The sequence below is a fragment of the uncultured Clostridium sp. genome (assembly GCF_900547735.1).
Classification (GTDB): Bacteria; Bacillota; Clostridia; order Lachnospirales; family Lachnospiraceae; genus Otoolea.
This window is the reverse complement of the sequence record NZ_URHZ01000034.1, coordinates 1-53430: the sequence shown is the minus strand read 5'-3', so window position 1 is coordinate 53430 and position 53430 is coordinate 1. Positions and strand designations below refer to the sequence as shown.

The window sequence follows — 53430 nt, the reverse complement described above, 5'->3', positions numbered from 1 at the left end:
TTCAGTCCCGGAGGTTTTAAAGGGTAGAGGGAAGAGTCTGTTACCCTGAACAGGTTGTATTCCGCGAGGTGTTTTGTGTGAGTGCAGCGTAGCGTAAGTCACAGAAAACCCGAGGGCTGCGGCGCGAAACGGTGTTTTTTACCGTTTCTGTGCATCGCGAAGCGTGTTGCTGGGCACGGAGTGAACAGTAACCAAAAAGTTTCCGGAGGGAACCTGGAGTCCATCGGCACTTACCGAGGTTTTTTACGAGGTTAGTACCGTTATGCACTTCAAAGAGCGCAAGCGTTTCCCGCAGGAACTTTTTTTGCCCGGATTCCCCACCCGCGACCATCTGAAATCCGGGACTGAAGACTCATAACCTACCTCTCACCATCCCGAACCCCGACCTGACGGCGGCGTTCTCATTTCTCAACTACCGCCCCCAGAATATTTGTTCGACACACCTTGCATTGCTCCCCTCCGTATGGTATGATATTGAGGATAGTAACTTCTATTAAAAGAGCATGAAACCGGAGTTAAATCAGCCGGGGATGTTGTGCCTTTTATGGTAATATTAGGCAGCCGCGAAGTTACAAACCGGCAGAGCAGAGTTATAAATACGCAGAATAAAGCGGCAAAGAACCGCAGGCGTACAGGAAAACAGCCGGACGGCTAATAAGGTTAAGAAGACAGAAACAGACAGCAATTAAGGAGAAAAACCGTGATTTCATATGTAAAGGGAGCTCTGGCGGACAAGTCGGGCGACAGGATTGTGGTAGAAGCGGGTCCGGTGGGGCTTGGAATCTACGTGCCGCTCTCCGTACTGGAGGTGCTTCCGCCTCTGGGTGAGGAAGTGAAGATATATACATACCTGCAGGTCAGGGAGGATGATTTGAGCCTATATGGGTTCCTGAACCGCCAGGATTTGGAGATGTTTAAACAGTTGATTGGTGTCAACGGGATCGGCCCCAAGGGGGCGCTTGGGCTCCTGTCGGCGCTCAGGCCGGATGATCTGCGGCTCGCGATTCTCACAGGGGATGCCAAGGCAATTTCCAAGGCTCCGGGAGTGGGGGCCAAGACGGCGCAGAGGATTATCCTGGATTTAAAGGACAAGGTCAGCGCGGAGGAGATGCTTGCCGGAATTGCCGGTATGGAAGAGGAAAGAACTGCCGTGCCTCTGACGAAGGAAGCGGGCAGGGAGGCAGTGGAAGCGCTGGTGGCTCTCGGATATTCGAATCTGGAGGCATCAAAGGCAGTGAAGAGTGTACAGATAACGGACGATATGGATGCGGAGGCAGTACTCAAGGCATCCCTCAAGTTTCTGGCATTTTTATAAGAGTGGGAGAGCGGGAAGTGCAATATGAGCAGGAGAATTATTACAACTGAGATTACGGAAGAGGACAAGCGCATAGAGAGCAGCCTGCGGCCCCAGTATTTGAGTGAATACATTGGCCAGGAAAAGATAAAATCCACACTGAAGGTTTTCATAGACGCAGCCAAGTCGAGGGGCGAGGCCCTCGATCACGTCCTGTTTTACGGACCTCCGGGTCTCGGCAAGACGACGCTCTGCGGAATTATCGCCAATGAGATGGGTGTGAAGATGAAGGTGACCTCCGGACCGGCGATTGAGAAGCCGGGTGAGATTGCGGCAATACTGAACGGCCTTCAGGAGGGCGATGTCCTCTTTGTTGATGAGATTCACCGTCTGAACCGGCAGGTGGAGGAAGTTCTCTATCCTGCAATGGAAGATTATGCGATCGATATTATGCTGGGTAAAGATTCAACCGCCCGCTCGATCCGTCTGGAACTTCCAAAGTTTACGCTGGTTGGGGCAACCACCCGGGCGGGACTTCTGACGGCTCCTCTCCGCGACAGGTTCGGCATTGTCCAGAAGATGGATTTTTACATGCCGGAGGAGTTAAAGACCATTATTCTCCGTTCCGCGAGAGTGATGAACGTGGAGATAGAGGAGCGGGGAGCATACGAGATTGCGAGACGCTCCCGTGGCACGCCAAGGCTTGCCAACCGTCTCCTTAAGCGGGTAAGGGATTTTGCCCAGGTAAAGTACGACGGAGTGATAACAAAGGAAGTTGCGGATTTTGCCCTGGATATCCTGGATGTGGATAAACTGGGCCTGGATAATAACGACCGGGCAATCCTGACGATTATGATTGAGAAATTTTCAGGAGGCCCTGTGGGACTGGATACGCTGGCGGCGGCTCTCGGAGAGGATTCCGGAACGCTTGAGGATGTCTACGAACCGTATCTTCTGATGAATGGATTTATTAACAGGACGCCGAGAGGCAGGGTAGCGACGGAAGCCGCTTATCATCACCTGGGACTGCAGCAACAGATAAATTAGAGCAACTGTTCGATGGATATTGAACGGTTCCAAATTACAAATGAAAGAGAAGATGGAAAAGATGGGTTCCAAGAATTATACAGACGTTTTAATTGCCGGAAAGATATATACACTGGGCGGTCTGGAGGAAGAGAGTTACCTTCAGCAGGTCGCCAGCTATTTAAATGACAAGATTGCCGGCCTGCAGAGGCAGGACGGTTTCAGAAAGCAGCCGGAAGACTATCAGAATGTGATGACATACTTAAATATTGCCGATGACTATTTCAAGGAGCGGGAGCACGCCGGACTTCTGGCCGCCCAGAAGGAAGAGCTTGAGAAGGAGACGTACCGCCTGAAACACGAGCTGGTCAGCACACAGATGAAGCTGGAGGCAATCAAGGTGGAACTTGAAAAATATAAAACGCTGGAAGCACTGGAGAGCGCCCGCGGCAGGGACGATAAGCAGGAGCAGGAGGCGGAGTAGCAAAGCCACGGAGCGGAGTGGCCGCGCACATTCACAGATAAAAGAGGGCTGATGGAAACGTAGAATCCTGAGAGGGCTTTGCGGTACATCAGCCTGTCGTTTTTTTAGAGAATGGAGTTTGCAATGATGAAGAAAAAAGTAGAGATTCTGGCTCCGGCCGGGTCATTTGAAAGTATGAAGGCGGCCGTGGCGGCCGGTGCGGATGCCGTCTATATCGGAGGCAGCCGTTTCGGCGCCAGGGCTTATGCCGATAATCCCGACGAAGACAGGATGCTGGAGGCAATCGACTATGTACATCTGCATGGCTGCCGGCTCTATATGACGGTAAATACGCTGGTAAAGGAGAAGGAGCTGGATGGTTTATACGAATATCTGGAACCTTACTACAGACAGGGACTGGATGCGGTGATTGTCCAGGATATGGGAGTTTTCTCCTATATCAGAGAGCATTTTCCGGATCTTCCGGTTCATGCCAGCACCCAGATGACAATTACCGGCCCGCTGGGAGCCGAATTGATGATGAAGCTGGGAGCCGACCGGATTGTTACGGCCAGGGAACTGTCCCTGCGGGAGATAAAGGAAATCTATGATAAAACGGGAGCCGAGATAGAGAGCTTTGTCCACGGAGCGCTGTGCTACTGTTATTCCGGGCAGTGTCTGTTCAGCAGCCTGATCGGCGGACGCAGCGGCAACCGGGGCAGATGCGCCCAGACCTGCCGCCTTCCGTTTGATGTGAAACAGGAAGGAAAGACGTTAAATAGTAAAGACGAGCGCTACGTACTGAGCCTGAAAGACCTCTGTACCCTGGACATTCTGCCGGATTTGATTGAGGCAGGCGTCTATTCAATGAAAATCGAAGGAAGAATGAAGAGCCCCCGCTATACGGCGGGCGTGGTAAGCATATATAGAAAATATGCGGATCTCTATCTGGAGAAGGGCAGGGAAGGCTACCGCGTTGACGCGGCGGACAGGAAGAAACTCCTGGATCTCTTTGACCGCGGAGGCCAGACCGAGGGATATTACAGGCAGCACAACGGCCGCGATATGGTCGTGATGAAGGAAAAACCGGCTTTCCGCGAGGAGAACAGGGAACTGTACCAGTATCTGGACCAGACCTATGTGGAGGCTGTCGTCAGGGAACCCGTCGGCGGAGCAGCCGTTGTCAGGGAGGGGGAACCGCTGTCCCTCACACTCACCTGCAACCGGAAGATGAGGGAGGCGCGGGAGAGCGAAAGCGTATCCGTTACCGTATCCGGCGGCGTGGTCGAACCGGCGAAGAACCAGCCGGCCACGGAGGAGAGAATCGCAAAGCAGATTGGAAAGACGGGAAATACGCCGTTTTATTTCAATGATTTGAAGGTTGAAACGGCAGGAAACCCCTTTGTGCCGATCCAGGAGCTGAACGAACTGAGAAGACAGGCTTTTACGGAACTGGAAGAAAAAATACTGGCTCCGTTCAGACGAGTTTCTGTCGGGAATGTTTCTGTCGGAAGTGTTTCCAGCGGGAGCGTTTCGGGCGGCAGAGTTTCCGTCGGGAGCGCGGCCTGTGAACGGCCGTCAAATGAGAACGGAACGGGCGGGGAGAATATGCCCTACCGTCTCACGGTATCCTTGGAGGAGCCGGAATCCTTTGAAACGGTCCTGCAGGAGAAGAGCGTAGACTGCATTTACCTGGACAGCGCGGGTTTTGACGCCGCGTCCTGGAAAAATATGGCCGGGCTCTGCCACCGGGCGGGAAAACGCTGCTATCTTACGCTCCCCCACATTTTCAGGGAGGAAGCTTTCCGCTTCTTTGAAGAAAACAGGGACAGCTTTAACGGGGCGGGTTTTGACGGCGTTGTCGTCAGGGCGTGGGAGGAAATCGGGCTCATCCGCGGATGGGCGGAAGAATTCCCGGCTCTGAAGGAGCTTACCATCCTCATGGACTACGGGATTTATACGATGAACAGGGAAGCCGAGAAGATGACGGCGCGGATGGCATCCGGATTCCGGTTCCATTTTACGCTTCCGGTGGAGCTTAACAGCAGGGAACTGGAGGAGAAAGGATGCCGCGGCGGAGAGCTGATTGTCTACGGGCGTCTTCCGATGATGGTAACGGCCCAATGTATGAAGAAGACGGTGGCAGCCTGTACGAAGAAGCCGGAGCTTCTGTCCCTGAAGGACAGAATGGGCAAGGATTTTCCGGTAAAAAACCACTGCCGTTTCTGCTATAATACAATTTATAATTCCAGCCCCCTGTCGCTTTTAAAGGACAGAAAGATCATAGACCGGCTGGGACCAGAGAGCCTGAGACTTAATTTCACCACCGAGAGCAGGGAAGAAATACGGACTGTGATCGGAGCATTTTCCGGCTGTTTCCTGGAAGGGAGAGAGACGGAGCTTCAGGGAGATTTTACGAGAGGCCATTTTAAACGAGGGATTGAATAGGTGAGAATGTGATTAATCTTGTTACAACATTATCAAAGTATCTGATGATACTGCTGATAGCAATTTACACATACTATAATTTCCGGTTTTTTGCGATGAAGGATGATTATTCCAGGAACAGGGTATGCAGGCTTCAGAATGTGGCTCTGTTTTTTATCCATACCCTGGCTTATGCGGTGATTTATCTGCGGACGGAGGATGAGAGGACGCTGATGTTTTTCGGCGCCCAGCTTTTATTTTTCCTGCTGTACCAGGTTTTTTACAGGATGTTTTACCATAACCTGTCCAGGCTGCTGCTCAATAATACGTGTATGCTCCTGTGCGTCAGCTTTATCATGCTGACCAGGATTTCCTTCGACAGGGCGGTCAGGCAGTTTGTCATCGTGGCCATAGCCGCTGTGATTACGATGATTATTCCTTTTATCATCGACAGGACGTGGCAGTTGTCGAAGATTCCGTGGGTATACGGAACCATTGGGCTGCTGCTTCTTCTGACGGTCTGCATCCTGGGAAGCACCAGCTATGGGGCGCAGCTCGCCATCAGTATCGGGGGCTTTTCTTTCCAGCCCTCGGAATTTGTCAAAATCAGTTTTGTTTTCTTTGTGGCAACGATGTTTTACCGTTCCACGGATTTCAGGACGATAGTCATCACGACGGCGGTGGCCGCGGCTCACGTCCTGGTCCTGGTGCTTTCAAAGGATTTGGGAAGCGCCCTCATCTTTTTTGTGACGTATCTTCTGATGCTTTTCATCGCCACGTCCAACTGGTTCTATCTGGGGGCCGGCGCGGGCTGCGGGGCGGTGGCGGCAATGGCGGCTTATAAGATGTTTTCCCATGTGCGCGTGCGTGTGGAGGCCTGGCAGAATCCCTGGAATGACATTGCGGGGAAGGGATATCAGGTCACCCAGGCGCTGTTTGCCATCGGCACGGGCGGCTGGTTTGGTATGGGACTCTATCAGGGAATGCCGAAGAAGATCCCGGTTGTGGAGAAGGACTTTATCTTTGCCGCCATATCGGAGGAGCTGGGCGGAATCTTTGCACTCTGTATTATCCTGATCTGCCTGGGCTGCTTTTTACAGTTTATGCTGATAGCCACGAAAATGCAGGCGGTTTTCTATAAGCTGATCGCATTTGGGCTGGGGACGGTCTATATTGTCCAGGTATTCCTGACCATCGGAGGCGTTATCAAGTTTATCCCGTCCACCGGTGTGACGCTGCCCTTTGTCAGCTACGGAGGAAGTTCTATCTTAAGTACGTTCATCCTGTTTGGCGTAATTCAGGGGCTTTTTATCCTGAAGAGAAATGAAGAAGAGGAGGAAGATTATGAAACTGAGTGATCAGAGCTCCAATGAAGAGAAGAAAACAGGGGAAAAAAGAACCGGCAAAGATAAAACGATAAGAGATAAAACGATAAAAAAGAAAAACGGTAAAGATAAATTATCTGCTCCGGGAAAGCGGGAGGGAGGGGCCGGAAAGCGGTTCCAGGTAAAGAAGACCTGCAAAGACCTGGGCTTTAAGAAATTCAGGAAGGATGCCGGGGAAGGCAGGGCCAGAGCGAATAAGAACATATTGAGGCTCACCTATGCTTTTTCCGCAGTATTTGTGCTGATGGCCGGATATCTTGGCTGGTTCATCCAGTTCAAGAGTGAAAATGTCATCGGCAGTTCCTACAATGCAAGGCTTGACCAGTTTGCCGACCGGATTATCAGAGGGAGCATCATGAGCAGCGATAAGACGGTGCTTGCCGAGACCAGGGTTTCCCAGGACGGGACGGAGAGCCGGTATTATCCCTTTGACTACCTGTTTGTACATTCGGTCGGCTATTCCGGGCTGAACGGAAAGACGGGAATCGAGTCGCTGGCCAATTTTTACCTGCTTTCGTCCCATGTCAACCTGCTTGAGAAGGTAATCAACGAGCTGCGCGGCGAAAAGAATCTGGGCGACAATGTGGTGACGACGCTGGATTTGAATCTGCAGAAGGTGGCATCGGATGCACTGGGCGGCAACCGGGGAGCGGTGATCGCCATGGAGCCGGATACAGGGAAGATTCTCTGCATGGTCTCCCAGCCGAATTTCAACGCCAACCTGGTGGATGAGAAGTGGCAGGAGCTGATTGCTCCCGACAATACCAAGGCCCAGCTCGTAAACCGCGCGACGCAGGGACTTTATCCTCCCGGTTCCACGTTTAAGATTGTGACGGCTCTCGAATATATCAGGGAAAATCCCTCCACCTGGCAGGACTTTTCATTTAACTGCAACGGTTCTTACCAGACAGGGGAATATACAATCAAGTGTTACCACAGCGAGGCCCATGGGCAGCAGAACCTGATACAGGCGTTTGCCAACTCCTGCAACGGGGCGTTCGCGGAGATAGGGCTTTTACTGAACCCGGATAGTTTTCATTCGCTGGCGGATCAGCTCCTGTTTAATTCCTCCCTGCCCTATGCCCTGCCTTATAACCAGAGTTCGTTTACGATGACGGGAGGGGCGGATGACTGGGAGAAGCTGCAGACATCCATCGGACAGGGAAAGACCCAGATCACGCCGTTACACAATCTGCTGATTGTCTCGGCCATTGCCAACGGCGGAACATTGATGAAGCCGTACCTGGTTGACCATGTGGAGAACGTCGGCGGCCAGACCGTGAAGAAGTTTCTGCCGTCGTCCTCCGGCAGCCCGCTGTCGGCAACGGATGCACAGATGATGGCGGAGCTGATGAAGAGCGTGGTGGATTTTGGGACGGGTTCCGCGCTCCGCGGAGCGTCCTATTCGGCGGCCGGAAAGACAGGCTCCGCCGAGTTTGAGACGGGAAAAGAGACGCATTCCTGGTTTGTGGGCTACGCCCCGGCCGATAATCCGAAGATCGCAATCAGCGTAATCGCGGAGGAGGCAGGCTCCGGCGGAAAAGTGGCGGGCCCGATTGCACGGGCCGTATTCGACGCCTATCTGGGAAAATAGCGGTACCGGGAAGCGATGACGGTACCGGAAAAAGAGGACGGACTGGAAAAAGAGGACGGACCGGAAAACGGTGATGAGACCGGAGAAGTGTCCTCATATAAAATGTACAGGATGGAGAAGTTATCATGGACTATGTAACATCACTGCTGTTCTTATGCCCGATTATGTTTCTGGCCAGCTTTGTGGATGCGATTTCGGGAGGGGGAGGACTTCTCTCGCTCCCGGCGTATCTCTTTACCGGGATGCCGGTACATAATGCGTATGCATGCAATAAGCTGTGCTGCAATATCAGCACGGCGATGTCGGCGGGAAGATACTTAAAAAATCACCTGATCGATGTAAAGGCGGCCTCTTTCGTGGGGGCGGTCACGTTTTGCTGTTCCGTCCTGGCTTCCAGGATTGTGCTCTGGATGCCGGAACGGCCGCTCAGCTTAATGCTTCTCGGTTCCCTGCCGTTTGTAGCGGTTCTAATCCTGGTCAATAAAAAGTATCCGGAGGAGGATCACTCGGACGAGGTGGCCGGGACAAAGAAGATTGTCTTCTGGGTATTTACGGGACTTGTGATGGGAGCCTACGACGGTATGCTGGGACCGGGCTCCGGGACGCTTGCCATTATTCTCTATACAAAACTTCTGCGCTATGATCTGACCAAGGCATCCGGCAATGCCAAGGTAGCCGTGTTCAGTTCCACGCTGGCGGGAACCCTGTCGTACCTGCTGGCGGGTAAGATACTCTGGAATTATGCGGTTCCGGTCGCCGTATGCGGCATCCTGGGCGGATATGTGGGCTCCGGGATGGCAATCCGCAAGGGAGCAAAATTCATCCGCCCGATGATGCTTGTCATCGCGGCAGTGCTGATTATTAAATTATTTATAGAAATGGTGTTTTAGGCTGGTACCGGAAAACAGATCACCGTTACGGTTTATTACACAGGCAGTGCCAGGTTAAAGACAGATGAACAGTAACGCATTTATAACACGAGGGAGGGGAATGATATGAAACTCTGCATTGACAGAACTCCATGCAAAGTCTTGTAACGGACGGGATTGCATGGAGGAATGAATAAGCATTGGTAATTCGTCCGCAGGACTTTGCACTTAAACCGAACATAACGGTTCAGCGCCGCTTGAACCGTTACATCTAAAAATATGAAACAGTTACGGTAAAAGGAGCAAAGTCATTATGAATCAGAATAATAGAAGTAACAGATACAGTGAGATAAAAGATGCGTTAAAGAGCCTGCGGGCTTTTCTGGCGCTCTGGAGCACACAGGCCTTTTCCACCCTGGGCAGCTCCATGACGAATTTTGCACTGATTATATGGTCTTATGAGCGGCAGGGCTCGGCGCTTACTACGGCGTTACTGGCAGTCTGCTCCTATGCACCCTATGTCATTTTAAGTATTTTTGCCGGGGTTCTCAGCGACAAATGGAACAAGAAGAGAACCATGCTCGTGTGTGACACCCTGGCGGCCGTTATGACCCTGATTGTATGGAATCTTTTAAGGACCGGCAATCTGGAAATATGGCATCTCTACATTATTAATGCGGTAAACGGTATGGCCAACTCCGTACAGCAGCCGGCTTCAGAGGTTGCGGTCAGTCTGCTGACGCCGAAGGAGCAGTACCAGCGTGTCGGAGGGCTGAGGGCATTCTCGAATTCACTGGTTACAATCCTGACTCCGGTGATTGCGACGGCGGTCCTGGCGTTTGCAGGAATGGATGCGGTGATCCTGTTTGATTTTATCAGTTTTTCCGTGGCCTTTATCACGCTGGCCTTTTTTATCAAAGTGCCGGAGACGTCCTGTAAACAGGGAGAAAAAGAGGAGAGCTTCCGGGAATCTGCGGGAGAAGGGCTTAAGTTCCTCCGGGAAAACAGGGGAATTCTCGGCCTGATCCTCTTTCTGGCAGCCATCAACCTGCTGGCCTCAATTTATGAGGCGGCCCTTCCGGCCATGCTGCTTTCACGGGCGGGCGGCGGAAAGACGGCCCTCGGCCTGGTCAATACCTTTACCGGGATTGCAAGCCTTACGGGAAGCATCCTTGCATCCTTACTTCCGGCGCCGAAGAACCGCGTCAGGATGATCTGCAATTCCCTTCTGTTTTCCATGTGCACGGAAAATTTCTTCCTGGCATTCGGAAGAACCGTGCCGGTATGGTGTTTCGGGGCGGTCCTCGGATGGCTGACGATCCCGTTTATGAACGCCAACATGGATGTGCTGTTTCGGACCAATATACCGGTTCAGATGCAGGGAAGAGTTTATTCGGTAAGGAATTCCCTGCAGTTTTTTACCATTCCGCTCGGGTATCTGCTGGGCGGCGTGCTGGTGGATAAGGTGTTTGAACCGTTTATGAGGATTCAGGAACCGGTCAGTCCGGCGGTCAGGATGTTCGGATCGGGAAAAGGGTCCGGCGCGGCAATGCTTTACTGCATCCTGGGCTTTGCCGGAGTTATAGTCTGTCTGTATTTCAGGAGGAACCGGGATATCAGGAATCTGGAATAAGAACCGGTATGTGAAATATAGAATTGCCTTCATTAAAAAATCGGTCCGGCGCTGTTCATTCAGCGCCGGACCGATTTTTGTCCCGTGTCTTACCGTTGTCAAAAATATTTCTTATTACCCCACAAATTACTTTTCTTCAGATCCAGATATTCGTTATATGCTTTCTCAAGTATCTGCTTTTCATTGGAAAACTTCAGCAGATGGTAGGCTTCATAGAATTTATAATATCCGGAGTCGATAAAATATTCCTCCCGCTGTGGTTTACTGTAATAGCTGTCAGCCATCATCAGATACCAGTGTACATCTTTCTCCACCATATCCTGGGGCGTGTTGAACGTGTACTGGCTCTTACCGATGTATTTAATGATGGAGGCCGTAACGCCTGTCTCCTCCTTTACCTCCCGGAGTGCCGTTTCCTTGTAATCTTCACCCGGTTCTACAGTTCCCTTTGGTAAAACCCAACCTTCATATTTGTTCTTGTAGTTTTTATATAAAACCAGAATTTTACCTCGAAAAATAACCACACCGCCGCAGCTCGTTGCCTCAATCATTGCAATTCCTCCTGGTGTGTCAGCTTATATTGCATCAAGTATACCGCTTTTTACGACAATATGCAAGACAGACTGTTAAGAAGTTATTGGGTATTCCGCGCTCAATAACCGGTTTGTTCCCATTCCCATTCCTCTGTATAAACAAATACTTATCAGAAGTTTGGACAAAATAAATATATTTTTAATCGAATCGTCATATATTGGTAAAGAAACTGAAACTTATTTTTTAAGGAGGATTATGATTAAGAAGATATTATGCATATTACCGGTAATTACACTTTTGTACATGGCGCCGGGAGCGCTGTTTGCAGCGGAAAGCGATACGGTGGGTCAGGAACAGGCGGCCGTTGTGACGGAAGCCTATGGGCCGGCGTCGGAGGCTCTTGCGGATGAAACGCAAACCGCAGCAAACGGGAATGCGTCCGCCGATGCCGCAGCGCAGACCGGGGCGGTGCAGGGAGAGCAGTCTGCAGCCCAGCCGGAACAAGAAACACAGACGGAAGGGACGGATGAGGCGCTGGCCCAGCCGGTTGCGTCCTACACGGAAGAAGACCTCTATGTGATGGCTCACGTGCTGGCGGGCGAATGCCAGAGCTGCCCGGATCAGGAGCAGTTATACGTCGGTTCCGTTGTTTTAAACAGAAGGAGCCATCCTTCGTTCCCAAACTCGGTTAAAGGAGTTGTCTTCCAGAAAGGCCAGTATTCCTGCACCAGGGACGGCAATTATTACAGAGAGCCGACCGACCGAAACTGGGCCAATGCAAAATCGCTTCTGGAGAACGGCAGCGTCCTTCCCGCCAATGTCATCTGGCAGTCCGGCGGAAGACAGGGAAAAGGCGTTTATGTGAAAACAAAGTGGCATTACTACTGCTATTAATTACCTGTTCTTTTTCGTGAAAATATGCTAATCTTAATAACAAGTCTATAATCAGTTTTAACAAAGGAGACAGAAGATATGAGTGAAACATTTGAGAAATTAAGTGGATACCTGGAAAAAGCCATGGCAATCCAGGCTTCTATGGTATTGTTTGAGTGGGATAATGAGACTCTGGCCCCGAAGGAAGCTGCGCCTTATACTTCGAGGGTGATAGGTTCCCTGTCGGAGCAGTATATGGAAATCATGACATCGGAGGATGTAAAGAAGCTGGTGGAAGCCTGCGGGAAAGAGGGCGGACTCACTGAGACGGAGGAAGCCATTGTCCGCGAGGCGGCGGAAGAGATCGAGAAACTGGAATGCATCCCTCCGCAGGAATACCGCGAGTTCGCGGAGCTGACCTCCAAAGCCACCAGAGTCTGGGCTGAGGCCAAAAAAGAGAAAAACTTCAAGAAATATGCCCCGATCCTGAAAGAAATCGTGGATTATCAGAAAAAATTTGCCTCCTACCGCGCCAAAGAGGGACAGAAGCTCTATGACGTGATGCTGGATTCCTTTGAAAAAGGTTTTGATATGGAAAACCTGGACCAGTTCTTCGACGAGCTGAAAAAGAACATTGTCCCGATGCTGCACGATGCCGCGGAGCGTTCCAAAAAAGTGGACGACAGTTTCCTGACGGCCGAATATCCCGTGCAGGCACAGGAGGAAGTGGCACATTTTCTGGCCGAATATGTGGGACTCGATTTTGACAGAGGCGTCCTGGCGGTCAGCGCCCATCCGTTTACGACAAACCTGCACAACCACGATGTGAGGATTACGACGCATTACGGCGATAAGATTGATTCCTCCATCTTTTCCGTCATCCATGAAACAGGCCATGCCCTCTACGAGCTCGGAATCCGGGACGATCTGACACAGACACTTGTGGGACAGGGAGCCTCAATGGGAATGCATGAGTGCCAGTCACGTTTCTTTGAAAATATCATCGGCAGGAACAAGGCATTCTGGGAGCCGATTTATGATACGGTGGCAGACATGTTCGGAGTTCCGTTAAAGAGCGTGAGCCTGGATGCCTTTATTAATGCAGTGAATAAGACAATCCCCGGCCTGATCAGAACCGAGGCGGATGAGCTTTCCTATGCCCTCCATGTCCTGGTGCGCTATGAGATTGAAAAGATGATCATCGAAGACAACGTGGAGATAGAGAAGCTGCCGGAAATATGGAACAAAAAATATGAGGAATACCTGGGAGTCCGCCCGGAAAACGACGCGGAGGGAATCCTTCAGGATATCCACTGGTCACAGGGCTCCTTCGGCTACTTCCCGTCCTATGCCCTGGGAAGCGCTTTCGGCGCACAGCTCTACCATACAATGAAGCAGGAGATGGACGTGGAGGAACTGCTCAGGGAGGGCAGGCTTGAGGAGATCAGGAAATACCTCAGGGACAGAATCCACCAGTACGGCAAACTGAAAAACAGCCGTCAGATCCTGAAGGATGTGACGGGCGAAGATTTCAGCCCGAAGTATTATATCGAATACCTGCGTGAGAAATACGGAGCAAAGTAGCATTGCAGAACACTGTATTACAAAAAAGCCCCTGAGGCCGTAAAGGTTCAGGGGCTTTTTTGGTGGGTAGCAATGAAAAGTTCACGAAGTGTTTATGCCCCTTCATCTCTCTCTCTGTTTTCGGCTGAAATTCATATGACGGTTAACCTCCGCACCCAGAAAAAGGATACAGATACAGAAGTAGAGCCACAGCATCAGAATCACAACGGCCGCAAGGCTGCCGTACATATAAGAGAATCTCTTAAAATGATTAAAATAGATGGAAAACCCATAGGAACATACAATCCATCCGACTGTCGAGAAGAGGGCGCCGGGAAGCTGGTGGCGGAGTGTCTGCCTCTCATAGGGAAGGAAGGTATAAAGCGCCATGAAGAAGACGATCAGGATAGCTAGTGCAATCAGGGCGCGCAGGCTGAGCAGGTAAGGCGCGATCCGGTTGAGGATCGGCAGGTAGCGCAGAAGCAGCTTCTGAAGCGAGGAACCGAAGACCATCAGCACAAGGGACATGATGCACACCAGGATAAAGACAACGGTGTACCCGGAGTTGATGAGGCGGCTGATTACGTAATTTCTGCGTTTGTTGCAGTCGATAATCCGGTTGAGTCCGCGCTCAATCCCCAGCATTCCGCGGGAGGCCGACCAGATCGTGGCGATGGTGGTCACCGACAGAATGGCGGCCGGAGCCGTCGTGTACAGATCGGTGACGATCGATTCCACCAGCGGATACACCTTGGCGGGAAACAGCCTGGATATCACCAGCAGCAGGTCACCCTGGGTTATCGTGGGGATCAACTGGATGGTCGTCAGCAGGATCATGATAAAGGGAAAGAAGGACAGAACAATAAAGAATGAGGCTTGGGCCGCATAGACCGTAATCTCATCCTTTACAAATTCATCGTAAATTTTCTTGCACTGTACGATAAAATAAATCATAGAGCGTCTCCAATCGGTTCAGATAAATATACTAATAATATTACCATGTAGGCGGAAAAATAGCAATTTAATTGAAAAATTAGGACAAATTCGGCAAGATGGTGTCATTGGTAATCAAATAGACAGTGTCTCGGACCGGAAGTAATCTAAAGATAATCCCTGCACGGGTCACTGAAACTTAAACCTAACGGTACCTGTAATAAAAGACTTGACAAAACCTAACGGTACCGTTATAATACAATCGAACGGTACCGTTAGAACAGGTGCCGTCAGAAACGGAGGTAATTACAATGGATGAAATAAAAACAGAACTTTTTGAAAAACTTTCCAAACTGCAATGGCTGATGCACCGGCTTCAGCTCAAAAAGAGTTCGGAAAACGGGCCGATGGCTGATAAGACGCGGGGACAGGGCCGGATCCTGGCTCTTCTCAAGCTGCAGGACGGCATTTCCACCAAAGATTTATCGTATCTGCTGGGAATCCGCGTTTCCTCGCTGAATGAGCTGCTGGCAAAGATGGAGAAGACGGGCTATATCACAAGGGAGCCGTCCGAGACCGACCGCCGTATCATGCTCGTGAAGCTGACCGAAAAGGGGAAAGAAGAGAATCAGCAGGAGTGGAATCCGGGAGATATCTTTTCCTGTCTCTCCGGGGAAGAACAGATTTCCTTCGGTAAAAATCTGGACCTTGTCATCGCCGCTGTCGAAGCCGAAGCCGGAGTGGAGGTTAGCGATGAGGAACGGAACTGGTGGTTGGGCGGCGGCCGCGAACGCATGGGAGACGAGCAGTTTGAACGGTTTGCCTCGATGCGGCGCCACGGTTTTGCCCCCAGGGAAGGATTCGATCCGCGCCGTGGTTTTGCCCCCGGGGAAGAAACCGATCCGCGCCGCCGTTTTGGCGGCCCGCGCGGCGGCATGGGCAGGCCGGGAACACTCCCTCCTCACAGAGAGTCCGATGAGTCAGGGGAATAAAAATAATACAGGGGAATCAACACGATAACATATCAGAAAACTCTCCTGTGCAGCTTTATAAGCAGTATCGCAGCTTTATAAGCAGTATCGCAGCCTTATAAGCAGTATCGTAGCCTTATAAACAGTATTTAGCTATAAGCAGTATCGTAGCCGTTATAAACAGTATCACATAACCTCAGAATGCAGTATTGGCGCTGTCATAAAAAAGCCGGTTGGCAGCGCCTTTATTTTTTTGCGCCTTTTTTCAGGCAGAGTCCCCGGCTCGGAGCAGATTTTACGGTTTAAACGGGACCGTGGACTCTGCCTGTCTGATGAAGGCCGGTAACCCGATCAATAACACACATATCATAAAGGAGGAAGTGCCAATGAATCAAATTATCAGGCGTTTACCAATTTCCGGGGCGCTGCTTGCGATCCTGTTTCTCTTTATCCAGATGGGAGGCTCGCTGGCCCTGCCCTTTGTAACGGCACAAATCGTAGATCACGGCATCATGACCGGCGATACCGGCTATGTCATGACGCAGGGGGCGGTAATGATTGGCCTGTCGCTTGTCAGCCTGTTCGGGGCCGCCGTCAACACGCAGCTTTTTTCCAGGATTTCCTATAAACTGGGTGAAGAGCTGAGAGCCGATATTTACCGGAAAACATTGCAGTTTTCCAAACGGGAATTTGACCGGTTTGGAGCGTCTTCCCTGGTCACCCGCAATACGAATGACGTGACGCAGGTACAGAACCTGGTCGAAATGGGGCTGAAATTCCTGATATTGGCCCCGCTGCAGCTTATCGGCGGGATTGTCATGACATGGATGTTAAGCCCGTCCCTGGCGCTGATAGCCATGTGCACAATTCCGTGCCTGGCGGCGGCCACAATCGTAATCTACCGCTTTGCAGGCCCTCTCTATACGAGGATGCAGACATATCTCGATAAATTGAACCTGTATTTCAGAGAGGGGCTGACCGGCGTGAAGGTAATCAGGGCATTTTGCCGGGAACAGGACGATTATGAAAAATACAAAGAGATGAACGGCAGCTATACCGGTACATCGATTAAGGCAGGCACTATCATGAGCTTTTTTATGCCGGTATTTTCAATGTGCATCAATTTTGCAACGTTAGCCATCGTATGGATTGGAGGAAAATTTGCGGCAGAGGGGAGCATGGAGGTGGGAGCCATCATAGGGGCCATCAGTTATTCGGCACAGATTCTGATGGGTTTTGCAATGCTGACCCAGGTCATCCTGGGAGTACCCCGGGGCCAGGCCTCGGCAAAGCGCATCTATGAGGTGCTTGACATGCCTCTGGCCGTCAGAAATCCCGGGGAGGAGGGAAAAGAAACGGATGAAACCGTCTCCCTCACCTTTGAAAATGTAGATTTCCGCTATCCGGGAGCAGAAAAGAAAACCCTGTCCGGCATCGGATTTACCGTCCGGGGAGGCCAGACCCTGGCGGTGATCGGTTCGACGGGCGACGGTAAATCGACCCTCGTCAACCTGATTTCCCGGCTCTACGATGTGGAACGGGGGCAGGTGCGTCTCAACGGAGTAGACGTGCGGGATTTGATGCAGAGCACGCTGCATGACAAAGTGAGCTTTGTGCCCCAGGTATCTACCCTGTTCCTTGGAACAATCCGCTCCAATCTGCTGCTGGGAAAGCCGGACGCGACGGATGAGGAAATCTGGGCCGCCCTTTCCATGGCCCAGGCAGACGAGTTTGTATGCACATTGAAAGACGGGCTTGACAGCAGGGTTGAAAAAGCAGGAGGCAACTTTTCAGGGGGCCAGAAGCAGCGCCTGTTCATTGCCCGCGCCCTGTTAAAACAGGCCGATGTGTATGTGTTTGACGATGCCTTCTCCGCGCTGGATTTTAAAACAGACGCTGCGGTCCGCACCTCGATGCGGGAAAGGACAAAGAAGGCGGTCACCGTGATTGTGGCTCAGCGTATCTCCACGGTAATGAATGCGGATCTGATTGCAGTTCTGGATGGAGGCGCCCTGGCCGGACTTGGAACACATGATGAGCTTAAGGAAGTAAATCCGGTCTACCGGCAGATCCTCGACTCGCAGACTTATAAGGAGGCGGTTTAAATGGAAAATTTAAAATGGAACCGGAACACGGAGAAATCCTTACCCGGACGGGAAGTGGAAAAGAACGCCGGGGAAAGACCGGAGCAGATGGGCGGGACCATAAAACGTCTGATGGGCTATATGAAAAAATCACGGACGCTCATCTTACTGACAATCCTGATCAACATTGTGGGAACCATACTGCAGGTTCTGAGCCCCATGCTGCTCGGAAATGCAACCACCCTGATCTTTACCGGGGTGACACAGGGACGCGGGCTCGACCTTAAAGGGCTGGGGCGCATACTCCTGGTTCTCGCACTCTTTTATGTAGGAACATTCATTACATCATTTCTGCAGCAGCGGTTCATGACGCTGGTGTCACAGAAGACGGCCGCTGCGGTGCGCAATGAACTGAAGGCGAAAATGAACCGCGTGCCGGTTTCCTACTTTGACAGGCATCCCAACGGTGAACTGATGTCTGTGGCGGTTAACGATGTGGACAATATAGCAACGGCCCTTCAGCAGAGTCTCATCAGCCTGGTTTCCAGCGTGGTGCTGGCCGTGGGCGTTCTGGCCATGATGATGTCGATCAGCCTGCCGCTCACCGTCATAGCGTGTCTGACAATACCCGGCAATATGCTGGTCATGAGGTTTCTTTCACCGGGTATCGGAAAGTATAACCGTTCCTATTTTGCCTCACTGGCAGACTTAAACAGCCGGATAGAAGAAACATTCCAGGGATTTACCGTAATCAAGAGCTTCAACGGAGAAAAAGACGCGCTGGAAGCTTTTGAAAAGGTCAACACGGGCATGTATGAGACGGGATGGAAGATGCGCTTTTTAAGCGGCCTGAATATGCCGGGGGCCCAGGCCGTACAGAATATCATCTACGTGTTCCTCGCTGCGGCCGGCGCCGTCGGCGTGATGTCGGGGAGAATTCTGATTGGCAGCATGCAGGCATTTTTACAGTATTCCTCACAGCTCAGCCAGCCGATTGTCCAGTTTTCACAGATATGGGGAAACCTGATATCGATGATGGCGTCGGCCGGGCGTGTATTTGAGGTGCTTGACGCGGAGGAAATGTCCGGCAGCCCGGCGGCGCTTCCGGAGCGCAAAACAGAAGGGGCGGTCAAGGCTGCGTTTGATCATGTTGAGTTTGGATACGGAGATACCCCGCTGATGACCGGCTTTACCATGGACGTTGAGGCCGGACAGATGGTAGCCATAGTAGGGCATACGGGAGCGGGAAAAACGACGCTGATCAATCTGCTGGAACGGTTTTACGAGATTCAGGGAGGCGCAATACGGATTGACGGTGTGGATATCCGGAACATGAGTTACGCCGGACTGCGGGGCCGGATCGGGATGGTGCTGCAGGATACATGGCTGTTTTCCGGCACAATCTACGACAATATTAAATTTGGAAATGAAAATGCCACGGAGGAGCAGATTTATGCCGCGGCCCGGGCGGCTTATGCCGACGAGTTTATCTCAAAGCTGCCGGACGGATACGGTACGGTTCTGGGTGAGGATGCGGGTAACATTTCCCAGGGGCAGAGGCAGCTTATCACCATTGCCCGCGCGTTTGTGTCCGATCCGGAAATACTGATACTGGATGAGGCCACCTCCAATGTGGACAGCCGCACCGAACTGATTATCCAGAAGGCGATGAAGCAGCTTCTGAAGGGGCGCACCAGTTTTGTCGTTGCACACAGGCTCTCCACCATCTATGACGCGGACCGCGTTCTGGTCATGGAAAAGGGCAATATTGTGGAGACAGGGACGCACCGGGAACTGCTTGGGAAAAACGGCGTCTACGCCGATATTTATAACAGCCAGTTTGCGGGGGAGGCTGCATAAAAAACGGACAGAATGACCTTCGCGTCTCCCGTCCCGGCTGCGTTCCCGTTCCTCAACTAACTCCCCATTGAAAAGGCCGCCGGGAACAAGTATAATGGAAAGATATGAACAGGCTCTCCGTCTTCGGGCGGAGAGAACGACAGCAGGGGATTGGCGGCCGGGGGGAGACGGCCGTCAGGAACAGAAGATGGGGAGAGCAGCAGATGAAGATAGGTGAATTCGCCAGAATGTGCGATGTTACGAAAGACACGGTCCGTTATTATGTAAATATCGGGCTTCTGATCCCGAGGATGCAGGGCAGCCAGATGAGCTTTGTGGAGCGGGAGTATGAGGATTTTCATTATATCCAGAAACTCAAGGACATGCGGTTTAATATTAAGGAGATCCGGGCATTTCTCTGTCTCAGAAGGATGTCCAACATGATTGAACCGGCCACCATCGACGAGTGTGTGGAGCTTTTGGGGGCAAAGAAGGAGAGCCTTTCGGAGGAGATGAAAACCATCGAAAACAGCATTCACCTGATCGAGGAGGAGATAGAAAATTTCGAAAAGAGGAAGAATGCTGAAAAAAGTGACCGCACCGGTGTGCCAATCAGTACAATCCCGCTTCTCGTCTGTCCTCACTGCCGCCAGCATCTGAATATAGAAAATGCAGTAATTAATTTCAAGTATATTTATGAAGGGGATCTGAGCTGTTCCTGCGGATACCATGCAAGGATTGAAGACGGCATTGTCAAGACGGAGAATATTTATGAGGGTACACACGACTGGCCGGATCTGCACCGGAAGCTGTACCGCGAGATAGGAGAGAAGTGGGAAATCTACACCCAGAAATGCACCGACATGCTGATTGAGCAGTTGGATGCCCAGGACTGGGGCGGCAGGGTGATTCTGGAAGCCAATATTAACGGTTTTTTCTTTACCTATAATTATCTTCACCAGATGCCGAAAAACTGCATTTACATAATTATCGACAAATACCAGGAGGTTCTGGCCGCCTATAAAGAGCTGTTTGAGCAGCTTTATCCCGGACTGGATATTCTCTACATTGCGGACGCCTCGGAGAAACCGCCCATCCAGGACGGCTGCGTCGATCTCTTCCTGAGTTTCTTTGGGGAAAATGAATATTCCTTCTATCATAAACAGACACAACTGGAAGACATCCATCATCTGCTGAAGCCGGACGGAACGGTGCTGGGAGTATTTCAGGGGTTTGCGCCGGAAGCGAAGAGCCGGAGGCTTTTGATCGAACGGTATCCGGAGGGCAACAAAAAGCTGGCCGATATCGAGGCCCTGAGGGAAGGATATAAGAATTGCGGATATAAGCTTTCCGAAACCGAAATAGGAAAAGTGATAAAAACAGAAGATCACCATATGTATATCTGTCATTTGGACGGAGAACCGCTCACCATGTACTGTTATGAAGCAAAACGGTAATCTGCACGCTGTGTGCGCAGACTGCCGTCATCACCGATAAAAGAGAGAAAAGGTGGAGTGCACTCCATCTTTTCTCTCTTTTTGCCGTTCAATGGGGATTGACATTTATCGGACTTCAGGTTGTAGGATAGGGAAAAAATAAATTTTCAGCGGCAGGACGCAGGAAAGTGAGGGAAAGTATGGGAAAGATACTTACGGTAGTTATGATGGCGTTCCTTGCGGCAGGGGCAATCGATAAAGCGCTGCTGCGGGGACGGCTGGGTCTGGCCGGAGAATTTGAAAAAGGGTTTCATGCGGTCGGTTCCCTGACAATGGCAATGGCGGGAATCATGTGTATCGCCCCGGTGGTGGGGAAGTTTCTGGCTCCGTTTTCAGCGCCTCTGTTTGTGAAACTCGGCGCGGATCCGGCGATGGTCTCCGGAATTCTTTTTTCCACGGACATGGGGGGATACCCTCTGGCCGCGGCCATGACGGATAATGAGTCAATCCAGGTTCTTTCCGGCGTTCTCCTCAGCTCGATGATGGGGGCAACGATTGTTTTTACGATCCCGGTTTCACTCAGTATCTGCCGCGAGGAGGACAGGAGGGCCATCTCAAAGGGGATTGTGCTTGGAATTATTGCAATTCCGTTCGGATTAATCACCGGAGCCGTGGTGGCCGGGATTCCGGGCCGCATGATTCTGGCCAATTCGGTTCCTGCGATTATCATTTCCGCGGTACTGGCTTTTTTTCTCACGGTTTTGCCGGATCGGACCCTGTCCTGCTTCAAGGCGTTTGGGGAGCTGTTAAAGTGTATCTGCGTCCTGTCGCTGATGTTCGCTTCGATCGAAGAAATGCTTGGGATTGTCGTGATTCCGGGGATGGATCCGCTGGGGGAACAGCTTAAGACCGTGGGAATAATCGGCGTGACCCTGGCCGGGGCCTACCCCTTTGTCAGCGTGTTAAACCGGTGTCTGGCTCCGGTGCTTAAGGGGGCGGCGAAGCTCCTCGGAATCAACGATGTCTCGGTGGCGGGCATCCTCGCTTCGATGGCCAACTCGCTTCCCATGTTCGACATGATCAAAGATATGGACAAAAAAGGCAAGGTGGTCGCCATGGCATTCAGCGTTCCTGCTACGGCGGCGCTCGGCGATCTGATGGGATACATCTCCGCGGTCCGGCCCGATGCGGTGATTCCCATGGTGGCAGGCAAGCTGACGGCGGGCCTGATTGGCATCATTTTGGCTGAAATGTTCGAGTCAACTCCTGTTTTACTGTCAAAACGTAAAGAAATTGCTAAAAACAGGGTGTGAACGTTAAGTTTGTGCTAAAATTACAGAAAAATACGGATTGACATGGAGTTTTCCCATCGTGTTATCGTTTAGACATACAATTACTGAACCCCGGGAATGGTAAAAGTAAATGAATGAAAAAGTCTAAATCAACGAAGGAGGAAGTATCATGAACAATCCGATCTTAGCGTTTACAAACTGGGTGTGGGGGTATCCGATGTTAATCTGGCTGGTAGGCGGAGGCATCTTTCTGTCATTCAGATACAAATTTATACAGTTTACAAAGCTTGGATTTGTACTTAAAAATACAATTGTAAAAGCGTTTAAGGGTGATGAAAAAAGCAAAGACAGCAATAAAATTTCAGGATATAAGGCAGTAACGGGAGCGCTTGCTTCGACGCTGGGCGCCGGAAATATTGTAGGTACGGCGATCGCCATCGGCTACGGCGGCCCGGGCGGCGTGTTCTGGCTCTGGCTGACCGGTCTTTTTGCCTGTGTTGTTAAATACAGCGAGGTGGTTCTCGCCATGAAATACCGTCAGCGTGACCAGGATGGAAAATGGTTCGGCGGCCCTCAGTATTATCTTCCAAAGGCAACGGGCTGGAAATGGATGGGAATTGCCTATGCAATAAGCTGTGCATTCTGTCTGTTCCTTGCGGCATCCGCTCAGATTGGTTCCGTAGTAGATACCGTTGAAACAATTCACATCCCGCGTATGGTTTCCACAGCAGTGCTGATTATTGCGGCTGCCCTGATCGTACTCGGCGGACTTACAAGACTTTTAAGCTTTACGGAAAAAATCGTTCCAGTTATGAGCGTCGTATATATGATAGGCGGACTGATTGCAATCGCAGTGAATTACAAAGAAATTCCTTCCGCATTTATTTCTATTTTCCAGTATGCATTTACAGGCCGTGCGGCTGTCGGCGGTTTCGGCGGGGCAACGATTGCCATGTGTATCAGATGGGGCGTCTGCCGCGGTATCTATTCCAATGACTCCGGTACCGGCGTTACCACAATCACACATACGGCATCCGATGTGAACCATCCGGTACAGCAGGGTATGTGGGGAATTTTCGAAGTATTCTTTGATACAATTATCGTGTGCAGCGTTACCTGTTTTGTAATCCTGACAACAGGCGTATGGCAGACGGACGCTTCCGTTTCAACACTGACAATCGCCGGCTTCCAGAAAGCCCTCGGCCCGGTTGCAGGCGGCTTTATCGTATCCCTTTCACTGACACTGTTCTGCTTCACGACGGCAGTGGCCCAGACCTTGTTCGGCTGTGACCAGCTTGTAAAGCTGTTCGGTGAAAAAGCCGGAGTATGGGGAAAATATGTTTACCTTGGCCTGATGTTCATCGGCGGCATGGTAGGAATCAGCGCTCTGATTAACTATGTAGACTTTGGTTCTTTCCTGATTATCCTCTTCAACATGATCGGTGTTTACCTCTGCCACGGAGAAGTTAAGAAACTGACGGAAGAATATTTCTCCGATACAAAGAAATGGGAAACAGAAAAATGGGGACCATGGAAAGAGATGGAAGAGAAGGATATCAGAACAAGCCATCACGAATAATACGGCGGCTCTTTTGAGCCGGCAGTCATCACGCAAACGACTGAATTGTTACACACAATGATTAAATTATAACTTAAAAACGGAGGAAGAAACATGAAACCATTGATTGGAATCACATGCAACTATGATTACAGAGATGAGGTTGGGAGTGTGTCCCATATGGGAATCACCGGCCAGAAGTGGAATTTCCTGGCGGCAAATTATATTGATTCGATTGAGCAGGCAGGGGGAGTGCCGGTTATGATTCCCATCTGCCGGGATATGGATACGGTGAAAGAAATGGTGTCCAGAATGGACGGCATCCTCATCAGCGGCGGCCATGATGTAAATCCGCAGGAATACGGAGAAGACGCAAAGAGCTACTGCGGCCTGATTATGCCGATGAGAGACCGTCAGGACGTGGAGCTGACAAAGTACATACTCAATAAGACCGATAAAGCAATCCTGGGAGTCTGCCGCGGAATCCAGATTCTGAATGTGGCGGCAGGAGGCAATCTGTATCAGGATCTGGAGATTGAGGGAAAATTCAACCACCATTTCAACGATATGTATCCGATGAACAATGTATCCCACCGCGTGACGACGAAAGAGGGAACAAGGCTCAGGGAAATTTTCGGAAAAGAGACCGTAGGGGTGAATTCCTTCCACCACCAGGCCGTCAAAGACCTGGGCGCCGGTTTTGTTGTCAGCGCCGTATCGACGGACGGTGTAACCGAGGCGATCGAGATGGAGGGCGGCCGTTTTGCGGCGGCGACCCAGTGGCATCCTGAGATGATGTATGATTCCGATGAGCAGCAGGCGATCTTCCGGGCATTTGTAAAGGCCTGTGCCGGGAATTAGAGACGTAAAGAATAGAGACACCGCCGGTACGGAATCGTTACGTGTTTTAGTGTTCTTACTCCAAGCTGAAAGACCCAAAGAACTTTTTTCAAGGTTCTTTGGGTCTTTTTCAACTTGAACCCTCTCTCCCGATGTGCTACAATAAGGTGCAAAAATGAGTTGACCGGCGTGAGATACATAATCAGAAAAATATATCATTTTTAAAATTAAGAAGCAGGACAGGGGAATGACCGATGAAAAGCCTAATGAAATACCTTAAAAAATATCGGACCGAGGCGGTGATGGCGCCGCTTTTTAAGATGCTGGAGGCCAGTTTTGAGCTCTTTGTGCCGCTCGTCATGGCTAAGATTATCGATACCGGCATCAGGAATGAGGATTTGCCTTATATACTCAGAATGGGAGGCATCCTGATCCTTCTTGGAGTGATCGGCCTTGCCTGTTCGCTGACCGCACAGTATTTTGCGGCAAAGGCCGCCGTGGGATTCGGTACGGCGCTGAGAAAAGAGCTTTTTGACCATATCAATCATTTTTCTTATACGGAGATCGACACAGAGGGGACGGCCACGCTGATCACAAGAATGACCAGCGACGTCAACCAGGTACAGTCGGGGGTCAACCTCACGCTGCGCCTGTTTCTGCGCTCGCCTTTCATTGTATTCGGCGCCATGATCATGGCGTTTACCATTGACGTCAAATCGGCTATGATTTTTGTGGTGACGATACCGCTGCTTTCCATCGTGGTGTTCGGAATCATGCTTATCACGATGCCCTTATATAAGAAAGTCCAGAAGCAGCTTGACCGGGTCCTTCAGATGACCAGGGAAAACCTGACCGGAGTCAGGGTGGTCAGGGCCTTTAACCGTCAGAAGGATGAGACGGCGGCCTATTATGCGGAGAGCGGCCTCTTATTTGATTTCCAGATTTTCGTAGGGAAGATTTCCGCCCTTTTAAACCCGATCACCTACGTGATTATCAACCTGGCTATCGTGGTCCTGATTTATGTGGGAGCAACGCAGGTAGACGCGGGAGTAATCCCGCAGGGCAAGCTGGTGGCCCTGGTCAACTACATGTCCCAGATACTGGTGGAGCTTATCAAGCTGGCCAACCTGATTATTACAATGACAAAGGCATTTGCCTGCGCAGGCAGGATTAACAGCGTTTTTGATACGAAGAGCAGCATTACGGAGAAGGGGAACGTAACTTCCGCCGCCACGGCCGGGAGAAAAGAAGCGGCAGGGGAGCAGTCAGGTGAAAGTCCGGCTGCGGTTCCGATGGTTTCGTTTGACCATGTGAGCTTTGCTTATCAGGGAGCCAAGGCGTATTCCCTCAGCGATATCCACTTTGATGCAATGAAGGGAGAGACGATCGGTATCATCGGAGGTACCGGTTCCGGTAAATCCTCCGTGGTGAACCTGATTCCCCGCTTCTACGATGCGACAAGGGGAACGGTGAGCATTGACGGCCTGGATGTCAAAGATTACGGGCTGAAAGAACTCAGAGGCCGTATCGGCGTCGTGCCTCAGAGAGCGGTGCTGTTCCGCGGCAGTATCCGGGACAACATGAAGTGGGGCAAGGCGGATGCGACGGATGATGAGATTATGGAGGCGCTTGACATTGCCCAGGCAAAGGATGTGGTGGAGAGCAAGCAGGGAGGCCTTGACGCCAATCTGCTCCAGGGAGGCAAGAACCTTTCCGGCGGACAGCGCCAGAGGCTGACCATCGCCAGGGCGCTTGTGAGAAAGCCGGACATCCTGATTCTGGACGACAGCGCTTCCGCGCTCGATTTTGCCACGGATGCACGGCTCCGGAAGGCAATCCGGGAAAAGACGGACGGCATGACCGTATTTATCGTTTCCCAGCGGGCCACTACCGTGAAGCAGGCCGATAAAATCCTGGTGCTGGAGGAAGGCTCGGTGGCCGGAATCGGAAAACATCAGGAGCTGTTTGAAAATTGTCCCGTATACAGGGAGATCTGCCTGTCCCAGCTTTCAGGTGAGGAGGTGAACCAGTAATGCCCAAGCAGGAGAAGAAAGAGAAAACATTAAAACAAAAGACAACAATGAAGCGAGTGCTCCAGGATATCGGACATTACAAATGGATGGTTCTTTTATCCTTAGTTCTGGCAGGAATCACGGTGGCGCTGACCCTCTATATTCCGATCCTGATCGGAAAAACCGTGGATCTTGTAATCGGCAGCGGAGAGGTCAATTTTCCGGGACTGTTCGTCATACTGAAGACGATGGCGGTCGTGATCCTCATCACCGCCCTGGCACAGTGGCTGATGAACGTCATTAACAACCACATCACGTACCGCGTTGTAAAGGACATGAGAATAAGGGCCTTTGAAAAAATACAGGAGCTGCCTTTAAGATATGTGGACAGCCACCAGTACGGCGAAGTGCTCAGCCGTGTCATCACGGATATCGATCAGTTTTCCGACGGCTTACTGATGGGATTTACCCAGCTCTTCAGCGGACTGCTCACCATAGCGGGAACTCTGGCGTTCATGTTTTATATCAATCCGCTTATTGCGGCGATCGTTGTGGTGCTGACGCCGATTTCCCTGTTCGTGGCCGGTTTTATTGCAAAGAAAACCTTTTATATGTTCAGGGCCCAGTCGGAGGCCAGAGGGGAGATTACATCCCTGATTAATGAGATTCTGGACAATGAAAAGGTGGTTCAGGCATTCAGCTATGAGGAGGAGGCGTCCAGGCGATTTGCCGTGATCAACGACAAACTGGCGGACTGCAGCCTGAAGGCCACGTTCTTTTCTTCCATCACCAACCCGGCGACGCGGTTTGTCAACGGCATTGTCTATGCCAGCGTCGGAGTGGCCGGAGCCTATGCGGCAATCCGGGGAGTGCTGACCGTGGGACAGCTTACCTCATTTTTGAATTATGCCAACCAGTATACGAAACCGTTTAATGAGATCACGGGCGTGGCCACGGAATTCCAGAACGCCCTCGCCTCGGCGGCCCGTGTTTTTGAGCTGATTGACGAGGAGTCACTGGTTCCTGATAAAGAGGATGCCAGGAATCCGGAGCATGTGGAGGGAAAGGTCGCCATCGACCATGTTTCTTTCTCCTACAATCCCGAGGTCAGCCTGATAGAGGATTTAAACCTGACCGTACATCCGGGCCAGAGGATAGCGATTGTAGGTCCGACCGGCTGCGGCAAGAGTACGGTAATCAATCTTCTCATGCGCTTCTACGACGTGGATCAGGGCGCCATCCGCGTGGACGGCACCGATATCCGGGATATGACGCGGGAGAGCCTGAGGGCCGGCTACGGCATGGTGCTTCAGGAAACGTGGCTTAAATCCGCCTCCATCCGCGACAACATCGCCTATGGGAAACCGGATGCCACGGAGGAGGAGATCCGGGAGGCGGCCGTGAAGGCTCATGCTCACGGTTTTATCATGCGTATGCCTGCGGGTTATGATACGGTCATCTCCGAGGACGGCGGCAATCTGTCCCAGGGGCAGAAACAGCTTCTCTGCATAGCCCGTGTCATGCTCTGCCTGCCTCCGATGCTGATTCTCGACGAGGCGACCTCCTCGATTGATACGAGGACGGAGATTATGATTCAGGAGGCATTTGCAAGAATGATGGAGGGCAGGACCAGCTTTATCGTGGCCCACCGCCTTTCCACGATCCGGGAGGCCGACATCATTCTGGTTATGAGAGACGGCCGGATTATCGAGCAGGGCAATCACGAAGAACTGCTTGAGCAGAAGGGATTTTACTTTGAACTCTATAACAGTCAGTTTGCAGTTTTATGACGGAGTGGGCCGGATAAGGCCCGGAGAAGGAGAAGAGCCGATATGTGCAGGGATATAGGAAGAGAGCAGAGGGAAATGAGAATGGAAACGATTCTGGTAAGCGCCTGTCTGCTGGGAGAAAAATGCAAGTACAGCGGAGAGTCCAATTACTGCCAGGACGTAGTGGATTTTTTAAAGAGCACAGGAGCTGAGATTGTTCCCGTCTGCCCGGAGGTGCTGGGCGGACTTCCGACTCCCCGCACGCCTGCCGAGATCAGGGATGAGAGAGTAGTCACGGAGGATGGACGCGACGTGACCGCAGAATACTTAAAAGGCGCCGGAGAGACGCTTAAAATTGCACAGGAAAAAAACTGCCGGAGGGCAGTCCTTAAAGACAGGAGCCCATCCTGCGGCAGCGGTTTCATCTACGACGGGAACTTCGCAAAGAAATTAATCCCGGGTGACGGAATGACAGTCCGACTTTTGAAAGAAGCTGGGATCTGCGTTTGTGGAGAAGGCAGCCTGAAAAAATCCTAAAGCAGTTTCTGTTCGGAATTTTCCAGAGCCGTGAACGAGTCTCTGTCAGAAGATACTGGGGCCGGCTCACACAAGGTGTCATCCGGCATGTATTCAAATATATCTTCCACCCTGCAATCCAGAATGCTGCAGAGCGTCTCGATTGTATGGGTGGATACATACATATTCTTTTTCAGTCGTCCAATCTGTCCGGCGCTGAATCCATAGTACTTAATCAGACGGTATTGAGTTATCTTTTTTTCTTTCATGGTTTTCCACAATTTATCATAAGTAATCAAGGTATCTATACCTCCCACTACATTAAATACTGAACCGCTTTTGTTGCATATTATCCATAAATGGGTTATGTTCATCTTATGTGCTGGGAAAGGCGGGAAGCGGCGATCTGTCATCTTGGGAAAAATACAGTTTAAGGGGAGGGGATTTTGCAGGAAGGCGAACGCCGCCGGGACGGCTGGGGGCGGAATTTTTTCTCCCTCCTTCCCCACAGGCAGGTTATGACCGGGACTGAAGACGCCGAGGTTCGTCGCGCACCATTCCGGCCCGGCCTGCGGCTGCTGAATGGTTCTATTCCTCAAGGGGTGGGGTATTGTCGCAGCCACTATGCTTTTTTGGATGCGGGGAAACTGACTGCTGAGCTGCCTATTACGTAGTGGCTGCGACAATACCGTCCCCGCACTTGACGAAAGAGACAATCAGCCTCTGAAGATGACGGACGGGGCAGTACCCTTCGCTGAGTCTTCAGTCCCGTCGACAAACTGCCTGGGGAAGGAGGGAGAAAACTTTCCGAAGGGTGACCTTGGAATCCGCCGGTGCTTGCTGAGGTTCTTCACGAAGCTAGCACTCGCTGCGCATTCCACAAGCGGGAGCGAGTCCCCGTAGGAATTTTTTCTCCCGGATTCCCCCCACCACACCCTAAAAACCGGGACTGAAGACTCATACACAACCTCCCTCCACCCCGTCCGCCATCTTACACAGGCGTCCTCGCATCTCAACTAAATAAAAAGTCTGCTTGACGTTTTTTTAAATATAAGTGTATTATGATTGGTATACATTGCCTGTTTTCGGAGAAACTACTACCAACAAATGAAATAGGAGGAATAATTTGATGGACAGTGTTTTGAAAACAAGCGCTACTGCTAAAAATCTGATGCGTGCTTTTGCCGGTGAGAGCCAGGCGAGAAACCGCTATACGTTTGCCGCTTCTGTGGCTAAGAAGGAAGGACTTCCTGTCATTGAGAAGGTCTTTTTATATACGGCCGAGCAGGAGAAGGAGCATGCGGAGGTATTTTATAAGTTCTTAAAGGAAATGACGGGAGAGACCATCCATATTGACGGAGGATATCCGGTTGATATGTGTGAGAAGACCGTGGATCTTTTAAGAGCGGCGGAACACAATGAGTTTGAAGAATTCGACGTGGTATATAAAGATTTCGGCGATGTGGCCCTGGAAGAGGGATTTGACCGTATCGGCCATGTATTCCATATGATCGCGGATATCGAGAAAACCCATGGGGACCGGTTCGGCATTTTTGCCAATCTGCTTGAAAGCAGCAGACTCTTTGCTTCTGAGGAAGACACGGAGTGGATCTGCCTGAACTGCGGCTATATTTTCGAAGGAAAAATTGCTCCCAAGTACTGTCCGGTTTGTGAACATGAACAGGGATACTTTATACGCCTTGAGCAGGCTCCTTACGCCAACCTGCGTGAGAACTGCTAAGAGGTCTGATGCCTGCGCCGGCTGCGGCCGGAGCAGGCTGATTTTTGTATCATGAGATATATACTCGCGCGAAGATGTAATAGCCGCTGTGCGGCCGCGCCCGGCGCGGGAATCCGGAGCGCCGGATTTTATAAATGATTCAGGAGGATTTTATGATATATGCCTGTGTGGCGGCCCTGGCGGCCGTTGCCGGAGGACTGGTTCTGCGATCGGAATATGAAAAAAAACATTTTGTAACGGATCACTACCAGATTACTTCGGGGAAAATAAAAGGAAATAAACGGGAATTTGTATTCCTTTCCGATCTACATAATAATGAATTTGGTGAGAAAAACAGGAAATTGGTGGAGGAGATAGACAGAATCCGTCCGGATGCCGTGTTGATTGGCGGAGATATGATGGTTACGAGAGGGGCTGCCGATTTGCGGGTAACCCTGGAACTGGTGCGGGAACTGGCTGCGCGTTACCCCGTCTATTATGCCAATGGAAATCATGAGGAGCGGATGAGGCGGGAGAGGACGGTCTACGGCGATCTCTACGACCGGTTCACAAGGGAGCTGGCCGAGGCGGGAGCCGTTTATCTCTCCGATCAAAGCGCGGACTTTGGTGAGGATATCCGTATCACCGGATGTAATATGGAGGAACAATATTACCGCCACCGTTTTACGATCCCGGCACTGCCGGAAAAGGAACTGGAGCGTCATGCAGGGAAGGCGGATCCGGCCAGGTTCCAGGTTCTTATGCTGCATTCACCGCTGTTTTTTAAGAGCTGCAGACGGTGGGGAGCCGATTTGACCCTGTCCGGCCATTTCCATGGGGGGACCATCCGCCTGCCGTTTCTGGGCGGCGTGATGACCCCGCAATATCAGTTCTTTCTGCCATGGTGCGCCGGCCGGTTCGACAGCGAAGGAAAGACGATGTTAGTCAGCCGCGGGCTGGGGACCCATTCCATCAATATCAGGCTGAACGACAGGCCGCAGCTCATCCGGATCACCCTGAAACCGGAGGGGGTTGCCATGAAAAATCATCTTTGATATACTATCAGGGAAAGGACGGAACGAAAACCAGATGGGAATTTCCTACAAGCTTGAGAATTTTGAAGGTCCGCTGGATCTTCTTCTCCATTTAATAGAAAAGAATAAAGTCAGCATCTATGATATCCCGATTGTGTTGATTACGCAGCAGTATCTGGATTACGTCAGCCGGATGGAAAAGACGGATTTGGACATTGTCAGCGAATTCCTTGTGATGGCAGCTACCCTGATCGATATCAAGTCGAGGATGCTTCTGCCTGCCCAGGACGAGGAGGAAGAGGACGAGGAGGATCCGAGAGCCGAGCTGGTACGCCGGCTGTTGGAGTATAAGACATATAAATACATGGCCCAGGAGCTGGAGGAGCGGGAACAGGACGCGGAGCGTCTTCTGTTTAAGGATCCGACGATTCCAAAGGAGGTTTTGAAGTATGAGCCGCCCGTGGATTTAGACAGCCTGCTGGACGGGCTGACGCTGGCCAAACTTCAGAGCATTTTTGACTCGGTGATGAAGCGCAAGGAGGACAAGATCGATCCGGTGAGAAGTAACTTCGGCACAATCCGCAAGGAGCCGGTGAGCCTGGAACAGAAAATCGGTTCGGTCATGCAGTATGCGAGAAAACACAGAACCTTCAGTTTCCGCCAGATTCTTGAGAAGCAGACGGGCCGCCTGGAAGTGGTGGTCACGTTCCTGGCCGTGCTTGAACTGATGAAGATGGGGAAAATATGCCTGACCCAGGAAGCATTATTTGACGATATGTACATAGAAACCCTGGAACCGGAAGGAGAGACGGGAGAGCTCGATCTGGAAGGTCTGGAGGACTTTGAAGAACAGGAATGAGATAACAGATGGAACAGGAAAATATGGTATTTTCGGAAGACGAGGCGATTGTGGAAGCCGTTCTTTTCACAATGGGCAAATCCGTGGAAGTGCGCCAAATAGCCGCGGCCCTCGGCCGTGACGCAGAGGCGGCAAAGGATGCGGTGATGCGCCTGAGAGAGCGGTACGAGAAGGAGCAGAGGGGAATGCAGATCATAGAGCTGGAAGACAGCTACCAGATGTGCACCAGGGCCAGATACTACGAGAACCTGATACAGGTGGCCTCCGCCCCGAAGAAGCAGGTCCTGACGGATGTGGTGCTGGAGACGCTTTCCATCATTGCCTATAAGCAGCCGATCACAAAGCTGGAGATAGAAAAAATCAGGGGTGTCAAATCCGATCACGCCGTCAACCGCCTGATTGAGTACAACCTGGTATACGAAGTAGGCCGCCTGGATGCCCCGGGCCGCCCTGCCCTTTTTGCCACAACGGAGGAATTCCTGCGCCGCTTCGGCGTCGGATCGACGGAGGAACTGCCGGAAATCAATCCGCGGCAGGTGGATGAATTCAGGCTGGAGGTGGAAGAAGAAATCGGGCGGAGAAATGAGGACGCAGTCGGGACGGACGGCGGACGGGATGGTGAGGGGGAGTAAGTGAGTCTTCAGTCCCGGGCGGAGTTTGATGGCGATGCGGGGATTCCGGAAGAAAGAAATCTCCTGCGGGAACCGCTCGCGCTTATGGAGTGCATAGCGGTCACTAGGGCGCCTGAAGGACGCCGCCCAAGTGCCGATGGACTCCAACGTTCCCTTCGGAGATTTTTTCTTCCTCCATCCCCACCGGGAAGACTATGACCGGGACTGAAGACGCGAAGGTGATCGCCTTCACCTATCCGCCCCGCCCATGTCCCGCCAACTGTCCTGTTTCTGGGGGTTGGGGGAATTCAATTTCCCTGCTATTTCCATACGAAAACTGACCAATGCCAAATATATATTTTTTTCCGCATTTTCACCACTATATCGAATCTAACGCGTACCATTCAGAAATTTCCAGATTACCCCGCAATCTTTTCGACAAACCAATCTATCCACTCTATCCACTCCATCCATACCCCATCAGCCCCAAAAGAAATTATCCGGATGAATCTAGAGCCATCGATCTCCTCCTACGCCCCCTCTTGACAGCTGAGACAATCAGCCGACGGAACGGATGGCGGGCGGGGCCGATCCCTTCGCTGTCTTCAGTCCAAGCGACAGCATAACAGGGGGGAAGGAGGGAGAGCAACTTCCGCAGGGGACGTTGGAGTCCATCGGCACTTGGGCGGCGTATCTCAGGCGCCCTAGTGACCGTTATGCACTCCACCAGCGGGAGCGGGTCCCCGTAGGAATTTGTTCTCCCGGATTCCCCGGATGCGACTGCCTGCCGGGACTGAAGACTCACCAACCCAACCTAATCCTCCGCCCCGTCCGCCATCCGTTCCGTCGGCGTCCTCATTCTTCAATCAACCTCCCCACATGTCTTTTCTCAAAGAACATATCCTTCTGCGTCATCACGATGATCACGGCCGCAATTGTGATAAAGATTGTCTGCACGCATTTTGTCTCGGGCGTCATCGCAATTTTCTCCTGAAAGAAGTTGACGAATAAATGGAAGATGATGCAGGCCAGCATACTGCGGCTGTTTTTCACATAGACCCAGGTCGTGATAAATCCCAGCGGAATGACGCTGACAAGGAAGTTGAGCACAAATCCGGGACCGGCCTGCATAAGGCCCGCCTGATAGGTTCCCGGGATGAAAAAGAGCGGGATGTGCCAGCAGGACCATATGAACCCAAACCAGATGGACTCCGTGAACCAACTGAAATACTGGGCGATGGAGTCTTCCCCGTAACCGCGCCAGCCCACTTCCTCGATGACCGAGGCGGCCAGGATGGTAATCAGGGCCGAGCTTCCTTTAACCGAGAAGGAAAATCCTTCGGTGAATGAAAACTGGCCGAGCGACTGGCCGAACAGGGTGGAAGTGAGGATGGAGAGCGCCACGATAATGCCGAACAGGCTGGCGGCGGCCATAATGCTGAGCGGATGGATTCGGTAAAATCCGGCCAGCTTCCGGTAAAAGTCGGCTTTCAGGCTCCGGCTCTTTGAGAACATGACCGTCAGCACGGCCGTTACGGCCGGAACGCAGAGCCCCAGAAACATGAGAAAGAGGGCGGTGCCGTTATCCTTTATAAATATTGCGGCAATCCAGAATGCCCATGTGAAGGCGAAGACCCGCAGGTAAAACCGGAATGGGTGGTAGGTGTAGGGCGTCATGCGGTTACTCCTTTCCCGAGACACGGGCAGCGGTGGAGATGATCAGTTCGCTTTTTACACCGTTGAGCTCGATGACATTTTCACATGTTTTTGCGGCATCACCCTTTAAGGAGAAGTCCTCCGCCGGTTTTCCGCCTGCTTCATATAAGATACTGTTGGCGATGCCCCGTTTGACCGCCAGGAACGGGATGTCTGCGGGCAGACAGAGCCTGGAAGTGGCGGAGATCTGGTTGATGTCCAGTCTGCCGCTCAAATTCTCACAGTGGATCTGCATATCCTCATTGCTGTTAAGTTCGATATGGCCGGTTGCGGAATGCAGGCGGACGCAGGACGTTTTTCCTGAAAATTCCACGTTGTCGGCGTCGAGGGACTCGACGGAGAGGGACTGTGTATTGCCGGCTAGCTCGATTCTGCGGGTATATTGGAGCGGAAAACGGATCATTACATACAGCGCGGCCTTGGACTGTGTTTCGGAGATGCCGTCCAGCCGGTGGATATCAATGTCCAGCTTCTGTTTGACATCGTCTATTTTCACTTTGAACCGGCTCTCAAGATCGGTTATCTGGTCGGAGGCCAGCCTGACCTCCAGCTTTTCGCCCTCATATCCGATGAGAGTCACCTGCTTTGCCCCCATAAAAGTAATGTCATAACTTTTGTCACAGTCGATATCATATTTTGTGACGCTGTCGAAGAGAAAATCCTGCTCCGGCGATGCGGTGGTCTCATTCCCGATCAGCTCGTCGATTGAAATCTGAAATAAGGAAGAGATGGAGCGGAGATTCTCAATATCCGGCACACCGGCCCCGGTTTCCCATTTTGTGACGGCCTGCCTGGATACGTTCAGCTTTTCAGCAAGCTGCTCCTGAGATAATTTGGCCTGCTTCCGCAGATTTTTAATTTTTTCTGATAACATATGTGTTTCCTCCTGTGGATTTGGTGTCAGTAACAATTTGGCGTTTCGATAACGGACTGCCGAGCCGTTAATGATGACTCCAGAATAGCAACGAACGGTGTGCAAGCCAAGCAACAGGGGCTTACAAACGGGCTGCTTTCTGCTACTTTCCGTAGCAAAAGGCCCTTTTGGCCCCAAAACAGGCCGAATATTGGTATTTTACCATATTTAGACGCGGAGGGGCAGAACAAATCATATCCTGTGACGGACCAGGGGAAAAGTTGTCCGCATGAGCCGGGGAGCATGGCATTTGCTCGAATTTTGTATAAAAATGTGGAAATGGAGCTTGACGCATTGCGGCTGGGATGATAGGATAAGTACCGTGATTTTTTTTGATGAATACAGGATATAGAAACAGTAATGAGAATGATAACGATATGTAGATAAATCGGAATGCTCCGCAGAGAAGAATGTCCGGACGAAAAGGATGAGGCGGGAATTTTAGGAAAACAGGAGGACGGAATGAAAAATTCGGAGATAAAAGTTATTAAAAAGGATGGGACAAGGGAAGATTTTAATGTCCAGAAGGTCGTGGTGGCCGTCAATAAATCGGCGGAGCGCGCCATGGTTCACTTCACGCAGGAAGAAATTGCGTTCATCTGCCGTTTTGTGCAGGATAAGGTGGAGGAACTGAATGAGAACCGGATCCCGATTTTCCAGATGCATAACCTGGTGGAGGGAGCGCTGGAGCGGGTGAACCCGGCGGTGGCCAAGAGCTACCGCGATTACCGCAACTACAAACAGGATTTCGTGCAGATGCTGGATGACGTATATAAGAAAAGCCAGTCCATCATGTATATCGGAGATAAGGAAAACAGCAACACCGACAGCGCCCTGGTGTCCACCAAGCGGAGCCTGATTTTTAATGAGCTGAATAAATCGCTTTACCAGAAATTCTTTATGACGGTGGAGGAGCTTCAGGCCTGCCGCGACGGATATCTCTATATCCACGACATGTCGGCCCGCCGCGATACGATGAACTGCTGTCTGTTCGATGTAAAGAGCGTCCTGTCGGGCGGTTTTGAGATGGGAAATCTCTGGTACAATGAGCCGAAGACCCTGGATGTGGCCTTTGACGTCATCGGAGACATCGTGCTCAGCGCGGCCAGCCAGCAGTACGGAGGATTTACCGTTCCGAGCGTGGAGGAAATCCTGGCTCCGTATGCGGAAAAATCCTATGGAAAATACCTGGAGAAATATATGCTTCTGGGACTTGATAAAGAAAAGGCGGAGGAAGTGGCCGTTTCCGATATCAAGCGTGACATGGAACAGGGATTCCAGGGATGGGAATACAAGTTCAATTCCGTCTCCTCCAGCCGCGGGGACTATCCCTTCATTACAATGACGGCAGGCACGGGGAAAAGCCGTTTTGCAAAGCTGGCGACCATCACAATGCTGGAAGTGAGGAAAAGGGGAGAGGGGAAGGAAGGCTGCAAGAAGCCGGTCCTGTTCCCGAAAATTGTTTTCCTCTATGATGAAAAGCTCCATGGGCCGGGCTGCGAGCTGGAAGATGTGTTTGAAGCGGGAATCAGATGTTCCGCCAGGACGATGTATCCGGACTGGCTTTCACTGACCGGCGAGGGATATATTGCCGGAATGTATAAAAAGTATGGAAAGATCATTTCCCCGATGGGCTGCCGTGCATTCTTATCGCCCTGGTATGAGAGGGGCGGCATGATTCCGGCCGACGAAAAGGACGAACCGGTCTTTGTGGGCCGTTTTAATATCGGCGTAGTCAGCCTCCATCTTCCGATGATTCTCGCCAGGGCAAGGCAGGAGAGCCGGGATTTCTATGAAGTGCTGGACTATTATCTGGACCTGATCCGGAAGATTCATATCCGTACCTATGCATACCTGGGAGAGATGCGCGCATCCACCAATCCCCTGGCCTACTGTGAGGGAGGATTTTACGGCGGCCATCTTGGACTTCACGACAAGATTAAGCCGCTGCTCAAGACGGCGACGGCATCCTTTGGAATTACCGCATTCAACGAGCTTCAGCAGCTCTACAACGGAAAATCCCTGGTGGAGGACGGCCGTTTTGCCCTTGAAGTCCTTGAGCACATCAACGGGAAGGTGGAAGAGTTCAAGAAAGAGGACGGAAACCTTTACGCCATCTACGCGACGCCGGCGGAGAACCTCTGCGGACTCCAGGTGAAGCAGTTCCGTAAGAAATACGGAATTATCGAGAATGTATCCGACCGCGAATACGTCAGCAACGGTTTCCACTGCCACGTGACGGAGGAGATTTCCCCGATTCAGAAGCAGGATCTGGAATACAGGTTCTGGGAGCTGTCCAACGGAGGTAAGATCCAGTATGTGAAATACCCCATCGACTATAACCTGGAAGCCGTCAGAACCCTGGTACGGCGCGCCATGGAGATGGGACTTTACGAGGGTGTGAACCTGTCCCTTTCCTACTGTGACGACTGCGGCCATCAGGAACTCGACATGGACGTCTGCCCGGCCTGCGGCAGCAGCAACCTGACGAAGATAGACAGGATGAACGGGTACTTAAGCTATTCCCGCGTCAAGGGTGATACACGGTTAAACGAGGCAAAAATGGCCGAGATAGCCGAGCGAAAGTCCATGTAGAGCGGAGAAAACAGATCCGGGAAAACAAAATCGGGAAAACAGACCCGGGAAATATAGAACGGACAAAACAGATCGGAGTTAAGAAATGCGTTATCACAATATTACAAAAGACGATATGCTCAACGGAGACGGCTTAAGGGTCGTTCTCTGGGCGGCAGGCTGCAGCCATGGCTGTAAGGGCTGCCACAACCCCGTAACCTGGGACGCGGAAGGGGGAATTCCCTTTGATGAGGCGGCATGGCGGGAGATAGCGGAGGAACTGGGCAAACAATATATTTCCGGCATCACGTTCAGCGGCGGCGATCCGCTTTATATTAAGAACAGGGAGGACACCGAAGCGCTGATCAGGAGGGTCAGGGCGGAATTTCCGGATAAAACCGTGTGGCTGTATACGGGATTTACCTGGGAGGAGATAAAAGAGCTGCCGTTGCTCGGACTGGTTGACGTCCTGGTTGACGGCCGGTTTGTGGAGGAGCTTAAGGACAGCACGCTGAAGTGGAAGGGCAGTTCCAACCAGCGGGTGATCGATGTGAAAAAGAGCCTGGACGCGGACAGGCCGGTTCTTCATGCTGAATGACGGGAGTCTTGAATCAGGGCGGTAAAACCCCTTAAGCCTCCGTTAAGAAACCTTATAAACCAATGCGGCGGGAGCTTTAAAGCAGGCCCGGCAGATCTTAAAACAGGATCTGCCGGGCCTGCTTTTTGTTGAGTGGCAATGAAAAGTTCGTGAAGGGCGCTTTTTGTTGAAAAACAGGGATTTGTAAAGCGAAGTTAAGATATTGCTAAACAAATATTTGATTTACTAGCTGTTGCCTTATCGATTCCTTAACAGAAGACTACTGTAACATTCTGTTACTTTCTGTAGTGACGGGTGAAAAATGATTACACAAAACAAAAGTGAGAAGGAGGAGTTAGTATGATGGTAATTGAGCTTGATATGTATCAGGCCTGTGCGCTGGGGGCACTCGTCTATTGTTTGGGAAGGTTTATGGTAAAGAAACTGGGGTTTCTCAGTAAGTACTGTATTCCGGCACCGGTAGCAGGAGGTATCGTCTTCGCATTAGCACATCTGGCGCTTTACGGGGCGGGAGTCCTGGAATTCTCATTTGATACTACAGTTCAAACGATTCTTATGACCGTGTTCTTCTGTAGCGTAGGTTTTACAGCCTGTTTCAGGCTTTTGAAAAAAGGCGGCCTGCAGGTGTTTATATTCCTTGCATTGTCGGTAGGTATGTGTATTATCCAGGACGCGGTGGGAAGCGGACTGGCGGCGGCATTTGGACTTAACCCGCTTTTAGGCCTCTGTATGGGTTCCATGCCTCTGGTAGGCGGCCACGGAACATCGGGTTCCTTCGGACCTCTTCTCGAACAGACATACGGAGTATCGGGAGCTCTTACCGTTGCCCTGGCGGCAGCTACATACGGCCTTGTTTCAGGAAGTATGATGGGCGGGCCGATTGCAAGAGCACGTGTTGAAAAAATGGGACTTAAATCTACTGCCAAGGCAGAAGGAAATGCAGATGACGAGATCGGTTCCCCGATCGACGGACAGAAATTTACCAATGCAGCGGCATTTCTTGCAGTTGCCATCGGTATCGGAACTTTAATTTTCGCTTTCTTTAAAAATATCGGCCTCACAATGCCTGCATATATCGGCGCAATGCTCTGTGCCGCAGCAATCCGTAACATCTGGGACGTAAAGAACTCGGAACTTCCGATGGAAGAAATCGACGCGCTGGGCGGTCTTTCCCTGAACCTTTATCTGGCGATGGCGATGATGAACCTGAAGCTGTGGCAGCTTGCCGCACTGGCGCTTCCGATGATTGTCATCCTGCTTGTACAGACCGTGGTAATGTTCCTTTACGCCAACTACGCAGTATTTAACATCATGGGCCGTGACTATGAAGCGGCAGCCATGACGACGGCATTCTGCGGATTCGGTATGGGCGCCACACCGAACGCAATGGCAAACATGAGAGCTTTACAGGAAAAATACGGCCCGGCGCCGAGAGCATTCTTCATCGTGCCGCTGGTAGGAAGCCTGTTTGTAGACTTCTTTAACTCGATGGTGCTTACGACCTTCATGAATATTTTGTAAGATTCGGGGTAACTATGAAGGTACTGAATAATTACGATTCGGGTAAAACACCCTTATCCCTGATATTATTTGTTTACGTTGGGAACTGCCCCATCCAGGCTCCGGTCTGGATGGGGCAGTTTTCCGCGTTGAGTGGCAATGGCAAGTACCGTGGGGCCGGATACGGTGTGAACGGCAATAAGTTGCTTTACCGCAGGCCAAAAGGATGTTATAATCTTACTGCACTGCAAAGCAGGAGGCGCGGCGGCCATGGCGTTAGACGGCGGGCAGCCCTTACTTTACACAGACAGAGGAGACAGACAAATGAGAATCAAAATCAAATATTTTACCGACAAAATAGAAAAACTCAATTATATTGCAGGGAAATCCGACTGGATTGATCTGAGAGCCGCAGCGGATGTCGAACTGAAACAGGGAGAATTTGCCCTGATTCCCCTTGGTGTGGCGATGGAACTTCCGAACGGATATGAGGCGCATGTGGTTCCGAGAAGCAGCACATTTAAAAACTTTGGAATCATCCAGACAAACCATATGGGCGTCATTGACGAGACTTACTGCGGCGATAACGATCAGTGGTTCTTCCCGGCTTATGCCCTCAGGGATACAAAGATTAACACCGGCGACCGGATTTGCCAGTTCCGCATCATGGAGCACCAGCCGGCAATCGAATTCGAGGAGGCGCAGGCTCTCGGCCACGAGGACAGAGGCGGCCACGGAAGCACCGGAAAGAACTGATTGAAAAAAGTCTGATTGGAAAAGGACTCGGGAATCATTCGGAGAATACGAGGTATGGACTAATGAGAAAAGAAACGTCAATTGTCCTTGCGGCGCTTACCGCGTCGGCGCTCATGCTGGGCGGATGCGGGGAGCCGAAAGCGGCAAAAGAGGCGAGGCTTAAAGGAATCGAACAGGTGAAAAGCGGCGATTACGCGTCGGCGGTGGAATCCTTTGAGCTGGCCCTCAAAGAAGCGGACGGAGTTGTAAATGCCTTCGAACTGGATATACTGAAATACAGGGGCGAAGCGGAATTTATGCTGGAAGACTACACGGCGGCTGCGCATACGTACGCAGTTCTGGCGGATGTGGATGAGAAGGAGCCGGAGTATCTGTATTACAAGGCGGCGTCCGAAGCCATGTCCGGGGATCCGGATACGGCGGCCGAGACGTATGCGAAGGCAAAAGAGGCGGTAAAGAGCGAGGAAAAGACGGCGGCCGGAGCCGGGATTGCAGTGTCCTCGATTGCGGATGCCTACAGGACGGCGGGGAATTACGATAAGGCGGTGGAATTTTGTGAAGCGGCCATAAACAGCGGAATTTCCGGCCCCGGGATTTACAACCAGATGGGCCTCTGCATGATGGCGGCCGAGCGCTTTGACGAGGCGATTTCCTATTTTGAACAGGGGATTGCGATGGGCGGTTCCGAAGAGAGCCGTCAGATGATGTACAACGTAGGCGCAGTTTATGAGACGAGAGGCGATTTTGCAAAGGCGCTTGAGACCTTCAGAAGCTATGTGGCGGAGTATGGTTCCACGCCTGAGCTGGAGAAAGAGATTACATTTCTGGAGAGCCGTTAGAGGCGGGAGGAATATGGCAGAACTGATTGATTTAAAAGAGCTTGAGGAGCGTGTGATCCTGATTGCGGTCAGCACCTCCGATGATGATGATACAAAAGAGTCCCTGGACGAACTGGAAGAACTGGCCGATACGGCCGGCGCGGTGACGGTGGATAAGATTATCCAGAACAGGGAGAGCGTTCATCCAGGCACGTACCTCGGCAAGGGAAAGATCGAGGAAGTGCGGGAGCGGGTATGGGAGCTTGGCGCCACAGGCGTAATCTGTGATGACGAGCTTTCACCGGCACAGCTTCGCAACCTGGAGAATGCGCTGGATACGAAGGTAATGGACCGGACGATGGTCATCCTGGATATTTTTGCGGCCCACGCCGTTACAAGCGAGGGAAAGATACAGGTGGAGCTGGCGCAGCTCAAGTACCGGGCGGCCCGCCTTGTGGGTCTGCGCAACTCCCTTTCACGTCTGGGAGGCGGAATCGGAACAAGGGGACCCGGCGAGAAAAAACTGGAGGTGGACCGCCGTCTGATCCACGATCGGATTGGACAATTGAAAGCGGAGCTTGAGGAAGTCAAGCGCCACCGGGAGGTTTCCAGAAAACAGCGCGACCGGAACTACACGTTGTCGGCGGCGATTGTGGGATATACCAACGCCGGTAAATCCACGCTGCTTAATAAACTGACGGGAGCCGGAATCCTGGCGGAGGACAAACTGTTCGCCACCCTCGATCCCACCACAAGGGGGATGGAACTGCCCAGCGGGCAGCAGATTCTGCTGACCGATACGGTTGGGTTTATCAGAAAACTTCCCCACCATCTGATTGAGGCGTTTCGGAGCACCCTGGAGGAGGCCAGATACAGCGATATCATCCTTCACGTGGTAGACTGTTCCAACCCTCAGATGGACACTCAGATCCACATCGTCTATGAGACGCTGAGGAAACTTGAGATCACGGATAAGACCGTGGTCACGGTATTTAACAAAATCGACCGGCTGGAGCACGAAGTGATTCTTAAGGATCTGCAGTCCGACTACCAGGTGAGGGTTTCCGCCAAAACGGGCGGAGGGCTTAATGAGCTGACGGAGATTCTGGAGACCATTCTGCGGAGCCGGAAAATCTTCCTGGAAAAACTGTATCCTTATAAAGATGCGGGAAAGATTCAGACCATCCGAAGGTACGGCCAGCTCCTTTCGGAAGAGTACCGGGATGACGGGATTATGGTGACGGCATACGTGCCGACCGAATTATATTCCGGTCTGATGACGGACGGATGATGATAGAAAGAAAAAAACAGCGGTAAAAACATCGGACGGAATCACCCGTTGCTTCACTGTTATCAATATTCAACGTTAATTTCACGAGTTTTTGACAAAACAAGACACAATATCTGGTATCTTTAAAAAAAACAAACCAGATATTGTGTTTTATTATGCCATCTGCTATAATTGGAGACGAACCCTCTTTGGGTGCAGGATGAAAGGAGTAGGGAAAATGATCAGCGTTATAAAGCGTGACGGAGAAGTGGCGGAATTTAATCTGGGAAAGATTACGAACGCAATTAAGAAGGCCTTTAAGGCGACGAAGAATGACTATAATCAGGAGATTCTGGAACTGTTATCCCTGAGAGTTACAGCCGATTTCCAGTCCAAGATGTCGGAAGGGAAAATCAGCGTGGAAGAGGTGCAGGACAGCGTGGAGCATGTGCTGGAACAGACAGGCTACACGGAAGTTGCCAAGGCGTACATTTTATATAGAAAACAGAGAGAGAAAATCCGTAACATGAAAGCGACCATCCTGGATTACAAGGATGTGGTCAACAACTATGTTAAGGTGGAGGACTGGCGCGTTAAGGAGAACTCCACGGTCACCTATTCGGTGGGCGGACTCATTTTAAGCAACTCCGGAGCGGTAACGGCAAACTACTGGCTCTCCGAGGTTTATGATCATGAGATCGCCGAGGCTCACAGGAATGCGGACATCCATCTGCACGATCTGTCGATGCTGACAGGCTACTGCGCAGGCTGGTCTTTAAAACAGCTTCTGATGGAAGGACTGGGCGGAATCCCGGGTAAGATTACCTCCTCACCGGCCAAGCATCTCTCCGTACTGTGCAACCAGATGGTCAACTTCCTCGGAATCATGCAGAACGAGTGGGCGGGAGCTCAGGCATTTTCCTCTTTTGATACATACCTTGCGCCCTTTGTAAAAGTTGATAATTTATCATACGATGCCGTAAAGAAATGCATTGAATCCTTTATCTACGGCGTAAATACGCCGAGCCGCTGGGGAACCCAGGCTCCATTCTCCAATATCACCCTGGACTGGACCGTCCCGGACGATATGGCCGAGATGAATGCCATTGTCGGCGGCAGAGAGATGGATTTTAAATATAAAGACTGTAAGACGGAGATGGATCTGATTAACAAGGCCTTTGTCGAGACGATGATCGAGGGGGACGCCAACGGACGCGGATTCCAGTATCCAATCCCGACCTACTCCATCACAAAGGATTTCGACTGGTCCGATACGGAGAACAACCGCCTCCTGTTTGAGATGACATCCAAATACGGAACGCCGTATTTTTCCAACTATATCAACAGCGATATGCAGCCGAGCGACGTCAGGAGCATGTGCTGCCGGTTAAGACTGGATCTGCGCGAGCTGCGCAAGAAGACGGGCGGATTCTTCGGCTCCGGCGAGAGTACCGGTTCCGTGGGCGTTGTGACGATCAACATGCCGAGAATCGCTTACCTGGCGATGAACGAGGAGGATTTCTACAGACGCCTCGACCACATGATGGATATTTCCGCACGCTCGTTACATATCAAGAGGGAGGTTATCACAAAGCTTCTGGATAACGGCCTCTATCCGTATACAAAACGCTATCTGGGAACCTTTGCCAACCATTTTTCCACCATCGGCCTTCTGGGCATGAACGAGGCGGGACTCAATGCGAGATGGCTGCGCAAGGATATGACCCATGAGGAGACACAGGAGTTTACCAAGAACGTGCTGAACCACATGAGGGAACGCCTCTCCGACTACCAGGAAATGTACGGCGATCTCTACAATCTGGAGGCGACTCCGGCGGAATCCACTTCCTACCGTCTGGCAAAGCACGACAGGAAGCATTTCCCGGATATCATCGCCGCAGGCCAGCCTGGCGAGACGCCGTATTATACTAACAGCTCCCATCTTCCGGTGGGTTATACGGCCGATATTTTTGACGCCCTGGACGTCCAGGATGAGATTCAGACGCTTTATACCTCGGGCACGGTGTTCCATGCGTTCCTGGGAGAGAAGCTGCCCGACTGGAGATCGGCGGCCAAGCTGGTGCGCACGATAGCCGAGAATTACAAGCTGCCGTATTACACCCTGTCACCGACTTACTCCATCTGCCAGGAGCACGGTTATCTGATCGGCGAACACTTTACCTGCCCTGTCTGTGGAAAGAAAGCGGAGGTATACAGCCGTATCACCGGATATTACCGTCCGGTGCAGAACTGGAATGAGGGTAAGACGCAGGAGTATAAGGACAGGACGTCTTACGACATGACGCGTTCCGTACTGAAGAACGGAAAGAAATTGATCCTGGAACCGCAGGAGAACGGGAACAGGGGACAGGAAACGGCAGAGCCGGGGAATGGAGCCGGTGAGGGTATCTACCTCTTTACGACAAAGACATGCCCTAACTGTAAAATTGCCAAAGAGTTCCTGAAAGACAGGGAATACGAGGTGGTGGACGCCGAGGAAAACCCGGAGATGTCCGACCGTTTCGGCATCATGCAGGCCCCTACCCTTGTCCAGGTCGGAAAAGACGGAGAGATTAAAAAATACGTCAACGCCTCCAATATCAGAAAGTTTGTGGAAGAGAACAGGTAATGACGGCCGATCAGCCGCTGTTGTGAAAGAGAACGAATGATCAGTGCCCGTTAACCATCAACTGCCCGCACATGCCCGGAATCCGGTTCCGGCATGGCGGGCGGTTTTTATGTCCGAAGCCCATGGCCCCCATGATATAAAAAGCCGCCGTGATTGTAATAAAACTTTAAACGAAAGGTAACACATCGTTTTTCCACCTCTGATATAATGAGACTGTAAATCTGGTGGATATTGGAAGTTTGGGATAGAACCTACAGGCTAAGGACAGAACTACAGGCTAAGGACAGAACTACAGGCTAAAGACAGAGTTACAGTCTTAGGACAGAACTACAGTCTTAGGACAAAACTACAGGCTGAAGACAGAAACACAGGCTGCGGCAGTAAAGATAGAAGAGGAGGAGACGATTATGAAAAGAACCATGGTGAGGCGGTGTCTGGGCGCGGCCCTGATCGCGGGCATGACGTTTTTATACGGATGCGGCGGGTCCCAGGCCGGAGCGGCGGATAAGACGGCAGGAATCTCTCAAAGCGGGTCTGCGGGAGGGATTGAACAGACTGACGCGGCGGGAGAGAGCGGGCCGGGAAATGAAAATGCAAATGATGCGCCCGATTATTCCGCGGGCGGAACACGATATGAAATCCTGGAGGTAAAGGATACCTATATTCTGGTCATAGATCCGGAAAAAGAGTATGGTCTTTATACGGCAGGCTACGGTCCGCTTCTGGAGGATGAAAAAGGCGGAAAGATAGAGATTTCCGATTTAAAGCAGGGCATGATTGTGGAACTGTTCTGGAATGGAATGGTTCAGGAAACTTACCCGGCGCAGTTTACTTTTGATAAGCTGAGACTCACCGGGGAAACGGGCAGCAGGGAATTCGCGCTCTATGCCGGGATCATGAAGGAACTGGCGGAGAAAGATTCGGGGCTTAACGAGGGGATTTCAGAGAGTTATTTTGACTTTACAGGAGTTACTTCCCTGACTGCGGGCGAGAAGGAGGGCCTTGCCTATCTGTCGGGAGGCTATTACGGAGTCTGGGGAAGGCAGGCAACGGCAGAAGAACTGACCGCGGAAGGACTTATGGACCGGGAAAAAGGAATTGAGAACGGAATCCTTATCACTCTGCAGGAACTTTCAGCAAAGGGGAACAAAGTGAAATGCAATGCCACGAAGTACAGAAGCGGTACGGGAGCCTACTACCTGAACGACATAACGGCCCAATATTCGGACGGAGAGTGGACTTATAAGATTGGTTCCGAAGCGATAAGCTGACGGACTTCGCAGAAACATTTAAGGACGAAAGAAAATAAAGCGTAATAAGAAATAGAAATGAGCAGAAAAAAGGGTTACCCATCCGGCCGGGCCGTGGGTAATCCTTTTTCTGCTCTCAGCAGCGGAATGTCTGTGAAAGCGCCATTTCACTGCCGGTCGTAAAATTCCTTCCGTATCTGGGATTCTACCGCTTTTTGGAAGCGGCCTGCGGATAGAATTTCGGATTGGAGAAGTAGTCCTTTGTCTGCTTTCTCACCTGAGGGAACAGGACAATTAATGCGATCATGTTGGGGATGATGACGAGTCCCATCGCCAAATCCTGGATGGTCCACACTAGGCTGATTTTCTGGATGGCGCCGATGATGCAGAGGAACGGATAAATATATTTGATCTTTCCGGTCACCTTTGGGCCGAAAGCGTAGTTAAAGCTTTTGGCGGCATTGAACCACTGGCCCATCAGCGTGGTAAAGCAGAATACCAGGAGGGCAAATGCACCCAGGTGCTTGAGCGGCGCCCATACGGTGCCGAATGCGGTGAGAGCCATTACGGTGGCGTTCATACCGTCGGTTTTATAGACACCCGTTACGCCGACCACCAGCGCGGTAATGGTACAGATGATGATTGTATCCAGAAACACCTCGGTCACGCCGGTGATACCCTCTTCACAGGGATGTTCGACAATGGAGGAGCCGTGGGCAAATGGAGCGGTTCCCTCGCCTGCCTCATTGGAATACATGCCGCGGGTGATGCCGTACTGCATGGCTTTTGCCATGATGAAACCTCCGGTTCCCCCGGCAACGGCCTTCATCGAGAACGCCTCGGTGAAAATTTCGGCAAACACGGCCGGAACCTGGTTGATATTTAACAGGATGACCAGAATGCCGATTATAATATAGAAGACGGACATGGTGGGCACGAGGGAGGTGGCGATATCGGCCACTCGTTTCAGCCCGCCCAGGGTGATGCACATTAAAAGCGCAATCAGCAGAACGCCCACAAGCCAGGTCGGTACACCGTACTGGGTGCTTAAAATGCCGGAGATGGTGTTGGACTGCACCAGATTGGCTCCCATCATCTTCAGACACATGAGAACGGCGATGACAACGCCCAGCCAGGGCATTTTCAGGCCGTCACGGATGTAGTACATGGGGCCGCTGAGCAGGTTACCGTCACTGTCACGCCCTCTGTAGAGCTGGGAAAGGACGATCTCTCCATATTTTAATGCCATGCCCCAGAATGCGGCGAACCACATCCAGAATACGGCGCCCATGCCGCCGGTCACGATTGCGGTGGCGACGCCGACTACATTGCCGCCCCCCACGTTACCGGCCAGGGTTACCATCATGGCCTTGAAGGTGGAAATGGAGCCGCTGCCCTTGTCCACGTTTCGGGATTTAAATGAGTCGATCAGTGTTTTTTTCATGATAAATCGGAAGTGGCGGAGCTGGACAAAGCCGTTGGCAAAGGTGTAGAGAACGCCCAGCGCAAGAAGAACATAGACGAGCCAGTTCCCCCAGAGTATTGAATTGATTTTTGTCAGTATTGATTCCAGTTGTTCCATAGAATCTCCCCCTTATCGAATATGATTTGCAGCAAAATTTGCAGCCCGTCTATCATATCATGACAGGGAAAGCCTTTCAACGGAAAATTTGAGCTTCGGAGGCGGTGAAATCCGTAAAATTTGACGGCTTACTCCGCACACAGGAAGCGTAAGAGAGCGGTTAATCCCTTTTTTGGAATAAAATGAAATATATATTTAAAAAATAAATATAAAATTAAAAATATATAAGTTTTATAAAATTATATTCTGTGATAAAATAGTACTGCTTTAACAATTCGATACTTTTTAGTTGCAAAATGTTATCCATCATATCCCTGGGGCATCCACACGGTATCCGCACGGGAGTAGAGCAGGAAAGGAAGTTTACGATGAACCTGAAAGAACAGACTTACGTTTGTGTGCTGGCGGAATGCGGCAACATCACCAAGGCGGCGGACAGGCTGTATATATCCCAGCCGGCCCTCAGTATCTATATCAATAATCTGGAAAAACTACTGGGCACAAAGCTGTTTGAGCGGGCCGGTAAGCGGTTTGTCCTGACCTATGCAGGCGAACTCTATGTGGAAAAGGCGAGAAAGATGCTGGAGCTCAAGAAGGAATTCGACGAGGCGCTGGCAGGTCTGATGAATAATAAAAGAGGAAAAATACGCGTCGGGGTGCAGCTGCGCCGTGAGACGTGGCTCCTTCCTCCGGTCCTCTACCGGTTTGCAAGTGAATATCCGGGCATTGAAGTGGTGATCCGGGAAGGCAACATGTGGGAGTTGAGCCAGATGCTGGAGCGGTATGAACTGGATCTCGTTCTGATGAATTCCGCCGCCATCCGAAAGGATATGGAGTATCAGGTGCTCTTTGAGGAGGAGCTGCTGATTGCGGTGCCGCAGATTCATCCCCTGAATGAGAAGGCGGTCTATGTGGAAGGATCCCGCTACAGAAACCTGGACCTCAACTGGCTGGAAGGGGAAAACCTGATTCTGCAGCACCCGAACCAGAGTATCCGTGCCGATGTGGATGCCGCCCTGAAGGATGCGGGCGTGCACCCGGGAAAAATCCAGGTGATCCGGAATATTGAGACGGCCATTCAGATGACGGCCGAGGGCCTGGGAATCAGTTTCAACAGGGAAAGCTATGCCGGTAATATGAAATACAGAAAAAAGGTCAATTACTACACAATGGGCGAATCCCCCAGAAAGACCGCCTTTGTGGCCGGATACCGGCAGGGAATGTACGTGCCGGAATATATGCAGCATTTTATAAAGTTAATCAGTGAACAGGGAAAGGAATATATATTTTCCTAATACAAATTATAAAAACTATAAATTATACAAATACCTCCTGAATCGATATACTGAGTGTATCAGATTGAAGGAGGTATTTTTATGGTAATGGAAAAAGAGAAAATGTACCGGTACATAGATACAATCGCACCTCAGATGGCAGCTATGTCCGATGATATTTTCGACCATCCTGAACTGGGGCTGAACGAACATCATGCCTTTGGGCTGCTGACCGGGTGGCTGGAAAAAGAGGGGTTTTCGGTGGAACGCCGGGTAGCGGGAGTGGAGACTGCATTCAGGGCAATTTACCGCCATGGAAACGGCGGCCCGAACATCGGCCTTCTGTGTGAGTATGACGCTCTCCCCGAAATCGGCCATGCCTGCGGGCACCAGCTCCAGGGACCGTCGATTCTGGCGGCTGCGGCTGCGCTTAAGAATGCTGATACAGAGGAGAACTATACGGTAACCGTGTATGGAACTCCGGCGGAAGAGAGTGTCAGCGGTAAAATTATGATGGTGAAGAACGGCTGCACATTTGAAGAACTGGATGTGGCCCTGATGATGCATGGAAGCGGCGCAACCCAGGTGGATGTGAAAAGCCTGGCGCTTTCCAAGTTCAAAATCATTTTCCATGGAGTCAGCGCCCATGCGGCCGTGAAACCCGAGAAGGGGAGAAGCGCCCTGGACGGACTTATCATGGCATGCCAGGGAGTGGAATTCCTCCGGGAACACGTTGCGGATGATGTGAAAATGCACTATACCATTGTAAACTGCGGAGGTACTCCCGCCAATATCGTTCCGGCGACCGCGGAGGCCAGCTTTTATGTCCGTTCCTACAGCCGTACCTACCTTGACACGGTGATTGAACGTTTTAAGAAAGTGCTTCAGGGTGCGGCGATGATGACGGAAACGGAAGTGGAAATCATTGAAGAAAAGGGAATCGACAGCAAGATTCCGTGTCTGGCCTTAAATGATATCCTGATGGCAAACGCGTCCCTGGCAGAGGCGCCGAGAATCAGGCCTGCAAGAGAAAAAACAGGCTCCACCGATTTCGGCAACATCATGCACCGCGTACCGGGTTCCTGTATCAGGGTGGCATTCGTAAAAGAGGATGCGGCATCCCATTCACAGGACTATGTCGATGCGGGAAAGAGCAGCGAAGCCCATGAGGCAATTATTTACGGAGCAAAGATTCTGGCCGGTTCGGCACTGGATCTTGTGATGCAGCCGGAGCTTCTTGAATCGGTGAAAAAAGAATTTGCCGAGAGACTGGCTGATGAGATGAAAATGAATTAAGGGGGAACGAAAGTGAGCGAGAAGACGAAAAAAGAATTTAAGATGCCGCATACCTTTGTCATCATTGGTGTGATTATCCTGGCGGCAGTTGTCCTGACCTGGATTATTCCGGCGGGAGCGTATGTAAGGGTGGAGAACGCCGAGGGAATCAAGGTAATCGATCCGTCCCAGTTCAGCTACATTGACAGGACGCCGGTGAACCCGTTTTTAATACCGCTTTTTATTGTAAAAGCATTTATCAGTAAGATTGATCTGATGCTGGTGATTCTCTTTGCCGGCGGTGCATTCCACATGGTGACGGAGACAGGCGCTCTTCATGCCATCGTTGCAAAACTGGCCAAGAGATTTTCGGGTAAATTATATATTTTCATCCCGATCCTGACTCTTGTATTTGCCCTGATCTGTACGACACAGGGGGTAAACCTCTTTATTGCCTTTGCTCCAATCATGGTTATGCTGGCAATGGCGATGGGACTTGACTCCATCACGGGAGCCGCCATCATCCTGTTAGGCGGAGCCGTTGGATTCTCCACAGGCCCGTTAAACATCAACACGACTATCGTGGCGCAGAAGATTGCGGAACTGCCTCTTTACTCAGGCGTTGCCTACCGCTTTGTCTGTTTTGCGGTTTTCTATGTGGTAACCAATATTTACCTGATCCGCTATGCAATGAAAGTGCATAAAAATCCGAAACTGAGCCCGATGTACGACCTGGATCAGACAAGCGAGTTCAAGGAGAATGCGGATCTTGAAACATTCGGAACCATGGATTTAAGAAAAGTCCTGATTATGATTGCGTTCTTTGCCTCCCTGATCGCCATTGTTTACGGCGGAATTAAGATGGACTGGGACATGGAAGAAACTGCGGCAATATTCCTGGGACTGGCTGTTGTCGAAGGCGCGATTGCGGGCTTCGGACCGTCTAAGATTTCAAAAGATTTCCTGGCAGGATGTAAGAAGATGCTGGGAGCCGCATTCATTATCGGTATGGCAAGCGCCATCTCAAGCATTATGAAATCGGGCAACATCATCGACACCGTTGTACATGCCCTGGCAGGCGGCCTGAACGTCGTTCCGGCCATGCTCCAGGCTCCGGCCATGCTGATTGCCAACACGGTAATCAACGTATTCCTGACATCAGGCAGCGGCCAGGCGGCTGCAGTTATGCCGATTATGACTCCGCTTGCGGATCTGCTGGGAATTACAAGGCAGACGGCGGTACTCGCATTCAACTTCGGAGACGGATTCTGTAACTACGTGCTTCCTACCTCCACAGCTCTTATGGGAATCATCAGCGCTGCCAATATTCCTTATGACAGATGGATGAAATTCATGTGGAAACTGTTCCTGATCTGGATGGCAACGGGAACTGTGATGCTGATTATTGCACAGGCTATTCACTTTGGACCAATGTGATATAGATTGGGAGAGTGAGAACGCCGCCGGTGACGGCCGGGGGGCGGGATGGTGAGAGGGAGTGTATGAGTCTTCAGTCCCGGGGATGGGTATGGAGAGGGGAATCCGGGAGAAAAAATTCCTACGGGGACCCGCTCCCGCTTGTGAAGCGCGCATCAGATGCTAAGCTCGATAAGACCTCGCTAAGCACTGGCGGGCTTCAATGTCTCCTTCGGAAAGTTTTCTCCCTTCTTCCCAGGGCAGTCTGTCGGCGGGACTGAAGACGCGATGGTTTTCGCCATCCCGAACCCCGGCCTGCGGCGGCTGATTTGTTCTGTTTCTTTCAGGGGGAGACGTATTGTTGAGGGCACTACGTTTTCCCGGATGCTTAGGGAATGACGCCTGGCCGGGATTGGAGAGGTTTGGTAGAGATTTGGCTGTTGGTTTCTGTACCTGAGTTTAGAAGCAGGTTCAAATTATGTACTGAAATCTGCTTTGGATAGAATACAGATTTAGATTTAGTGTTGGATTCTGTTATAGAGTTAGAATCGGCTTTCGGTTTTGCCTTGATTCAGCTTTAGAATTAGAATCCGGCACTATTTTTTGTCCTGAGAATCCGGCAGAATGTAAAAGCACCGTAACCGCGTAGTGGCTGGGACAATACCGTTTCCCCCACTTGACGAAAGAGACAATCAGCCCCTGAAGCCGGCGGACGGGGCAATCA

Annotated in this window: 43 protein-coding genes; 37 read left to right on the top strand and 6 right to left on the bottom strand. The window is 51.3% G+C overall.

Annotated elements, in window-relative coordinates; translation table 11 throughout:
* Positions 1 to 700: 700 nt before the first annotated feature.
* The 9 genes from ruvA (at position 701) to QZT18_RS12335 (ending at position 10691) form a co-directional block, all read left to right on the top strand.
* Positions 701 to 1315 carry a Holliday junction branch migration protein RuvA gene (gene ruvA, locus QZT18_RS12375; protein WP_294148312.1) on the top strand — a complete coding sequence of 205 codons (615 nt, stop codon included), beginning with the start codon at positions 701 to 703 and terminating at the stop codon, positions 1313 to 1315.
* Positions 1316 to 1339: 24 nt separating this feature from the next.
* Positions 1340 to 2341, top strand: coding sequence for a Holliday junction branch migration DNA helicase RuvB (ruvB, locus tag QZT18_RS12370; protein ID WP_227029278.1), 1002 nt, complete (start codon positions 1340 to 1342; stop codon positions 2339 to 2341).
* 52 nt (positions 2342 to 2393) lie between these two features.
* On the top strand, positions 2394 to 2804 hold the full coding sequence (locus QZT18_RS12365) for a cell division protein ZapA (RefSeq protein WP_294148311.1): 411 nt from the start codon (positions 2394 to 2396) through the stop codon (positions 2802 to 2804).
* 123 nt (positions 2805 to 2927) lie between these two features.
* Entirely contained in the window at positions 2928 to 5231 is a 2304-nt protein-coding gene (locus QZT18_RS12360; RefSeq protein WP_366925867.1) for a U32 family peptidase, read from the top strand.
* A gap of 8 nt (positions 5232 to 5239) precedes the next feature.
* Complete coding sequence (locus QZT18_RS12355; RefSeq protein ID WP_294148310.1) at positions 5240 to 6568, top strand: FtsW/RodA/SpoVE family cell cycle protein; 1329 nt, start codon at positions 5240 to 5242, stop codon at positions 6566 to 6568.
* Positions 6555 to 8189 carry a penicillin-binding protein 2 gene (locus QZT18_RS12350; protein WP_294148309.1) on the top strand — a complete coding sequence of 545 codons (1635 nt, stop codon included), beginning with the start codon at positions 6555 to 6557 and terminating at the stop codon, positions 8187 to 8189. Before QZT18_RS12355 ends, QZT18_RS12350 begins: the two co-directional genes overlap by 14 nt.
* A gap of 15 nt (positions 8190 to 8204) precedes the next feature.
* Positions 8205 to 8327: a hypothetical protein gene (locus QZT18_RS12345; RefSeq protein ID WP_294148308.1), complete on the top strand. Its 123-nt coding sequence runs from the start codon at positions 8205 to 8207 to the stop codon at positions 8325 to 8327.
* Positions 8315 to 9079, top strand: coding sequence for a TSUP family transporter (locus QZT18_RS12340; protein ID WP_294148307.1), 765 nt, complete (start codon positions 8315 to 8317; stop codon positions 9077 to 9079). The genes QZT18_RS12345 and QZT18_RS12340 overlap by 13 nt, the downstream gene beginning before the upstream one ends.
* A gap of 292 nt (positions 9080 to 9371) precedes the next feature.
* Complete coding sequence (locus QZT18_RS12335) at positions 9372 to 10691, top strand: MFS transporter (protein ID WP_294148306.1); 1320 nt, start codon at positions 9372 to 9374, stop codon at positions 10689 to 10691.
* Positions 10692 to 10789: 98 nt separating this feature from the next.
* Here the strand turns inward: QZT18_RS12335 and QZT18_RS12330 are convergent, their stop codons facing one another.
* Positions 10790 to 11242, bottom strand: a complete 453-nt coding sequence (locus QZT18_RS12330; RefSeq protein WP_294148305.1) for an NUDIX hydrolase — start codon at positions 11240 to 11242, stop codon at positions 10790 to 10792.
* 238 nt (positions 11243 to 11480) lie between these two features.
* On the opposite strand from QZT18_RS12330, the gene QZT18_RS12325 reads away from it, so the two are divergent.
* Positions 11481 to 12119, top strand: coding sequence for a cell wall hydrolase (locus tag QZT18_RS12325; protein WP_294148304.1), 639 nt, complete (start codon positions 11481 to 11483; stop codon positions 12117 to 12119).
* Positions 12120 to 12197: 78 nt separating this feature from the next.
* Positions 12198 to 13682, top strand: a complete 1485-nt coding sequence (locus QZT18_RS12320) for a carboxypeptidase M32 (RefSeq protein ID WP_294148303.1) — start codon at positions 12198 to 12200, stop codon at positions 13680 to 13682.
* A gap of 102 nt (positions 13683 to 13784) precedes the next feature.
* Here QZT18_RS12320 and QZT18_RS12315 read toward each other — a convergent pair whose 3' ends face one another.
* Positions 13785 to 14615: a YihY/virulence factor BrkB family protein gene (locus QZT18_RS12315; protein WP_294148302.1), complete on the bottom strand. Its 831-nt coding sequence runs from the start codon at positions 14613 to 14615 to the stop codon at positions 13785 to 13787.
* 290 nt (positions 14616 to 14905) lie between these two features.
* On the opposite strand from QZT18_RS12315, the gene QZT18_RS12310 reads away from it, so the two are divergent.
* The 11 genes from QZT18_RS12310 to QZT18_RS12260 all read left to right on the top strand — a co-directional run bounded on the left by QZT18_RS12310 (position 14906) and on the right by QZT18_RS12260 (position 28932).
* Positions 14906 to 15586: a MarR family winged helix-turn-helix transcriptional regulator gene (locus tag QZT18_RS12310; protein WP_294148301.1), complete on the top strand. Its 681-nt coding sequence runs from the start codon at positions 14906 to 14908 to the stop codon at positions 15584 to 15586.
* A 365-nt stretch (positions 15587 to 15951) separates the two neighbouring features.
* Entirely contained in the window at positions 15952 to 17670 is a 1719-nt protein-coding gene (locus tag QZT18_RS12305; protein WP_294148300.1) for an ABC transporter ATP-binding protein, read from the top strand.
* The gene (locus QZT18_RS12300) at positions 17671 to 19509 is read left to right on the top strand and encodes an ABC transporter ATP-binding protein (protein WP_294148299.1); all 1839 of its coding nucleotides are present in this window, start codon (positions 17671 to 17673) and stop codon (positions 19507 to 19509) included.
* A gap of 94 nt (positions 19510 to 19603) precedes the next feature.
* Positions 19604 to 19726 (top strand): hypothetical protein, encoded by a 123-nt coding sequence (locus QZT18_RS12295; protein WP_294148298.1) that lies wholly within the window; start codon positions 19604 to 19606, stop codon positions 19724 to 19726.
* Positions 19713 to 20945, top strand: coding sequence for a MerR family transcriptional regulator (locus QZT18_RS12290; protein ID WP_294148297.1), 1233 nt, complete (start codon positions 19713 to 19715; stop codon positions 20943 to 20945). The genes QZT18_RS12295 and QZT18_RS12290 overlap by 14 nt, the downstream gene beginning before the upstream one ends.
* A gap of 179 nt (positions 20946 to 21124) precedes the next feature.
* Complete coding sequence (locus QZT18_RS12285) at positions 21125 to 22237, top strand: ethanolamine utilization protein EutH (RefSeq protein WP_294148296.1); 1113 nt, start codon at positions 21125 to 21127, stop codon at positions 22235 to 22237.
* A 148-nt stretch (positions 22238 to 22385) separates the two neighbouring features.
* Positions 22386 to 23795, top strand: coding sequence for a sodium:alanine symporter family protein (locus QZT18_RS12280; RefSeq protein ID WP_294148295.1), 1410 nt, complete (start codon positions 22386 to 22388; stop codon positions 23793 to 23795).
* A gap of 93 nt (positions 23796 to 23888) precedes the next feature.
* Positions 23889 to 24635: a gamma-glutamyl-gamma-aminobutyrate hydrolase family protein gene (locus QZT18_RS12275; RefSeq protein WP_294148294.1), complete on the top strand. Its 747-nt coding sequence runs from the start codon at positions 23889 to 23891 to the stop codon at positions 24633 to 24635.
* A gap of 233 nt (positions 24636 to 24868) precedes the next feature.
* Positions 24869 to 26647 carry an ABC transporter ATP-binding protein gene (locus QZT18_RS12270; RefSeq protein WP_294148293.1) on the top strand — a complete coding sequence of 593 codons (1779 nt, stop codon included), beginning with the start codon at positions 24869 to 24871 and terminating at the stop codon, positions 26645 to 26647.
* Positions 26647 to 28416, top strand: coding sequence for an ABC transporter ATP-binding protein (locus tag QZT18_RS12265; protein WP_294148292.1), 1770 nt, complete (start codon positions 26647 to 26649; stop codon positions 28414 to 28416). The genes QZT18_RS12270 and QZT18_RS12265 overlap by 1 nt, the downstream gene beginning before the upstream one ends.
* A 42-nt stretch (positions 28417 to 28458) precedes the next feature.
* Positions 28459 to 28932: a DUF523 domain-containing protein gene (locus QZT18_RS12260; RefSeq protein WP_294148291.1), complete on the top strand. Its 474-nt coding sequence runs from the start codon at positions 28459 to 28461 to the stop codon at positions 28930 to 28932.
* Here QZT18_RS12260 and QZT18_RS12255 read toward each other — a convergent pair.
* Positions 28929 to 29210: a helix-turn-helix transcriptional regulator gene (locus tag QZT18_RS12255; RefSeq protein ID WP_294148290.1), complete on the bottom strand. Its 282-nt coding sequence runs from the start codon at positions 29208 to 29210 to the stop codon at positions 28929 to 28931. The genes QZT18_RS12260 and QZT18_RS12255 overlap by 4 nt on opposite strands.
* Before the next feature lie 830 nt (positions 29211 to 30040).
* On the opposite strand from QZT18_RS12255, the gene rbr reads away from it, so the two are divergent.
* From rbr to scpB, 4 genes are all read left to right on the top strand, one after another.
* Positions 30041 to 30652, top strand: coding sequence for a rubrerythrin (rbr, locus tag QZT18_RS12250; RefSeq protein WP_294148289.1), 612 nt, complete (start codon positions 30041 to 30043; stop codon positions 30650 to 30652).
* A gap of 152 nt (positions 30653 to 30804) precedes the next feature.
* Positions 30805 to 31686 (top strand): metallophosphoesterase, encoded by an 882-nt coding sequence (locus QZT18_RS12245; RefSeq protein WP_294148288.1) that lies wholly within the window; start codon positions 30805 to 30807, stop codon positions 31684 to 31686.
* Positions 31687 to 31720: 34 nt separating this feature from the next.
* Positions 31721 to 32524, top strand: coding sequence for a ScpA family protein (locus QZT18_RS12240; protein ID WP_294148287.1), 804 nt, complete (start codon positions 31721 to 31723; stop codon positions 32522 to 32524).
* Positions 32525 to 32532: 8 nt separating this feature from the next.
* Complete coding sequence (scpB, locus tag QZT18_RS12235; RefSeq protein ID WP_294148286.1) at positions 32533 to 33156, top strand: SMC-Scp complex subunit ScpB; 624 nt, start codon at positions 32533 to 32535, stop codon at positions 33154 to 33156.
* Positions 33157 to 33990: 834 nt separating this feature from the next.
* Here scpB and QZT18_RS12230 read toward each other — a convergent pair.
* Positions 33991 to 34812 carry a CPBP family intramembrane glutamic endopeptidase gene (locus tag QZT18_RS12230; RefSeq protein ID WP_294148285.1) on the bottom strand — a complete coding sequence of 274 codons (822 nt, stop codon included), beginning with the start codon at positions 34810 to 34812 and terminating at the stop codon, positions 33991 to 33993.
* A 4-nt stretch (positions 34813 to 34816) separates the two neighbouring features.
* Entirely contained in the window at positions 34817 to 35725 is a 909-nt protein-coding gene (locus tag QZT18_RS12225) for a helix-turn-helix domain-containing protein (protein WP_294148284.1), read from the bottom strand.
* Between the two features lie 501 nt (positions 35726 to 36226).
* Here QZT18_RS12225 and nrdD point away from each other — a divergent pair.
* The 8 genes from nrdD to QZT18_RS12185 all read left to right on the top strand — a co-directional run bounded on the left by nrdD (position 36227) and on the right by QZT18_RS12185 (position 47180).
* On the top strand, positions 36227 to 38359 hold the full coding sequence (nrdD, locus tag QZT18_RS12220; protein WP_294148283.1) for an anaerobic ribonucleoside-triphosphate reductase: 2133 nt from the start codon (positions 36227 to 36229) through the stop codon (positions 38357 to 38359).
* Between the two features lie 85 nt (positions 38360 to 38444).
* Positions 38445 to 38936: an anaerobic ribonucleoside-triphosphate reductase activating protein gene (gene nrdG / locus QZT18_RS12215; RefSeq protein ID WP_294148282.1), complete on the top strand. Its 492-nt coding sequence runs from the start codon at positions 38445 to 38447 to the stop codon at positions 38934 to 38936.
* Positions 38937 to 39275: 339 nt separating this feature from the next.
* The gene (gene gltS, locus QZT18_RS12210) at positions 39276 to 40457 is read left to right on the top strand and encodes a sodium/glutamate symporter (RefSeq protein ID WP_294148281.1); all 1182 of its coding nucleotides are present in this window, start codon (positions 39276 to 39278) and stop codon (positions 40455 to 40457) included.
* 303 nt (positions 40458 to 40760) lie between these two features.
* Positions 40761 to 41192 carry a dUTP diphosphatase gene (locus tag QZT18_RS12205; RefSeq protein WP_294148280.1) on the top strand — a complete coding sequence of 144 codons (432 nt, stop codon included), beginning with the start codon at positions 40761 to 40763 and terminating at the stop codon, positions 41190 to 41192.
* A 62-nt stretch (positions 41193 to 41254) separates the two neighbouring features.
* A complete protein-coding gene (locus QZT18_RS12200; protein ID WP_294148279.1) occupies positions 41255 to 42031 on the top strand; it encodes a lipopolysaccharide assembly protein LapB in 777 nt (258 codons plus the stop codon).
* Positions 42032 to 42044: 13 nt separating this feature from the next.
* Entirely contained in the window at positions 42045 to 43301 is a 1257-nt protein-coding gene (hflX, locus tag QZT18_RS12195; RefSeq protein WP_294148278.1) for a GTPase HflX, read from the top strand.
* A gap of 217 nt (positions 43302 to 43518) precedes the next feature.
* Positions 43519 to 45909 carry a ribonucleoside triphosphate reductase gene (locus QZT18_RS12190; RefSeq protein ID WP_294148277.1) on the top strand — a complete coding sequence of 797 codons (2391 nt, stop codon included), beginning with the start codon at positions 43519 to 43521 and terminating at the stop codon, positions 45907 to 45909.
* Positions 45910 to 46316: 407 nt separating this feature from the next.
* Complete coding sequence (locus QZT18_RS12185; RefSeq protein WP_294148276.1) at positions 46317 to 47180, top strand: hypothetical protein; 864 nt, start codon at positions 46317 to 46319, stop codon at positions 47178 to 47180.
* Between the two features lie 184 nt (positions 47181 to 47364).
* Here QZT18_RS12185 and QZT18_RS12180 read toward each other — a convergent pair whose 3' ends face one another.
* Entirely contained in the window at positions 47365 to 48741 is a 1377-nt protein-coding gene (locus QZT18_RS12180) for a sodium:alanine symporter family protein (protein WP_294148275.1), read from the bottom strand.
* 368 nt (positions 48742 to 49109) lie between these two features.
* Between QZT18_RS12180 and QZT18_RS12175 the strand changes: the two genes are divergently transcribed.
* The 3 genes from QZT18_RS12175 to QZT18_RS12165 all read left to right on the top strand — a co-directional run bounded on the left by QZT18_RS12175 (position 49110) and on the right by QZT18_RS12165 (position 52727).
* Entirely contained in the window at positions 49110 to 50036 is a 927-nt protein-coding gene (locus QZT18_RS12175; RefSeq protein WP_294148274.1) for a LysR family transcriptional regulator, read from the top strand.
* Between the two features lie 81 nt (positions 50037 to 50117).
* Complete coding sequence (locus tag QZT18_RS12170; RefSeq protein ID WP_294148273.1) at positions 50118 to 51311, top strand: M20 family metallopeptidase; 1194 nt, start codon at positions 50118 to 50120, stop codon at positions 51309 to 51311.
* A gap of 12 nt (positions 51312 to 51323) precedes the next feature.
* Positions 51324 to 52727 (top strand): YfcC family protein, encoded by a 1404-nt coding sequence (locus QZT18_RS12165; protein WP_294148272.1) that lies wholly within the window; start codon positions 51324 to 51326, stop codon positions 52725 to 52727.
* Positions 52728 to 53430 lie beyond the last annotated feature (703 nt).

What these genes read in the sequence shown, in the direction of transcription:
- scpB (WP_294148286.1), top strand. Translation starts at nt 32,533, where the DNA reads ATGGAACAGGAAAATATGGTATTTTCGGAAGACGAGGCGATTGTGGAA.
- nrdG (WP_294148282.1), top strand. Translation starts at nt 38,445, where the DNA reads ATGCGTTATCACAATATTACAAAAGACGATATGCTCAACGGAGACGGC.
- QZT18_RS12320 (WP_294148303.1), top strand. Translation starts at nt 12,198, where the DNA reads ATGAGTGAAACATTTGAGAAATTAAGTGGATACCTGGAAAAAGCCATG.
- QZT18_RS12170 (WP_294148273.1), top strand. Translation starts at nt 50,118, where the DNA reads ATGGTAATGGAAAAAGAGAAAATGTACCGGTACATAGATACAATCGCA.
- QZT18_RS12330 (WP_294148305.1), bottom strand. Translation starts at nt 11,242, where the DNA reads ATGATTGAGGCAACGAGCTGCGGCGGTGTGGTTATTTTTCGAGGTAAA.
- QZT18_RS12230 (WP_294148285.1), bottom strand. Translation starts at nt 34,812, where the DNA reads ATGACGCCCTACACCTACCACCCATTCCGGTTTTACCTGCGGGTCTTC.
- QZT18_RS12365 (WP_294148311.1), top strand. Translation starts at nt 2,394, where the DNA reads ATGGAAAAGATGGGTTCCAAGAATTATACAGACGTTTTAATTGCCGGA.
- QZT18_RS12290 (WP_294148297.1), top strand. Translation starts at nt 19,713, where the DNA reads ATGAAGATAGGTGAATTCGCCAGAATGTGCGATGTTACGAAAGACACG.
- QZT18_RS12270 (WP_294148293.1), top strand. Translation starts at nt 24,869, where the DNA reads ATGAAAAGCCTAATGAAATACCTTAAAAAATATCGGACCGAGGCGGTG.
- hflX (WP_294148278.1), top strand. Translation starts at nt 42,045, where the DNA reads ATGGCAGAACTGATTGATTTAAAAGAGCTTGAGGAGCGTGTGATCCTG.
- QZT18_RS12185 (WP_294148276.1), top strand. Translation starts at nt 46,317, where the DNA reads ATGAAAAGAACCATGGTGAGGCGGTGTCTGGGCGCGGCCCTGATCGCG.
- QZT18_RS12225 (WP_294148284.1), bottom strand. Translation starts at nt 35,725, where the DNA reads ATGTTATCAGAAAAAATTAAAAATCTGCGGAAGCAGGCCAAATTATCT.
- QZT18_RS12345 (WP_294148308.1), top strand. Translation starts at nt 8,205, where the DNA reads ATGACGGTACCGGAAAAAGAGGACGGACTGGAAAAAGAGGACGGACCG.
- QZT18_RS12300 (WP_294148299.1), top strand. Translation starts at nt 17,671, where the DNA reads ATGGAAAATTTAAAATGGAACCGGAACACGGAGAAATCCTTACCCGGA.
- QZT18_RS12265 (WP_294148292.1), top strand. Translation starts at nt 26,647, where the DNA reads ATGCCCAAGCAGGAGAAGAAAGAGAAAACATTAAAACAAAAGACAACA.
- QZT18_RS12335 (WP_294148306.1), top strand. Translation starts at nt 9,372, where the DNA reads ATGAATCAGAATAATAGAAGTAACAGATACAGTGAGATAAAAGATGCG.
- QZT18_RS12205 (WP_294148280.1), top strand. Translation starts at nt 40,761, where the DNA reads ATGAGAATCAAAATCAAATATTTTACCGACAAAATAGAAAAACTCAAT.
- ruvB (WP_227029278.1), top strand. Translation starts at nt 1,340, where the DNA reads ATGAGCAGGAGAATTATTACAACTGAGATTACGGAAGAGGACAAGCGC.
- QZT18_RS12190 (WP_294148277.1), top strand. Translation starts at nt 43,519, where the DNA reads ATGATCAGCGTTATAAAGCGTGACGGAGAAGTGGCGGAATTTAATCTG.
- rbr (WP_294148289.1), top strand. Translation starts at nt 30,041, where the DNA reads ATGGACAGTGTTTTGAAAACAAGCGCTACTGCTAAAAATCTGATGCGT.
- gltS (WP_294148281.1), top strand. Translation starts at nt 39,276, where the DNA reads ATGATGGTAATTGAGCTTGATATGTATCAGGCCTGTGCGCTGGGGGCA.
- QZT18_RS12245 (WP_294148288.1), top strand. Translation starts at nt 30,805, where the DNA reads ATGATATATGCCTGTGTGGCGGCCCTGGCGGCCGTTGCCGGAGGACTG.
- QZT18_RS12340 (WP_294148307.1), top strand. Translation starts at nt 8,315, where the DNA reads ATGGACTATGTAACATCACTGCTGTTCTTATGCCCGATTATGTTTCTG.
- nrdD (WP_294148283.1), top strand. Translation starts at nt 36,227, where the DNA reads ATGAAAAATTCGGAGATAAAAGTTATTAAAAAGGATGGGACAAGGGAA.
- QZT18_RS12325 (WP_294148304.1), top strand. Translation starts at nt 11,481, where the DNA reads ATGATTAAGAAGATATTATGCATATTACCGGTAATTACACTTTTGTAC.
- QZT18_RS12275 (WP_294148294.1), top strand. Translation starts at nt 23,889, where the DNA reads ATGAAACCATTGATTGGAATCACATGCAACTATGATTACAGAGATGAG.
- QZT18_RS12285 (WP_294148296.1), top strand. Translation starts at nt 21,125, where the DNA reads ATGGGAAAGATACTTACGGTAGTTATGATGGCGTTCCTTGCGGCAGGG.
- QZT18_RS12310 (WP_294148301.1), top strand. Translation starts at nt 14,906, where the DNA reads ATGGATGAAATAAAAACAGAACTTTTTGAAAAACTTTCCAAACTGCAA.
- QZT18_RS12315 (WP_294148302.1), bottom strand. Translation starts at nt 14,615, where the DNA reads ATGATTTATTTTATCGTACAGTGCAAGAAAATTTACGATGAATTTGTA.
- QZT18_RS12200 (WP_294148279.1), top strand. Translation starts at nt 41,255, where the DNA reads ATGAGAAAAGAAACGTCAATTGTCCTTGCGGCGCTTACCGCGTCGGCG.
- QZT18_RS12175 (WP_294148274.1), top strand. Translation starts at nt 49,110, where the DNA reads ATGAACCTGAAAGAACAGACTTACGTTTGTGTGCTGGCGGAATGCGGC.
- QZT18_RS12305 (WP_294148300.1), top strand. Translation starts at nt 15,952, where the DNA reads ATGAATCAAATTATCAGGCGTTTACCAATTTCCGGGGCGCTGCTTGCG.
- QZT18_RS12260 (WP_294148291.1), top strand. Translation starts at nt 28,459, where the DNA reads ATGTGCAGGGATATAGGAAGAGAGCAGAGGGAAATGAGAATGGAAACG.
- QZT18_RS12280 (WP_294148295.1), top strand. Translation starts at nt 22,386, where the DNA reads ATGAACAATCCGATCTTAGCGTTTACAAACTGGGTGTGGGGGTATCCG.
- QZT18_RS12295 (WP_294148298.1), top strand. Translation starts at nt 19,604, where the DNA reads ATGGAAAGATATGAACAGGCTCTCCGTCTTCGGGCGGAGAGAACGACA.
- QZT18_RS12180 (WP_294148275.1), bottom strand. Translation starts at nt 48,741, where the DNA reads ATGGAACAACTGGAATCAATACTGACAAAAATCAATTCAATACTCTGG.
- QZT18_RS12360 (WP_366925867.1), top strand. Translation starts at nt 2,928, where the DNA reads ATGATGAAGAAAAAAGTAGAGATTCTGGCTCCGGCCGGGTCATTTGAA.
- QZT18_RS12240 (WP_294148287.1), top strand. Translation starts at nt 31,721, where the DNA reads ATGGGAATTTCCTACAAGCTTGAGAATTTTGAAGGTCCGCTGGATCTT.
- QZT18_RS12350 (WP_294148309.1), top strand. Translation starts at nt 6,555, where the DNA reads ATGAAACTGAGTGATCAGAGCTCCAATGAAGAGAAGAAAACAGGGGAA.